Origin of the sequence: Myxococcus sp. CA033 (assembly GCF_013336625.1) — a bacterium.
GTDB lineage: Bacteria > Myxococcota > Myxococcia > Myxococcales > Myxococcaceae > Myxococcus > Myxococcus llanfairpwllgwyngyllgogerychwyrndrobwllllantysiliogogogochensis.
The window spans coordinates 64,972-121,438 of record NZ_JABUMU010000007.1; the positions used below are offsets into that span (position 1 = coordinate 64,972).

51 protein-coding genes and 1 pseudogene (1 of these 52 cut by a window edge) are annotated in these 56,467 nt (G+C 68.3%); 34 read left to right on the forward strand and 18 right to left on the reverse strand.

Features of this window, described 5'->3' with window-relative positions; translation table 11 throughout:
- Both HUA78_RS19590 and HUA78_RS19595 read left to right on the forward strand, forming a co-directional pair.
- Positions 1-436: pseudogene (locus HUA78_RS19590) on the forward strand (endopeptidase); the annotation flags it as partial.
- Between the two features lie 177 nt (positions 437-613).
- Positions 614-3,016, forward strand: a complete 2,403-nt coding sequence (locus HUA78_RS19595; protein WP_217442530.1) for a hypothetical protein — start codon at positions 614-616, stop codon at positions 3,014-3,016.
- A 95-nt stretch (positions 3,017-3,111) separates the two neighbouring features.
- Here the strand turns inward: HUA78_RS19595 and HUA78_RS19600 are convergent, their stop codons facing one another.
- The 4 genes from HUA78_RS19600 to HUA78_RS19615 form a co-directional block, all read right to left on the reverse strand.
- The gene (locus HUA78_RS19600; RefSeq protein ID WP_174476901.1) at positions 3,112-4,044 is read right to left on the reverse strand and encodes a helix-turn-helix domain-containing GNAT family N-acetyltransferase; all 933 of its coding nucleotides are present in this window, start codon (positions 4,042-4,044) and stop codon (positions 3,112-3,114) included.
- A gap of 75 nt (positions 4,045-4,119) precedes the next feature.
- Complete coding sequence (locus HUA78_RS19605) at positions 4,120-5,109, reverse strand: bile acid:sodium symporter family protein (protein WP_141646585.1); 990 nt, start codon at positions 5,107-5,109, stop codon at positions 4,120-4,122.
- Between the two features lie 57 nt (positions 5,110-5,166).
- Entirely contained in the window at positions 5,167-6,264 is a 1,098-nt protein-coding gene (locus HUA78_RS19610; RefSeq protein WP_174476902.1) for an endonuclease/exonuclease/phosphatase family protein, read from the reverse strand.
- A gap of 114 nt (positions 6,265-6,378) precedes the next feature.
- Positions 6,379-8,160 carry a hypothetical protein gene (locus HUA78_RS19615; protein ID WP_174476903.1) on the reverse strand — a complete coding sequence of 594 codons (1,782 nt, stop codon included), beginning with the start codon at positions 8,158-8,160 and terminating at the stop codon, positions 6,379-6,381.
- A gap of 117 nt (positions 8,161-8,277) precedes the next feature.
- Here HUA78_RS19615 and HUA78_RS19620 point away from each other — a divergent pair, with 117 nt between their 5' ends.
- Positions 8,278-9,048: a 3-hydroxybutyrate dehydrogenase gene (locus HUA78_RS19620; RefSeq protein WP_217440839.1), complete on the forward strand. Its 771-nt coding sequence runs from the start codon at positions 8,278-8,280 to the stop codon at positions 9,046-9,048.
- On the opposite strand, the gene HUA78_RS19625 is transcribed toward HUA78_RS19620, so the two are convergent.
- From HUA78_RS19625 to HUA78_RS19635, 3 genes are all read right to left on the reverse strand, one after another.
- Positions 9,002-10,360 carry an MFS transporter gene (locus HUA78_RS19625; protein ID WP_174476904.1) on the reverse strand — a complete coding sequence of 453 codons (1,359 nt, stop codon included), beginning with the start codon at positions 10,358-10,360 and terminating at the stop codon, positions 9,002-9,004. The genes HUA78_RS19620 and HUA78_RS19625 overlap by 47 nt on opposite strands.
- Before the next feature lie 56 nt (positions 10,361-10,416).
- On the reverse strand, positions 10,417-11,847 hold the full coding sequence (locus HUA78_RS19630; protein ID WP_174476905.1) for a hypothetical protein: 1,431 nt from the start codon (positions 11,845-11,847) through the stop codon (positions 10,417-10,419).
- 90 nt (positions 11,848-11,937) lie between these two features.
- The gene (locus HUA78_RS19635) at positions 11,938-13,377 is read right to left on the reverse strand and encodes a triacylglycerol lipase (RefSeq protein WP_174458370.1); all 1,440 of its coding nucleotides are present in this window, start codon (positions 13,375-13,377) and stop codon (positions 11,938-11,940) included.
- 387 nt (positions 13,378-13,764) lie between these two features.
- Here HUA78_RS19635 and HUA78_RS19640 point away from each other — a divergent pair, with 387 nt between their 5' ends.
- Positions 13,765-15,000 carry a beta-eliminating lyase-related protein gene (locus HUA78_RS19640; RefSeq protein WP_174458371.1) on the forward strand — a complete coding sequence of 412 codons (1,236 nt, stop codon included), beginning with the start codon at positions 13,765-13,767 and terminating at the stop codon, positions 14,998-15,000.
- 83 nt (positions 15,001-15,083) lie between these two features.
- Positions 15,084-15,278 (forward strand): hypothetical protein, encoded by a 195-nt coding sequence (locus HUA78_RS19645; protein ID WP_141647343.1) that lies wholly within the window; start codon positions 15,084-15,086, stop codon positions 15,276-15,278.
- Positions 15,279-15,411: 133 nt separating this feature from the next.
- Here HUA78_RS19645 and HUA78_RS19650 read toward each other — a convergent pair whose 3' ends face one another.
- Entirely contained in the window at positions 15,412-16,698 is a 1,287-nt protein-coding gene (locus tag HUA78_RS19650) for an MFS transporter (protein WP_174476906.1), read from the reverse strand.
- Between the two features lie 162 nt (positions 16,699-16,860).
- Between HUA78_RS19650 and HUA78_RS19655 the strand changes: the two genes are divergently transcribed.
- Entirely contained in the window at positions 16,861-18,279 is a 1,419-nt protein-coding gene (locus HUA78_RS19655) for a hypothetical protein (protein WP_174476907.1), read from the forward strand.
- Between the two features lie 18 nt (positions 18,280-18,297).
- On the opposite strand, the gene HUA78_RS19660 is transcribed toward HUA78_RS19655, so the two are convergent.
- From HUA78_RS19660 to HUA78_RS19680, 5 genes are read right to left on the reverse strand one after another with little or no spacing between them, the layout of a single operon-like run.
- The gene (locus HUA78_RS19660; protein WP_174476908.1) at positions 18,298-19,434 is read right to left on the reverse strand and encodes an ABC transporter permease; all 1,137 of its coding nucleotides are present in this window, start codon (positions 19,432-19,434) and stop codon (positions 18,298-18,300) included.
- Positions 19,435-19,450: 16 nt separating this feature from the next.
- Positions 19,451-20,584, reverse strand: a complete 1,134-nt coding sequence (locus HUA78_RS19665) for an ABC transporter permease (RefSeq protein WP_174476909.1) — start codon at positions 20,582-20,584, stop codon at positions 19,451-19,453.
- 7 nt (positions 20,585-20,591) lie between these two features.
- Positions 20,592-21,530 (reverse strand): ABC transporter ATP-binding protein, encoded by a 939-nt coding sequence (locus HUA78_RS19670; protein WP_174476910.1) that lies wholly within the window; start codon positions 21,528-21,530, stop codon positions 20,592-20,594.
- Positions 21,527-22,288, reverse strand: a complete 762-nt coding sequence (locus HUA78_RS19675; RefSeq protein ID WP_174476911.1) for an ABC transporter ATP-binding protein — start codon at positions 22,286-22,288, stop codon at positions 21,527-21,529. Before HUA78_RS19675 ends, HUA78_RS19670 begins: the two co-directional genes overlap by 4 nt.
- Positions 22,285-23,349, reverse strand: coding sequence for an HlyD family secretion protein (locus HUA78_RS19680; protein ID WP_141647350.1), 1,065 nt, complete (start codon positions 23,347-23,349; stop codon positions 22,285-22,287). Before HUA78_RS19680 ends, HUA78_RS19675 begins: the two co-directional genes overlap by 4 nt.
- A 409-nt stretch (positions 23,350-23,758) precedes the next feature.
- On the opposite strand from HUA78_RS19680, the gene HUA78_RS19685 reads away from it, so the two are divergent.
- The 8 genes from HUA78_RS19685 (at position 23,759) to rtcA (ending at position 32,629) form a co-directional block, all read left to right on the forward strand.
- Positions 23,759-23,998 carry a hypothetical protein gene (locus HUA78_RS19685; protein WP_141647351.1) on the forward strand — a complete coding sequence of 80 codons (240 nt, stop codon included), beginning with the start codon at positions 23,759-23,761 and terminating at the stop codon, positions 23,996-23,998.
- A 74-nt stretch (positions 23,999-24,072) separates the two neighbouring features.
- Positions 24,073-24,681 carry a TetR/AcrR family transcriptional regulator gene (locus HUA78_RS19690; RefSeq protein ID WP_174458378.1) on the forward strand — a complete coding sequence of 203 codons (609 nt, stop codon included), beginning with the start codon at positions 24,073-24,075 and terminating at the stop codon, positions 24,679-24,681.
- Positions 24,678-25,898, forward strand: a complete 1,221-nt coding sequence (locus tag HUA78_RS19695; RefSeq protein ID WP_174476912.1) for an MBL fold metallo-hydrolase — start codon at positions 24,678-24,680, stop codon at positions 25,896-25,898. Before HUA78_RS19690 ends, HUA78_RS19695 begins: the two co-directional genes overlap by 4 nt.
- On the forward strand, positions 25,895-26,605 hold the full coding sequence (locus HUA78_RS19700) for an NAD-dependent epimerase/dehydratase family protein (RefSeq protein WP_174458380.1): 711 nt from the start codon (positions 25,895-25,897) through the stop codon (positions 26,603-26,605). Before HUA78_RS19695 ends, HUA78_RS19700 begins: the two co-directional genes overlap by 4 nt.
- Positions 26,606-26,615: 10 nt before the next feature.
- Complete coding sequence (locus tag HUA78_RS19705) at positions 26,616-27,962, forward strand: HAMP domain-containing sensor histidine kinase (protein ID WP_141647355.1); 1,347 nt, start codon at positions 26,616-26,618, stop codon at positions 27,960-27,962.
- Positions 27,952-29,391, forward strand: a complete 1,440-nt coding sequence (locus HUA78_RS19710; RefSeq protein WP_174476913.1) for a sigma-54 dependent transcriptional regulator — start codon at positions 27,952-27,954, stop codon at positions 29,389-29,391. The genes HUA78_RS19705 and HUA78_RS19710 overlap by 11 nt, the downstream gene beginning before the upstream one ends.
- A 91-nt stretch (positions 29,392-29,482) precedes the next feature.
- A complete protein-coding gene (locus tag HUA78_RS19715) occupies positions 29,483-31,429 on the forward strand; it encodes a CocE/NonD family hydrolase (RefSeq protein ID WP_174476914.1) in 1,947 nt (648 codons plus the stop codon).
- 126 nt (positions 31,430-31,555) lie between these two features.
- Complete coding sequence (gene rtcA / locus HUA78_RS19720) at positions 31,556-32,629, forward strand: RNA 3'-terminal phosphate cyclase (RefSeq protein WP_141644377.1); 1,074 nt, start codon at positions 31,556-31,558, stop codon at positions 32,627-32,629.
- Positions 32,630-32,647: 18 nt separating this feature from the next.
- Here the strand turns inward: rtcA and HUA78_RS19725 are convergent, their stop codons facing one another.
- Positions 32,648-33,001 (reverse strand): hypothetical protein, encoded by a 354-nt coding sequence (locus HUA78_RS19725; RefSeq protein WP_141644378.1) that lies wholly within the window; start codon positions 32,999-33,001, stop codon positions 32,648-32,650.
- Positions 33,002-33,104: 103 nt separating this feature from the next.
- Between HUA78_RS19725 and sppA the strand changes: the two genes are divergently transcribed.
- From sppA to HUA78_RS19795, 14 genes are all read left to right on the forward strand, one after another.
- Entirely contained in the window at positions 33,105-34,898 is a 1,794-nt protein-coding gene (gene sppA / locus HUA78_RS19730; protein ID WP_174476915.1) for a signal peptide peptidase SppA, read from the forward strand.
- Positions 34,899-35,808: 910 nt separating this feature from the next.
- The gene (locus HUA78_RS19735; protein WP_174476916.1) at positions 35,809-36,192 is read left to right on the forward strand and encodes a hypothetical protein; all 384 of its coding nucleotides are present in this window, start codon (positions 35,809-35,811) and stop codon (positions 36,190-36,192) included.
- A gap of 174 nt (positions 36,193-36,366) precedes the next feature.
- The gene (locus HUA78_RS19740) at positions 36,367-36,711 is read left to right on the forward strand and encodes a hypothetical protein (RefSeq protein WP_174476917.1); all 345 of its coding nucleotides are present in this window, start codon (positions 36,367-36,369) and stop codon (positions 36,709-36,711) included.
- 82 nt (positions 36,712-36,793) lie between these two features.
- Positions 36,794-37,396, forward strand: coding sequence for a hypothetical protein (locus HUA78_RS19745; protein WP_174476918.1), 603 nt, complete (start codon positions 36,794-36,796; stop codon positions 37,394-37,396).
- A 198-nt stretch (positions 37,397-37,594) separates the two neighbouring features.
- On the forward strand, positions 37,595-38,683 hold the full coding sequence (locus tag HUA78_RS19750) for an Mrp/NBP35 family ATP-binding protein (RefSeq protein ID WP_141644383.1): 1,089 nt from the start codon (positions 37,595-37,597) through the stop codon (positions 38,681-38,683).
- A gap of 21 nt (positions 38,684-38,704) precedes the next feature.
- Complete coding sequence (locus tag HUA78_RS19755; RefSeq protein WP_174463831.1) at positions 38,705-39,220, forward strand: hypothetical protein; 516 nt, start codon at positions 38,705-38,707, stop codon at positions 39,218-39,220.
- 2 nt (positions 39,221-39,222) lie between these two features.
- Positions 39,223-39,660, forward strand: coding sequence for a hypothetical protein (locus HUA78_RS19760; RefSeq protein WP_174463830.1), 438 nt, complete (start codon positions 39,223-39,225; stop codon positions 39,658-39,660).
- A gap of 69 nt (positions 39,661-39,729) precedes the next feature.
- Positions 39,730-40,578: a 3-hydroxyacyl-CoA dehydrogenase family protein gene (locus HUA78_RS19765; protein ID WP_046713803.1), complete on the forward strand. Its 849-nt coding sequence runs from the start codon at positions 39,730-39,732 to the stop codon at positions 40,576-40,578.
- Positions 40,579-40,605: 27 nt separating this feature from the next.
- On the forward strand, positions 40,606-41,382 hold the full coding sequence (locus tag HUA78_RS19770; RefSeq protein ID WP_174476919.1) for an enoyl-CoA hydratase/isomerase family protein: 777 nt from the start codon (positions 40,606-40,608) through the stop codon (positions 41,380-41,382).
- A complete protein-coding gene (locus tag HUA78_RS19775) occupies positions 41,379-42,122 on the forward strand; it encodes a hypothetical protein (protein ID WP_371745613.1) in 744 nt (247 codons plus the stop codon). Before HUA78_RS19770 ends, HUA78_RS19775 begins: the two co-directional genes overlap by 4 nt.
- Entirely contained in the window at positions 42,119-43,261 is a 1,143-nt protein-coding gene (locus HUA78_RS19780; protein WP_174459118.1) for an acyl-CoA dehydrogenase, read from the forward strand. The genes HUA78_RS19775 and HUA78_RS19780 overlap by 4 nt, the downstream gene beginning before the upstream one ends.
- A gap of 5 nt (positions 43,262-43,266) precedes the next feature.
- A complete protein-coding gene (locus HUA78_RS19785) occupies positions 43,267-43,713 on the forward strand; it encodes an AgmX/PglI C-terminal domain-containing protein (protein ID WP_141644388.1) in 447 nt (148 codons plus the stop codon).
- Positions 43,714-43,723: 10 nt separating this feature from the next.
- The gene (locus HUA78_RS19790) at positions 43,724-44,869 is read left to right on the forward strand and encodes an acyl-CoA dehydrogenase family protein (protein ID WP_141644389.1); all 1,146 of its coding nucleotides are present in this window, start codon (positions 43,724-43,726) and stop codon (positions 44,867-44,869) included.
- 4 nt (positions 44,870-44,873) lie between these two features.
- On the forward strand, positions 44,874-45,281 hold the full coding sequence (locus HUA78_RS19795) for a hypothetical protein (protein WP_141644390.1): 408 nt from the start codon (positions 44,874-44,876) through the stop codon (positions 45,279-45,281).
- A 16-nt stretch (positions 45,282-45,297) separates the two neighbouring features.
- On the opposite strand, the gene HUA78_RS19800 is transcribed toward HUA78_RS19795, so the two are convergent.
- Together HUA78_RS19800 and HUA78_RS19805 are read right to left on the reverse strand one after the other, a co-directional pair.
- Entirely contained in the window at positions 45,298-45,624 is a 327-nt protein-coding gene (locus tag HUA78_RS19800; RefSeq protein WP_174476920.1) for a hypothetical protein, read from the reverse strand.
- A 95-nt stretch (positions 45,625-45,719) separates the two neighbouring features.
- A complete protein-coding gene (locus HUA78_RS19805; protein ID WP_217442532.1) occupies positions 45,720-48,035 on the reverse strand; it encodes an Ig-like domain repeat protein in 2,316 nt (771 codons plus the stop codon).
- Positions 48,036-48,698: 663 nt separating this feature from the next.
- Here HUA78_RS19805 and HUA78_RS19810 point away from each other — a divergent pair.
- Positions 48,699-50,411, forward strand: coding sequence for a 30S ribosomal protein S1 (locus HUA78_RS19810; RefSeq protein ID WP_141644393.1), 1,713 nt, complete (start codon positions 48,699-48,701; stop codon positions 50,409-50,411).
- A gap of 76 nt (positions 50,412-50,487) precedes the next feature.
- Here the strand turns inward: HUA78_RS19810 and HUA78_RS19815 are convergent, their stop codons facing one another.
- Both HUA78_RS19815 and HUA78_RS19820 read right to left on the reverse strand, forming a co-directional pair.
- A complete protein-coding gene (locus HUA78_RS19815; protein ID WP_174466273.1) occupies positions 50,488-51,360 on the reverse strand; it encodes an N-acyl homoserine lactonase family protein in 873 nt (290 codons plus the stop codon).
- 2 nt (positions 51,361-51,362) lie between these two features.
- Positions 51,363-51,941 carry a TetR/AcrR family transcriptional regulator gene (locus HUA78_RS19820; RefSeq protein WP_174466272.1) on the reverse strand — a complete coding sequence of 193 codons (579 nt, stop codon included), beginning with the start codon at positions 51,939-51,941 and terminating at the stop codon, positions 51,363-51,365.
- A 265-nt stretch (positions 51,942-52,206) separates the two neighbouring features.
- Here HUA78_RS19820 and HUA78_RS19825 point away from each other — a divergent pair, with 265 nt between their 5' ends.
- The 5 genes from HUA78_RS19825 to HUA78_RS19845 all read left to right on the forward strand — a co-directional run.
- Positions 52,207-53,388 carry an acetyl-CoA C-acetyltransferase gene (locus HUA78_RS19825; protein ID WP_141644396.1) on the forward strand — a complete coding sequence of 394 codons (1,182 nt, stop codon included), beginning with the start codon at positions 52,207-52,209 and terminating at the stop codon, positions 53,386-53,388.
- A gap of 79 nt (positions 53,389-53,467) precedes the next feature.
- Complete coding sequence (locus tag HUA78_RS19830; protein WP_141644397.1) at positions 53,468-54,166, forward strand: CoA transferase subunit A; 699 nt, start codon at positions 53,468-53,470, stop codon at positions 54,164-54,166.
- 7 nt (positions 54,167-54,173) lie between these two features.
- Positions 54,174-54,830, forward strand: a complete 657-nt coding sequence (locus tag HUA78_RS19835; RefSeq protein ID WP_141644398.1) for a CoA transferase subunit B — start codon at positions 54,174-54,176, stop codon at positions 54,828-54,830.
- Positions 54,831-54,898: 68 nt separating this feature from the next.
- Entirely contained in the window at positions 54,899-55,282 is a 384-nt protein-coding gene (locus HUA78_RS19840; RefSeq protein ID WP_141644399.1) for a TIGR02266 family protein, read from the forward strand.
- A 36-nt stretch (positions 55,283-55,318) separates the two neighbouring features.
- A protein-coding gene (locus HUA78_RS19845) for a class I SAM-dependent RNA methyltransferase (protein WP_174476922.1) crosses the window boundary here: on the forward strand, positions 55,319-56,467 show its 5' portion. 162 nt of this gene lie beyond the right edge of the window; the window shows 1,149 of its 1,311 coding nt (coding positions 1-1,149); its start codon is at positions 55,319-55,321; its stop codon lies beyond the right edge, outside the window.

Here is a 56,467-nt window from a genome sequence, read left to right on the forward strand (position 1 = left end):
GGCCACCAACGGCTACAAGCAGTGGCTGGCAGCGGATGATGACAACGGCAACATCAACGATGGCACGCCGCACATGACGGCCATCCACGCCGCGTTCAGCCGCCACAACATCGCCTGTGCCACGCCCACGCCCATGAACAGCGGATGCACGGGAGGCCCCACGGCGAAGCCCACTGTTACCGTGATACCGGCCGCTGAACAGGTCTCTCTGAGCTGGGCCCCCGTCGCTGGCGCGACGCAGTACTGGGTGATGAAGTCGGACGGAGTCAACGGCTGCACGTACGGCAAGGCGCGAGTCGCCACCGTGACGAGCACCAGCTACGTGGACACCGAGGTCCTCAAGGGCCACAACACCTGCTACTCGGTGGTGGCCGCGGGCAGCAGCGCCGCCTGCTATGGCGCGTCTAGCACCTGCACCTGCGTGAGCCCGCTGTAGTCCATCGCGGCGCCCCAGGGCGTCGGCGCGGAGGGGGCACGCTGAAAAGATGCTCCCTCCGTTGACGGCGCATTCATTCGAGGTGGCTTCCCTGCAGGAGAGGCCACCTCGTGGGTTCGCACTTCCGCACTTGGCCAATGATGCGTCCTGTTGGTCCTTCATCTGAAGGAGCACCGCATGCGCAGCGTCTTGAAAGCCGCCGTATGTATGGCAGTGATGGCGACGTCCCAGGCGTGGGGCTTCACCCCTCCCGCTACTCCTCCGAAGGGCTCCCTGGCGAGTCAGGCGTTCTTCAAGCCTGAGCTGTCCTTGGCCAGTGGGCAAGTGCTGCTCAAAGAGGCTCTGCCCAAGCTGAGCCCCGATGTGGCGAAGGTCTGGGACGACTTCTTCGCTCGTCACGGAAACAACTTCGAGATCTACGTCGACTCCGTCACGGGCACCACGGCGAACATCCAGGGCGCCGTTCCGCTCATCCCGGGCAATGGCGTGGGCAACAAGCTGACGCTGGGCAGCCTGGGCAAACAGCTCGGGCGTTCGGTGGACAAGGTGGATGGCGGCGTCGTCGTCGACCTCGTCTACAAGTTCGTGGAGGCCAACCGCGCCGCAGTGGGCGTGGACATGCTCCAACTGGGCCAGGCCCGGGTGGATCAGATCACCCCGGACCTGTGGCAGGTCTCCATCGTCCAGCAGCACCAGGGTGTGCCGGTCCGGCATGGACGGCTGGCGGCCACCATCAGCCACGGTAACCTGATTCTGCTGGGCACCGAGTCGTGGACGAACGTGGCGCTCTCGCCCATGCCGCTGGTGGACGCGGACCGGGCGATGGTCGTCGCGCACGAGCGCTTCGGCCTCTATGAGAGCCCGGCCGCCGTCTGGCAGGCGCCCACGCTGGAGGTCGCGCCGGTCTCCATTCCTGGCGCGGGCTTCGGCAAGGGCATGGGCCACCAGCTCGTGTGGACGTACGGCTTCCAGCTCCAGGGTGAGCATGAGCGCTGGAAGGTGACGGTGGATGCGGCTACCGGTGACGTGCTCGCGCTCGAGGACGACAACCACTACGCCTCGGTCAACGGCGGTGTCTATCCGTACACCAACACGGGCGTGCCCGCGACGTGTCCGGCGGGCTCGTTCTGCGGCGCGATGCAGCCGCGCTACCCCATGCCCTGGGCCGATGTCGCGCCGGGTGTCTTCGCGGATGGCCATGGGGTGTTCAGTCCTCCTCCTCCTCCCCAAATCGCGACCACGACGCTGACGGGCCGCTACCTTCGGGTCGTTCCCGCCTGTCCACTCAGCGTCAGCACCACGGGCCCGGACGGCGACATCGCGCTGGGGACAGTCGATGGTGTTTGCGGAACTCCCGACGGTGGAAACACCAGGGCGACCCGCACCGCGTTCTACGAGCTGAACCGCATCAAGGAACTCGCCCGTGGCTGGCTGCCCACCAATGCGTGGCTGCAGGCCTCCCTGACGGCGAACGTCCACATCAACAACACCTGCAACGCCTTCTGGAACGGCTCCACGGTCAACTTCTACCGCAGCGGCGGAGGGTGCCGGAACACGGGTGAGATTGGCGGCGTGCTCGACCACGAGTGGGGCCACGGCATGGACGACAACGACACGGCTGGCACGCTGAGCAACTCCAGCGAGGCGTACGGTGACATCGCGGCCATGTACCGCCAGCCGTTCGACCCCGCGTCCACGGCGACCATAGGCAGGTCTCCTGGATCTTGCGTGGGCTACGGCATCTACCTGACCCTCGCCACGGGCTGCGGCGTGACGGAGGATTTGACGGGCCGCCTCGTGAACGAGGCGCAGACGGGGGCCCCTTGGTGCGCGACCAACTGCTCCGGTGTCCGCGACGCCGACTACGCGGCCCACAACCCGCCGACGCCCACCACGCCGCAGAACTTCGTCTGCACCCGCTGCTCCATCGGGACGGGTCCGTGCAGCCGGCAGGTGCATTGCGCCGGGTCTCCGGTACGTCAGGCGGCATGGGACTTCGTCGCCCGGGACCTCCAGCTCCCTCCGTTCAACTACGACTGGAACACGGCGCAGAACATCGGGAACAAGGTGTTCTATCAGGGCAGCGGCAACATCGGATCGTGGCACGCCTGCAACTGCACCGCAGGCACGTCGGATGGCTGCGCGGCCACCAACGGCTACAAGCAGTGGCTGGCAGCGGATGATGACAACGGCAACATCAACGATGGCACGCCGCACATGACGGCCATCCACGCCGCGTTCAGCCGCCACAACATCGCCTGTGCCACGCCCACGCCCATGAACAGCGGATGCACGGGAGGCCCCACGGCGAAGCCCACTGTTACCGTGATACCGGCCGCTGAACAGGTCTCTCTGAGCTGGGCCCCCGTCGCTGGCGCGACGCAGTACTGGGTGATGAAGTCGGACGGAGTCAACGGCTGCACGTACGGCAAGGCGCGAGTCGCCACCGTGACGAGCACCAGCTACGTGGACACGGAGGTTCTCACGGGCCACAACACCTGCTACTCGGTGGTGGCCGCGGGCAGCAGCGCCGCCTGCTACGGCGCGTCCAGCACCTGCACCTGCGTGAGTCCGCTGTAGTCCGGCGACTCACCGGCACGGTGGGACGGTGCTCCCACCTCTGCCAGCGCGCAGTCGCTCGAGGCGGCTTCCTTCCGGGGAGGCCGCCTCGTTCGTCAGAACTTCAGCTCCCACGTCTCGCCAATGAGTCCCTCGCCGAACTCCTGGTGGGGTTCCGTGCTGACGCGCACGAAGCCGGCGCCCTCGTAGACGCGACGCGCGGCATGGAGCTGGCTGTCCGTCCACAGTCGCACCTTCCGGTAACCTGCTTCACGAGCGAAGGTCACACACGCGTCCACCAACCGGGTACCGATGCCCAGCCCGCGCGCCGAGGGCTCCACCAACAGCAGCCTCAGCTTCGCCACTGTCTTCGTGTCCCGGACCAGGAACACGGAGCCGACACTTCGCCCATTCACCTCGGCGATCCAACAGCGCTCCCGGGCAGGCTCCTGCTCCAGGATGAACTTCGAGGCGACGCTTGCGACCAGCGCCTCGAAGCGCTCGTCCCAGCCGTACTCCTGGCTGTACAGGACGCCGTGCCGGTGGATGACCCAGCCGATGTCCCCAGGGCGGTGGGGGCGCAGCACGACGTCGGCGCTCGACGCCGGGGGCTTCTCACCCAGCAGCTCCTGGATGGTTTGCATGGCCTCGAGGAGCCGCTGGCGCGCGTCGGTCTTCAGCGGGGAGATGAGCGCGCGGATGGAGTCGTGGGAGCGGCTGTTGAGCCGCTCGTAGGTCTGCTCTCCCTTCGCCGTCAGGCGCACCAGGTGCTGGCGACCGTCCGTCGCGGACGTCACCTTTTCGATGAGCCCCTGCGTTCCGAAGTTGCGGAGCAGGCGACTGAGGTAGCCCGGGTCCAACGCCAGCTCACGGCTCAGCTCCGCCGCGGTGGGGGTCTCCCGGTGGAACAGCTCGTAGATGACGCGGGCCTCGGTCAGCGAGAACTCGCTGTTCAAGAGCCCCTCGTCCAGCACGCCAATCTTCTGCGTGTAGAAGCGATTGAAGTGCCGCACCGCCGCCACGCCTTGGTCCCGTCGAGTCTGTGCCATTCAGTCCTGTCTCCAAGGCGCCGTGCCGTTCGAGGTCATTGTCGGGGAAGCCGTTGACTCAGGCAACCAGTTGGCTCACGGCGCCGGTGGGCGCGCCGCATAGCGCTCAGCCAGGACCGAGCAGACGAGCAGCTGGAGCTGGTGGTAGAACATGAGGGGCAGGACGATGAGCCCCAGTCCAGGGTGTGCCCCAAAGAGGAGCCGCGCCATGGGCACCCCCGAGGCCAGCGTCTTCTTCGAGCCGCAGAAGACCGCGGCGATCTCATCCTCGGTGGAGAACCGCAGTCTGCGCGCCGTCAGCGTGCTCAGGGTCAGCACGGTGGCGAGGATGAGCACCGCGCCCCCCAGGATGAGCGCGACGATGGCGCCGCCATGGCGACTGAAGATGCCGGACGCGACGGAGTCGCAGAACGAGGCATAGACGAGCACCAGGATGAACAGCCGGTCCACGCCGTTGGTGTACTTGCGGTAGCGGGCGAAGAACGCGCCGAGCAGCGGCCGCGCGAGCTGCCCCAGCGCCAGCGGCAGGAGCAGCAGCAGGGACAACTTGAGGATGGCGTCCCCCAGCGAGAGCGACTGCCCGGTGGTGCGCGCCAGAAGCCCGACGATGAGCGGCGTGAGGAAGATGCCGAGCAGGCTGGACAGGCTCGCGTCGAAGATGGCCCCCGCCACGTTGCCCCTGGCGACGCCCGTCATCGCCACGGACGAGGAGATGGTGGACGGCACCGCGCACAGGAACAGGAAGCCGAGCGACACGTCCGCCGGCACCCACGCCCCGAAGACGAGGTTGAGCACGAGCCAGAGGGCGGGGAACACCCCGAAGGTGAACGACTGCACCAGCACGTGCAGGCGCCACTGGAGGGCCCCGGCCCTGAGCTGGGCCATGGGCATGCCCAGCCCGTGGAGGAAGAACACGGCGAAGATGCCGACGTTGGTGACGACGTCGGCATGCATCGCGCCGCCGGACCGGCCGAAGTCCGGGAAGAGGAGGGCGAGCCCGACGGCACCGAGCATCCCCAAGAGGAACCAGTCCCGCGCGAGCCGTTTGACGAGGCGTAGAGACATGTCGGGGGCTGAATACTCCCTGCCTCGGGAGACCTCCAGCCCCCTGTGTCTCCAGGGTCAGTCGTCCACCCGGAACTCCACCACCAGGCCCGCGTGGTCCGACGGCCAGAGGCCGGAGTCCGTGCGGTCGTCAATCAGGGTGCCCACCACCACCGCGGACTGGGGATTGACGTTGTCCCCGGCGTACAGCACCAGGTCGATGCGCTCGTCGAGCGCATCCGTGTTGGCGTCGTTCACCGTCTCGCTGAAGCAGCAGGTGAAGCCGTCACCCGTGCCCACCGTGGACCAGGCATCGACGAGCCCCGTCCCCGGGCCGACGATGGTGGGATATCCGGTGGTGGCCGCGCCCGGTCCGGTGTTCAGGTCTCCGACGACGATGAGCGGCCGGTCATAGGTGTTGACGAGGGCGGCCAGCTCCGTGGCCTGGTTCTCGTTGCCGGGCCGCAACGTCTCCAGGTGGGTGTTGACGAAGGTGATGCGCGCGCCGTCCACCGTGGCGTCCAGCTTGTTGAAGCCACGCAGGAAGCGAATCGACGCGCCGCCCACGGGCACCTCCTGGGCATAGGCGTAGTTGCCCGTCACCACGTTGGCGATCTGCACGTCACCGCGCGCCAGGATGACGTCCCGGTCCGTGAGCCGCACGTCCGTGAGGTCCGTCGCATTGCCCGCGAGCGCCGCGGGGACCTCCGCGTCCGCGTTCTGCACCGTCGCGGCGGCGCGGTAGTTGAGCCCCCGGCTCTGCAGCTCCGCCAGCAGGATGGCCAGGAAGTCGTACGTCACGGTCTGCGCGTTGGGCACCGGGTTGGAGGCGAAGTCGCTCGGGCTCTGGGTCCGGTAGAGGGAGACCTCCTGCAGGCCGACGAGGGCCGGGTTGGTGCTCTGGATTTCGTCCGCGATGGCCTTGGCGCGCTCGGGGAAGTTCGTCGCCTGCACCGTCGTGTAGAGCTGCGCGGCGATGGCGGGAATCTGCTGGGGCGTCTGCGCCGTGGCGAGCAGCTCGATGTTGCCGCCGAGATAGAGGTTGCGGGTCATCACCTTGAACTGGGCGGCGCCCGGCAGGACGGAATCATCACCGTCGTCGTCATTGCAGGCGACGAGGCACAGCGGAGCGCACGCGAGCAGCGGCGCGAGACGAAGGAAGCGAAGTGGGGTCATGGGGCCGATGGGGGCAAGGGTGGAGTGCCGCGAATCCGGCCCCGTTCCCGCATGACAGGCAAAAGGATTCCCAGCGCCGCGTCGGCTCACGCACAGCCGTCGGCACTGGAGTGTTCAAAGCCCCGCTGGCCCTCGGCTGTAAGGCAGAGCGAGGTGTTCGCCAGGAGGCGGAAGCGTGAGCGCGCGCAGCCCGTCTCCGCTCCACGTGACGAAGCAGAGTTCGGTCGACTCCAGGGCCCTTCCGAAGTCGAAGTGCACGCGCGTGAATCCCCCCTCGTTCGACTCCAGCACCGTGACGTTCAGGTCCCCCAGCCGCAGCTTCGTGCCGATGGGCGGCGGCGTGTCCCGATTGACCAGCTCCCAGAACCCCGGGCGTCGCTGTGTGCCGCTCACGACGAGGTCGAACGCCTCCGGGGAGGTCCGCTCGAGGACATGGTCATGTGGCGCGGCGCTGAGCAGCCGGTAGAGGCGCGGGGCGCGGCCCTGGAGCAGCATGGCGGCGGGCACGTAGAGCGAGATGCTCGGGTCCGCGGCGGCCACCATGACCATTGTCCCCGCGCAGGGCGGGGCCTCGCGGGCGATGCGCCACTGCGCCTCCGCGATGCGGCCCAGCGCCACGCCCAGGCCCACCCGGAACAAGGGGCCCAGCACGCAGTGGCCCAGCACGAGCACCACGACAGCGGACCGGAGCAGGAGCTGGTGGCGGCGAGGGAGGGTGGCCTCGCGCGCCGCCGCCCAACCCCGGAGGATGAGCACCGCGACCAGTGCGCTCCCCGCGAGCAGCGGCACCATGAGGACGCGTCCTCCGATGATTCCCGCCGCGCCGGGAATCGTGGCCGCCAGGCCCCCGGGCAACAGCCAGCGCAGGGTGCCGCGCTCCTGTTCGGACAGGCGCGACTGGAGGGCGCGCAGCATCAGCAGCGCGCCCACGGTGGCGAGCGCGCCCCAGGCCGCGAAGCCGGAGTGCAGCTCTGGGGTTCCCGAGGCCGCGTCGGACGGCGTGGCCACCACCAGCTCCCCCACGAGGATGCACACGCGCTGGAGGAGGGTGGCGAGGAAGGCCCCGGGCGCGCCAATCGGGTCCAGATAGCCGCCGCTGCCGCGCGCGCCGTAGCCCTGACTCGCATAGAAGAAGAGGTAGGCCGTGACGAGCAGTGCGTAGGGCGTGAGCCGCCGCGCGCACTGGCGCCACCCCTCGCGGCGGCCGAAGACCTCATAGGCACCGATGAGCCCCACCGCGCCCAGCGCGGCCTCGCCGGAGAACAACGCGGCCACCAGTGCGAGCGGCGCGAGGACTCGGCCGGGCTTCCAGTCTTCTTCGCGGTAGCGCAGGTGGGCGGCCAGGGCGAGCAGTCCCAGGAGCGCGGAGACGAGCGGGTGGCGCGCGGCGAGCCAGGCCACCGGGAACAGGTGCGCGGCGGCCACCGCGTAGAGGACCGTGGCCAGCGCGGCCAGCGAAGGTGGCAACAGCCGCCGGTGCAGCCAGCCGACCAGCGTCACCAGCGCCAGGAACCAGGCGAGGCTGTGCAGGTGCGCGGGGAAGGGGGCGTCGTCGAAGAGCCACGCGTCGGCGGTGAGCAGCGCGCTGGGCAGGGGACGGAAGAAGCGCACCGACAGCGAGTCCGACGCCCACCAGGGCAAGAGCCCGGACTCCCTCAAGCGGGCCGGGTCCGTGCGCGGGCCGCCCACGAACTCGTAGAGCGTCAGCGGTCCCCAGTCACCCAGGGACGCCACCTGTCCGGAGAGGGCGAGCCGATGAACCAGGTCATCGAGCAGCAGTCCCACGCGCAACGACGGCAGCGAGACGAGGATGCCCAGCCCCAGCGCCAGGATGAGCGAGCGGGGCCAGCTTCGCCATGCTCCAGCCGTCCTCGCGCGAGATGAACTTTCCGCCATGGAGATCTCCACCTTCGCCCGAATGCGTCAGGCGCTTCAAGGCGGGGTGCGGCATGGGCCGCGCGCTCCCACGGCATTGCCCCGCGCGCCGGGTTCCGTCACGATGGAGACATGAACATGAATTCACCTTCAGGTCGATGCGCGGTGGTGACGGGGGCCGCGCACGGCATCGGTCTCGCGGTGGCGGAGTCGCTGGCCGCCCAGGGGATGAAGGTGTTGCTGGCGGACCTGGACGAGGTGGCGGGTGTCCAGGCCGCGACGCGACTGCCGGGGGCGCTCTTCCAGCGCACGGACGTGTCGTCGCGCGAGGACTGTCGGGCGCTGGTGGGGCGGGCCGAGCGGGAGTGGGGGCGGCTGGATATCCTGGTGAACAACGCGGGCGTACAGCACGTGGCGCCGGTGGAGGAGTTCCCCGAGGAGCGCTGGGAGCAGCTCATCCGCATCATGCTGGTGGGGCCCTTCGTGCTGACGCGGCACGCGCTGCCGCTGATGTATGCCCGGAAGTGGGGCCGCATCATCAACGTGTCCTCGCTCCATGGGCTGGTCGCCTCGCCGTACAAGTCCGCGTACGTGTCCGCCAAGCACGGGCTGATGGGCCTGACGAAGACGGTGGCGCTGGAGGCCGCGGACCGGGGCGTCACGGTGAACGCCGTGTGCCCCAGCTACGTGCGCACGCCGCTGGTGGAGAAGCAGATCGCCGACCAGGCGCGAATCCACGGCCTCACCGAAGCGGAGGTCGTGGAGAAGATCATGCTCGCGCCCGCGGCGGTGAAGCGGCTGCTGGAGCCCGAGGAGGTCGCCGCCTATATCGGCTTCCTGTGCTCGGACGCCGCGGGGGGCATCACGGGGTCCGCGCAGGTGATGGACTGCGGCTGGACGGCTCGCTGAGCGCGTCCCCGGTGGGGGGCGCCTCCGTGAGCTGGGCGCGGTAGGTCTCCGCGGACAGCCAGACGGAGACGAGCGTGACGACGGCCAGGGCCACCATGTAGAGCGACACCGGCCACGCCTGTCCACCCGAGCGGGCCAGCAGCGCGGTGGCGATGACGGGCGACAGGCCTCCGGCGAACACCGACGCCATCTGGTAGCCGAGCGAGGCCGCGCTGTAGCGGACGCGGGTGCCGAACAGCTCCGAGAAGAAGCTGGCCTGCGGGCCGTACATGGCCGCGTGGGCGATGATGCCCAGGGTAATCGCCAGCCAGATGAGCCCCGTCTCCTTCGTGTCGAGCAGCCAGAAGAAGGGGAAGGCCATCAGCCCACAGCCCACCGCGCCGGCGAGGTAGACGGGACGTCGGCCGAAGCGGTCCGACGCCGCGCCGAACGCGGGAATCGCCACCAGATGGACGGACGTGGCGATGAGCACGCCGTTGAGCAGCGTGGTGCGTGGCAGCCCCAGCCGCTCCGTGCCGTAGGAGAGGACGAACGTGGTGATGATGTAGAAGAAGCCGTTCTCCGCGAAGCGCGCCCCCATGGCGAGGAGGATCTGCCTGGGGTACTGGCGAAGTGCGTCCATCACCGGGAGGCTCTCCGCGGCCTCCTGCTTCGGGCGCGCCTTGAAGATGGGCGACTCCGCGACCTTGAGACGGATGAACACGCCCATTCCGATGAGCACCGCGCTCAGCAGGAAGGGGACACGCCAGCCCCACGCGAGGAATGCGGCGTCGGGCATCCGCGAGAAGTAGCTGAACACCGCCGTGGCCACGAGCAGGCCCGCGGGTGCGCCCATCTGCGGCCAGCTCCCGTAGAAACCCCGGCGGTGCGCGGGGGCGTGCTCCACCGCCATCAGGACCGCGCCGCCCCACTCGCCGCCCAGCCCGAAGCCCTGGATGAGCCGCAAGAGGACGAGCAGCGCTGGAGCCCATGCGCCCACGGTGTCGTACGTGGGCAGCAGGCCCACCGCGAAGGTGGCCACGCCCATCAACATGAGCGTGGCGCTGAGCATCGCCTTGCGGCCCAGCTTGTCGCCGTAATGCCCGAAGACGACCCCGCCCAGGGGCCGGGCGATGAAGCCCACGGCGAAGGTGCCGAAGGCCGCCATCGTCCCGGTGAGCGGGTCGAACGACGGGAAGAACAGGCGGTTGAACACCAACGCCGCCGCCGTCCCGTAGAGGAAGAAGTCGTACCACTCGATGGCGGTGCCGATGAAGCTGGCCACCGCCACCTTCAGGATGGAGTCCCGCTGCTCGTGCGCCGGTGCTTCCATGGGGGCTGCTCCTCTGGGCTGGACCTCGGGCTGCGTGGCGTACGTCGGCGAGCGGGCTAGAGCTGGAGGCGGAGCGTCAGGAAGTAGGACGCGTCAATCTCGTCTGCGACGCCGTCCTGCTTCTTCTGATAGCGCGCGTACCGGCCGCCAATCGCCACGTCCTCGGTGAACCAGTAGGTGCCACCGATGTTGAGGAAGGTCTGCGTCGTCCGGGTGACGGGCTCCCGAGCTGGCGCGTCCCCGGTGGCCGCGACAAAGGACGGCGAGCGGTCCGCGACGCGGTTGAACTGCACGCCGATGCCCGAGCGCCCGTGGAGGTTGACGTCCACGCCCGCGCCCAGGCTGGTGGCGGTGTAGTGGGTGCCCAGGAGCTGGTCGGCGAAGCCCGGCGTGCTGTTCGTCACGTCGTTCTGGACGCGCGCGAAGTTGAAGAACGGGGTGATGAACAGCGGGATGCCCACATTGGCGTGCAGCTTGAACAGCAGGTTGCCGCGCAGGTTGTTGCCGTGCAGGAGCGGGTCCGTGCGCGACGTCGTCTGGTAGTTCACGTCGAAGACCTGGGCCATGGCCTTCGCCTCGAACAGCTCGTGCGAGTACGACAGCGAGGGACTGAGGACCTGGAAGTGCAGGTCATCATCGGGCTGGCCATTGCGGTAGTTGGCCAGCGGGCGCTCCCAGAAGCGGCTGCCTCCACCGAACGAGCCGCCCACCTGGTAGGAGCTGGAGGTGCTCAGCGGGTTGGCCGCGGTGAAGCCCATGCCCAGGCGGAAGCCGTTCCACTCGTAGGCGGCCTGCGCGCCCTGGCCCCGGTTGAAGCCGCTGTAGAGCAGCGGGTCTCGCGTGTACTTGTCCGCCAGCAGCGTGTCCGCGATGTGCGTGGAGATGAAGTCCACGCTGGCCGGGTCCACGATGATGCCGGCCTCCAGCGTCACGCCCCAGCGCTGGAGCCGGATGACCTGGTCCCTCACGCTGAAGGACGCGGTGCCTTCCCACACGCCGGAGCCGTGCGCGCGGATGTTGCGCTCGAACTCGCTGCGGAAGGAGACGTACTGCCCCAGGCGTCCCTCGAAGCCGAAGCGGGTGAGGGCCACCGTCGTCGCGCGGCTCTCCCGGTTGCGGTTGAGCGTCTGGATGAGGTTCTCCACGTGGAGCCCGCCCGCGAGCGCGAGCACGGGCTTCACGTAGAACGTCTCGTTGCCCACGGCCAGGCTGGGCCGGGTGACGGGCGGCGGGCGGGTGTCGACGACCTCGGTGGTGCCCGCCATCTCCTCGGGGTTCTTGGCCGCCTCTTTCGCCGTGGGCTTCTCGGCGGCGAGCTCTCCGGCTGACGTCGCGTCGGTGGTGGCCTGGGGCGCCGGCGCCTCGGCGGGCGTGGGCTCCGCCTGGGCCTCCGCGGGAGGGGGTGGGGTGGTGCTCTGGGCCCATGCCGCGGGCGCGGTTCCGAGGGCCAGGACGCAGAGGGACGCGGTGAAGGGGAGTCGCTTCATGGGGGGCTCGAAGGGGAGGGCGGGAAGGGCTCGGACCGGCGCGCGGTGAGGAATCCGCGCGCCGGTCCGACTGGAGGGGAAGGGACGGGGCTACTCGGCCAGGTAGCGCAGCGTCAGGTCGAGCCCCGCTGTCGAGCGCAGCGAGCCGAAGTGGTTGGCGATGAAGCCCCGGTTGAAGTAGCCGCTCGTGTCGTAGTCGTTGAGCGTGGTCAGCGTGTTCGTCACGCAGCCTTCCATCTCGATGCGCGAGGCCGCCTCGGACACATAGAAGTCCTGGTAGTTGGTGCCCCGCTCCTTGTCCGTCATCGTGAGGGTGAAGTACTTCACGACGTTGTCCCCGCACTGGCCCGTCTTGCCGAAGGCGTAGTCGCCGTCCGCGCAGGGCGTGGCGAACAGGTCGCGCGGCCCGTTGAGCGGCTTGTGGAAGTACGTCTGGGAGTAGTTCGAGCGGCTGCCCATTTCACAGACGATGGTGCCGCGCATGGTGCTGTTGGTGGAGCACAGCTGGCCGGCGGCCGGGTCATACGTGGACACGCCGTGATTGGCGCCCGAGCCCAGGATGACGTGGCTCACCTGAGGGAAGGGGTTGATGGCGCCCGCCAGGCCCGTGCGCCACTCCACGTACAGCCGGCGCAGGGCGTCGCGCGCCACCGTCACGCCGAGCGAGTGCGCGATGAGCGCCACCTTCCGGTTGGGCTGGTCCTTCATCACCGCCTTGATGAGCGACTGGAGGATGGGCGTGGACCAGCCATGGTCGATGTTGCCCGCGGCGTTCTGCGTGGTGTTGTTGGTGGACGGGTCGATGCCCGGGACGATGTCCGTGCGGAAGTCCACCGCGATGACCCGGTAGCGCTGGGCGATGAGCGTCTCCGCGAGCTGGTTCCTGGCGACGGTGTCCCCGGTGAACTGGACGTTCTCCGTGGCGGTGTTGACCGACGTGCCCGGCGGCAGGATGAACTTCTCCCAGGTGTGCGGCCGGGTGGAGTTGCCGTGGACGAGGATGATGATGGGCTTGGAGGTGTCCTCGTTGGCCTGGGCGTACTCCTTGGCGGCACAGGAGAAGCCGGGGATCCTGGCCACGTCACCGCCGATGAAGTCGGTGGCGCTGTTGGGACCTCCGAAGGCGGTGTTGCCCGTCCACTTGCCGTCGTTGTTGCCGTCCTTGTACGGCGTGGTGCCGGTGCTGTTCGCCTTGTCGTAGTAGAGGTTGTCGACGGAACAACCTGGATGGTTCGACAGGGGCCGGTACTTGCCGTCATAGGCGCGGTAGGTCTCCTGCGTCTGCGGCGCCGCGGTGGTGATCTCCTTCATCTCCTCCGCGTCCTGGATGGGCCAGGTCGCGATGTCGATGCTCGCCGCCTGAAGTTCGGACGTCTTCGCGGCGATGCGCTCCCGGCACGCCTTGATGGCGGCGGGGACCTCGGTGTCCGGACCTGGCCCCTCGTCCACTGGATCCTGGTTCGAGCACGCCATGCCGACCATGCCGACAACAGCCACCACCGCGCGGAAAACCCTGCGACGCGTTGCCATATGTAGCTCCGTTGCAATCGCTAGCTGTGTTGTGGGGAGAGGCGCTGGCACGTCTTTCCGTGACAGCACCGCGATCCGTACCAAACGGGTGGTCCCGGCGGCAAATGAAGTTGAAGGGTGATTCACCTTTCTTGTTGGTGGGACATGAATACTGAATCAGTACTGCGATGCGTCAGAGACCGGAGGACGGTCGGATATTGCGTTGCGTCAGGGATTGGGGCGGGCGGTGTGGGTGGAGCGCGCAGCGTCAGGGATTGAAACAATGTGTCCGGACGCGGGACTGGGAGGCGCGGGAGTGTGTCGGAGGCGGGAATCGGATGAGCCGTGGCGGGGCGGGGGCTACGCTCGAGGGAGCGGTGGAGGCTTGCCCCGTGGTCGAGGTGTCCCGTGTCCCGTCATCAGTTCAGTCGCAGTGAGTTCCTGTCGTTGACCAGCCTGCTCGCGGGGACCGCGCTCTGGAGTGCTCCAGCGCGAGCCGCGTCGCCCGCGCCGGCGAAAGCCCGCAAGGAAGCGAAGGGCGCTGCCGGGGAGCTGTCGCGGGCGGAGGTGGAGGAGATCCGCCGGGCCTGCCGGGGAACCCTCACGGGTGTGTACGCGTCGGATGACCCGGGCGCGGAGCTCGTCGCCATCGGCGAGTGGATGCGTCGGCAGGGCGTGACGGGGGACTTCTACGGCAACAGTGAGTTCATCGACGGCTTCGAGAAGAAGGTCGCCGCGATGCTGGGCTTCGAGGCGGGCTGCTACATGCCGACCGGCACCATGGCGCAGCTCATCGCGCTGCGGAGCTACGCGGACGCGGCGAAGAACCGGAACTTCGGCGTCCACCCCTCGTCACATCATGTGTTGCACGAGGACAGCAGCCACGTCCTGTTGCATGGGCTGCATGACGTCATCCTCTCACCCTGGAACCGGCCGATGCTGGCCGAGGACGTGCTCGAGTCACCGGAGTCGCTCGGCGTCGTCAGCGTCGAGCTGCCGGTGCGGTGGCTGGGCGGTCAGCTCCAGACGTGGGAGCAGTTGGAGGAGCTGAAGCGGGCGTGCCGCGAGAAGGGCGTGAAGCTCCACATGGACGGGGCGCGGCTGTGGGAGTGCCAGCCCTTCTACAATCGGCCCCTCTCGGAGATCTGCCGGGGCTTCGACTCCGTCTACGTGTCCCTCTACAAGCGCGTGGGCGCGCTGGGCGGCGCGATGCTGGTGGGTGGCCGCGACTTCATTCGCGAGGCGCGCATCTGGCGGCACCGCCATGGGGGGAACCTGTTCCACCTGACGCCCTATGTGGCCTCCGCGGCCATGCGCCTGGATGGCGTGCTGGCGCGAATCCCCGGGCAGGTTCGTCGCGCGAAGGCGCTGAGCGAGGCGCTGGCCGCCGACACCCGCCTCACCGTGCAGCCTCGTCCGGCGCAGACGAACGCGTTCCGCGTCTACCTGAGAGGTGACGCGCAAGCGCTCTCGATGCACGCCTTCCGCGTAGCGCGGGAGACGGGCATCTGGACGGGAGGGTTCGGTCCCACGCGTGTGCCCGGAGTCGTCGCGACGGACCACGAGGTGAGCGAGGGCCTGGACAAGGTCTCCGATGCGGACGTCGTCCGCGCTTACCGCCGCCTCCTCGACGAAGCCGCGTGAGCGAGGCGGACGCTCGCCAGGTCGCTTGTCCGGCGAGTGGCCGCCTCGGTTGCGGAGGTCGAAAGCTGCGTTACGTCGAATGCATGACCGAAGCACACCCCGCCTCGCGCGACTTCACGATTCCCGAAGGATGCCCTGTCTGTGCGGCGGACCTGCCGGTGCGTGTCACGGCGTCGGGTCCCAGTGGCGTCTGCAAGCACTGCGGATGGCTCGGGCGCCCCGTCATCACCGTGACGCACCGAGGGCTGAGCGTCAGCTACGAAGGCGCGCGGGCCTGAGAGACACAGCGCATCCGGGAGGGGCCAGGGCGGCGCCCGGATGCAGCTCGCTGGCCTCGGATGGACCCTCGGTGTGATGCCCTGGCCCTCGCGGGCAGGAGCGGTGGACCCGGGCGCCGCGTGTGCGTGCGTGTCAGCCCGCCTGGGCCGTGGAGGCCTCCGCCGGCTGTGGCTCCGGAGGTGAGGTGTGGCCCGCGGACTCCAACCTGTCCACCTTTCGCAGCTCGGGGAAGCCCCAGGCCCAGATGGCGACGATGGCCAGCGTGCCCACGGCGCCCGTGACGACGGCCGGAATCGCGCCCACATGCTCCGCGAGCCAGCCGGCGCGGAACTCGCCCAGCTCGTTGGAAGCGCCGATGCACATCATGTTCACCGCGCCCACGCGCCCGCGCATCTCGTCCGGTGTCGCCATCAGCTCCAGCGTGTGGCGCACCACCACACTGACCATGTCGGCGGCGCCCGCGATGGCCAGCGCCACCAGCGACAAGGGCAGGGACTTGCTCACGCCGAACACGAGCGTCGCGGCTCCGAAGATGGCCACCGCCGTGAACATCTTCCAGCCGGCCCGACCGCCCAGGGGACGCATCGCCAGGATGATGGCCACCGCCGCCGCGCCCGCCGCTGGCGCGCACCGCAAGAGCCCCAGCCCGAAGGGGCCGGTGTGCAGGACATCCCGCGCGTAGATGGGCAGGAGGGCCACCGCGCCGCCCAGCAACACGGCGAAGAGGTCCAGCGTGATGCTCCCCAGCAGCAACCGCTGCCGGCGCACGAAGCCCAGCCCCGCCACGAGCGTGGAGAAGGACAGCGGCTGCGCCGAGGCCCGCCCGGTCCGCACCTTCAGCGAGAGAATCCACACCACCGTCAGCGCGCAGAGCGACGCGGAGCCCAGGTAGGCCCCGGTGGCGCCCGCCCAGCCGTAAAGGACTCCGCCGACCGCCGGGCCCGCGATGGTGGCCACCTGCCACGTCGTGGAGTTCACGGCGACCGCGCGCGTCAGCTCGTCCTTCGGCACCAACTGCGCCGTCATCGCCGACCCCGCGGGGGCGTAGAACGCGCGAGCCGTGCCGAAGAGGACCAGGACGCCGTACACGAAGCGCACGTCCCGGATGTGGCCCAGGGAGAACGCGAGGAGCGCGAGGCTGCACAGCAACATCACGCTCTGACAGATGGCCAGGATGATGCGGCGATCAAACCGGTCGGCGACCTGGCCACCGACCAGACAGAAGGCGAGGAAGGGGATGAACTGGGAGAGCCCCGTGTAGCCCAGCGCGAGGGCGCTGCCCGTCACCTCGTAGACCTGCCAGCCGATGGCCACCGACTCGATCTGCATGGCGAGCACCGCGCAGAGCCGGGCGATTTGATACGTGCGGAAGTCGCGGTGGCGGAAGACGGAGAGGGCGGAGGCGGCGGTCTGGGACATGCTGGAGCGGGGCTGTAACGCACGCCCGCCGGGCTTTCCAGTCACAGTGCGAGGACGCGCGAGCGAGCACACGTGCCGCCTGTTTCCCTGGTCGCGAGTCCCCACGACGGGTGCGTCCTGGACTACGGTAGCGCCCCCTCTTCGAGGCTTGGAGCCGTCACCATGGCGCCGCGTCACTGGCTGATGCTGTCCTGCGTGGTAGGTCTGTCTGGCTGTGGTCCCCAGGAGTCTTCGCTCCCCGAGGTGGCCGACCCGGGCGGCACGGTCGCCGCGCTCGCGCAACAGGGCACGGTGCAGCTCAACCTCCTGTATGTGCACGGTGTGAAGGGCTGTCAGGGCCAGCGCGAGCGCGCCGAGGGCTCCCTGGACGAACTCGACGCGGCCATCAACGCCGCGCTTCCCGCGCGCATCGCCGCCTACGAGGCCGCGCATCCCGGGACGACGGTGGTGGTGCGCAGCGCCCGCGCGAACCTCTACACCGCGCCTGCCTCCGCGCATCACCCCTCGGACTCGACGAATCCCTTGAACATGGATGACTGGGAGGCGGGAGACCCGGGGTGCTCCGCGTCACGCCAGGGCGCGCCCTGCACCACGGCCTACGAGTGGCGCTACCGGCTGGCGCGCGAAATCGAGCGGAGGTTCCCCTCGGACGCGAAGAACGTCCTGCTCGTGGGACACAGCACCGGAGGTCGGGTGGCCTTGGAGGTCGCCGCCAACGTGGGCGCGGACGGTGTCGGCACCCAGGACTGGGGCGTGCAAGGACGCATCGCCGGTGTGGTGTCCATCCAGGGCATGGTCGATTCGCTGGGCACCAGCAAATACAACGTCGTTGGCGCGGCCAGCTTCGTCACCACCTGCAAGAACGGAGAGGTCATCCTCGGGTACGGGGACTCGTGTGCTCCGGGCAACGGGTGGTGCGAGTACGCGGGCAACGTCGGGGGCTTCCCGGCGGCGGACTGGGTGGCGCGCAACAAGCACGCGCTGATGCTCACGTCCTGGGCGAGCTGCTCGCCCTCGCTGTGGACGGGCTACAGCGACGGCTCGTTGCCCTTCGATGCGCAGGGCAGTGGCCTCGCCGTGGGGCTGGGCATGACGCCCGCGGCGGGCAAGACGTGGCGGCCGTCCCACGGCATCAAGTACGGCTCGTTCTGCCACGGCACCATCACCGACCCGAGCGCGTCCGGACATGCGCAGGCCGTGACCGCCGCGAGGGACCGCATCCTCGACTGGGTCTTCGCGCGGGCCACGGGCGTGGCTTCCAGCGGGAGTCTGAGCACGTCGTCGTCCATCGCCTACAACGCCTCGACGCCCACGTACGCCATCGGCACGGGATGTCCGGCGGGGAAGGGCGACGAAGGACTCCAGGTCGTGGGCGTCTGCAAGCACCCCGGCTTCTTCGATGGGGATGACCACGCCATCGCCGCGAGCGAGCTGACGCTGACGGATGGCCCCAACTGCACGGGTGCCTTCAAGTGGACGCAGCGGCACGACAGCGGCAACAAGCACGCGGCCACGTTCTGGTGGAAGACCCAGTCGCTCCCCGAGGATCAGGGCCTCCTCGCGACCCTGCCCGCGGATTGAGCAAGCGCTCGCCGAGACTCAGGCCGAGGTCTTGTGGAAGCGGCGCGCGGCCACGGCCATCATCATGGCGCCGAAGACGGCGAGCGCGAGCACCTGCCGCCACAGGTCCGCCAGCCCCGCGTCCCTGAGCAGCGCGCCGCGCAGCACTTCCACGTAGTAGCGCACGGGGTTCAGGTACGTCACCCACGCCAGCCAGTCCGGCATCGCCCGGATGGGACTCATCACTCCGGATAGGAGCACCGCGGGCAGGACGAAGAGGAATCCTCCGACGAAGGCCTGCTGCTGCGTGCGGCTCACCGTCGCGATGAGCAACCCCACGCCCAGCGTACACAGCAGGTAGAAGAGGGTGGCCACCGCGACGAGCGTGAGGCTTCCGCGCAAGGGGACCTTGAAGACCCAGGCTCCCACGCTCAGCGCGAGCCCCACGTCCACCAGGCCAATCAACAGGAACGGCGTCACCTTGCCCATCATCAGGATGCCGGGCCGCAGCGGCGTCACCTGGAGCTGCTCCAGGGTTCCCGTCTCGCGCTCGCGGGACAGGCCCATGGCCATGATGACCGTGGTGACGATGAGCAGCAGCATCGCGGCGATGCCCGGCACCACGTACACGGACGTGGACAGCTCCGGGTTGTAGAGGACGCGAGGCACCAGCTCCACCGGGGAGCGGGGGGGCGTCTCGCCCTGGCCCTGGGCCTGCTCACGCCCCATGCGCATGGCCCGGAGCACCGCGTACTGCGCCACCGCGTTCGCCGCGACGGACGAGCGGGTCGGGTCCGAGCCATCCACCAGAGCCTGTACCTGGGCCCCCTTGCCTCGCAGCACGTCCTTCTGGAAGTCGCGGGGGAAGATGAGCGCCACGGAGGCTTCGCCGCGCTCCAGGGCCTCCTCCGCGGCGACCTCGTCGGCGACCTCGGCCTTCAAGTCGAGGGTGTCCCCGGCGAGCTGGGCGCGGGCGTAGTCGCGGCTCTCCGCCGTCTTGTCCCGGTCCACCACCACCGTGGGGACATGGCGCACGTCGAAGTTCACCGCGAAGCCCAGCATGAAGAGCTGAATCAACGGCGCCAGCGTCAGGAGCGCCATGACTCGGCGATCTCTCGCCGTCTGGCGCACTTCCTTCACCACCACCGCGCGGTACTGCACCATCAGCGGATGCATGCTCGCGAGCCTCCTTTCAGTCCAGACGTCGTTGGAAGCGACGGGTCGCCACCGCCAGCACGAGGGCCGCGAACAGGGCCAGGGCCACCAACTGCGGCCACAGCACGTCCAGGCCATTTCCGCGCAGCAGCACCCCGCGCAGCGTCGCCACGAAATATCGCGCCGGTATCAGCGTGCTGATGAGCTTGAGCGGCGGCGGGAGGTTCTCAATCGGGAAGATGAAGCCTGACAGGAGCATCGACGGCAGCACCGAGGTGATGGTCGCCACCTGCGTCGCCACCACCTGGTTGCGCGTCACCACGGAGATGAGCAGCCCCTGTCCGAGCATCCCCACCAGGAACAGGAACGAGCCCAGCCCCAGGGCGAGGAGGCTTCCGCGCACCGGCACGTCGAACACCCAGGCGCCCACCGTGAGCACCAGCAGCACCTGGAGCAGGCCGATGCCCAGGTAGGGCAGCAGCTTGCCCACGACGATCTCCAGTCGGCCCACGGGCGTCGCGAAGAGCTGCTCCATCGAGCCCCGCTCCCACTCGCGCGCCACCGTCAGCGCGGTGATGAGCACCGCGACGATGGCCAGGAGGTACGCCGCGAGTCCCGGCACCAGGAACATCGCGGAGCGCGCATCCGGATTGAACAGCGTGCGCACGCGCGCTTCCAGCGGAGGCGCGGTCACCCGCACCGGGCCTCCCAGGTTCCGACCCGCCATCTCGACCAGGGCCTGGGCCTTGGCGAGCGCCTGCGTGGCCGTGTTGCCGTCCGAGCCGTCCACCAGCAACTGGACCTGCGCGCCCCCGCGCTTCACGTCCTCGGCGAAGCCCTTGTTGATGAGGAACACGCCCGTCGCGGCGCCCCGGCGCAGCGCTCCGAGTGCCTCGTCGGGCGACGTGCCGTCCTGGACGACCACGAACTCCTGGGACGCGGTGACCTGGCGCACCAGCTCTCGCGACAGGCCCGTGCGGTCCTGGTCCACGACGACCAACTCCAGATGGTCCACGTCGAAGCTGATGCCGAAGCCGAACAGCACCAGCATCAACACGGGCATCGCCAGCGCCAGATAGAGGGTGCGGATGTCCCGGCGGATGTGCAGCACTTCCTTGCCCGCCATCGCGAGGATGCGTCCCATCCGGCGATTCACACGTGTCGCGGCCATGGGCGCTTCAGTCCTCTCCCCGCTGTGCGCGGGCGGTGAGCGCTAGGAACACGTCGTCCAGCGTCGGCGCCGAGTCCTCCAGCTCCAGCGGGTCCACGCCCCGCGCACGCAGCCAGTCCGCCAGGGTTTCCGCGGAGAGGCGCTCCGGGTCCACGCGCACGGTGGCGCCGGAGCCGAAGCGGCTCACATCCAGCACGCCCGCCATGCCGCGCAGCGAGTCCAGTGCGGGGGAGAGGCGGGGACCGCGCACCTCCAGCACCCGGCCGGGCGCGTGCGTCCGCTTCAGTCCCTCGGGTGTATCCAGGGCCACCAGCTTCCCGTCCACCATGATGCCGATGCGCGCGCAGTTCTCCGCCTCGTCCATGTAGTGCGTGGTGACGAAGACGGTGGTGCCGCGTGAGGCGAGGTCGCGAATCAACTCCCAGAAGGAGCGTCGCTGCACCGGGTCGACGCCCGCGGTGGGCTCGTCCAGGAAGACGATGCGAGGTCGGTGAAGCACCGCGCTGGCCAGCGCCACGCGCTGTTGCATTCCTCCGGGCAGCGCGCCCGTCACCTCGTCCTGCACCGCGCCCAGTTGCATCCGCTCCACCATCTCCCCGATGCGCGTCTTCAGCTCCCGGCCATGGGCGCCATAGGCCGAGGCGAAGAACTCCAGGTTCGCCCGCACGCTCAGGTCCAGGTACAGCGAGAACTTCTGGGACATGTAGCCGATGCCGGCCTTCACGCGCTCGGGCTCCTGGCCCACGTCGAAGCCCGCGACACGCGCGCCTCCGCCCGTGGGCTTCAGCAGTCCGCACAACATCCGGATGGTGGTGGACTTGCCCGCGCCGTTGGCGCCCAGGTAGCCGAAGATTTCGCCCGCGCCCACCTCGAAACTCACGTCGTCCACCGCGGTGAAGCTCCCGAAGCGGCGCGTGAGGTGGTGCACCTCGATGGCCGGAGTCATGCGGCCCTCCCACCGGTCCGCTTCTCGACGAGGGCCAGGAACACCGCCTCGAAGTTGGAGGCCGCCGCCCCGTGCTGGCGCGCCAGCTCCCGAGGGTCTCCCTCCGCGATGAGCTCTCCCGCGTAGAGCAGGCCCACCCGGTGGCACCGCGCCGCTTCGTCCATGTACGGCGTGGAGACGAGCAGCGTCATGCCTTCGTGGACCAGGCCGTAGAGCAGCTCCCACAGCTCGCGGCGGCTCACCGGGTCCACGCCGTTGGTGGGCTCGTCCAGGAGCAGCACGCGGGGGCGGTGGAGCAGGGCGCACGCCAGCGCCAGCTTCTTGTACATGCCGCCCGACAGTGCGTCCGCGCGCCGGTCCGTGAAGCGGCTCAGTCGGGTGATATCCAGCAGCTGCTCACGTCGCTCGGAGAAGTCCTTTCGCGACAGGCCGAACAGCTGCGCGAAGAAGTGCAGGTTCTCGTCGACGCTCAGGTCTCCGTAGAGCGTGTTCCGCTGGGGCACCAGGCCCAGCGACTCCCGCACCGGGGAGCGCGAATCCGCCGGGTCCTCACCCAGCATCTTCACGCGCCCCGCGTCCGGAAGGAGCAGCCCCGCCATCAACCGGATGGCCGTCGTCTTCCCCGCGCCGTCGGGTCCCACCAGTCCGTAGACCTCTCCGGTGTGGACGGCCAGCGACACACCCTTGAGCGCCTGCGTCGCCCCGAAGCCACGGCGCACGTCCTCCATGGCCACGTCCACGTCGGGGCAGGTGCTCATGGCCGCTGCTCCGCGACCGCCGCGTCATTCACCGGCCCCAGGGTGATGTCCACGGGCATGCCCGGAAGCAGCACTCCCTCCGGCGCGTCGATGTGCACCTCGACGGGATAGACGAGACGGTCTCTGTCTCCGCGCGTCTGCACGTTGCGCGGCGTGAAGGCGGCCTCGCGCGCCACGGTGACGACGCGCGCCTGGAAGGTCCGGTCCGGATACGCGTCCGCGCGCACCGTGGCGGACTGACCCGGCTTCGCCGCCGCCAGCTCCGCGTTTGGTAGATAGAACGTCGCCTTGGGCCGGTGCGTGTCCACCAGTCGCGCGACAATCGCTCCCGGCAGGGCCAGCTCGCCCACCTCCAGCGGCAAGGTCTCCACCGTGCCGCTCAGGGGCGCGCGCAACTCGCACTCCGCCACCGACACCTGGGCCCGGCGCACCGTGGCCTCCGCGGCCTGGATGGCGCGCAGGGCGGACTCGGCCTGCTGGAGACTCGCGCGCTCCTGCTCGGTGGCGGCGCGAGCTTGTCGGGACGCCGCGGTGCTCGCATGCCGCGCCGCAGAGAGCTGCTGCTCCAGGGACTGGGCATGGGCGCGCGCCTGGTCCAACGCGGCCGCCGTCGTCGCATCCCCCATCTGCTGGAGCCGGTCCGCCTGTCGCTGGGCCAGTCCCTGCTGGTCCGCCAGTGAGGCAATCTGCGACTGGCTCCCCTCGGCTTGCGCGGCGACGGCTTCACTGCTGCGCCCCGCGGCCACCGCCGCCGCGCGCGCACCGTCCGCCTGCGCCTGCGCCATGGCCAGTCTCGCGGAGGCTTCACTCAGCCCCGCCTCGGGCTCGGTGCAGTCCAGGGTGACGAGCACCGCGTTCTTCTCCACGCGCCCACCTTCCTCCACGTGTCGCGCCAGCACTCGCGCATTGAGCCGGGCCCGCACGTCCACCGCCGTGCCCTCCACGACTCCCGACCCTCCGGCCGGTCCCTCCGCGGCCCGCCGGTCCTTCAGGATGCGCACGCCCAACAGGGTGGCGAGCACCACCACCAGGACCACGAACACCACGACGGCACGTCGCATGGAGCCTCTCCTCGATGCCGCGGTTTCCCCCCGCGGTGACGCCCGCCTTGATGGCAAGGCCCATGCCAGCGCTCGCTCGCCGTGAGCACTCACGTGGGTGTCGGAGGCCCGTGCGGAACCCCTGCCGGAAACCCGGCACCCCCGCCGGAAGGCCGACACCCGTCAGGTGCGTTGGCGGGGGCGCTCCTCGCCTCGGATGGAAAGGTGCGCATGCCCCTTGAGGAGAGCCTTCCTTCCGAGGAGAGAAGGGGCTTTCGCCACGCCATCTTCATGCTTCTTCACGGGTTCGCGCCCACCCACCGTGGCACCTTGCGCACGCCTTCCTCGAAGGATGAGGACGGTGGCATCGCCATTGCTCATGAACCGCGCGCCACATTCCGTGCGCACCCGTTGAAGGCGAAGAGGCCCCATGCTGCTCGACATGTACCTGTTCTTCTGCCTGCCGTTTCCCGCTCCGCGCACGCCCAAGGCCAAGCCCGCGCCTCGCCGGGGCCGAGCGAGCGGACGCGGCTCGACGACTTCCCGAACGCCCCCTCGGCGCGTCGTGAAGGCGGCGAGCGGAAAGGCGGACAAGCCCTCCACCGGAGCACGTCGGACGTCGAAGCCCGCGCTGCGAGTGCTCGACGGAGGCCGCGCCGGCGTGCGCTGAGCCGAGGTCGCGGCCCCTGGGGTGGGGGTCGATTGAATTGACAATCTGGGTCCATCTTGTCAAATCTGTCCAAGATGGGGACCGAACTGAAGTCACCCGAGAAACCGCCGGACGACGCGCGGCGGAACCGGTTGCTGGACGCGGCGCTCGGCGTCTTCCTGCGCTACGGCTTCCGGAAGACGTCCATGGACCAGGTGGCCCGGGCCGCCGACGTGTCGCGCCAGGGGCTGTATCTGCACTTCGCGACGAAGGAAGACCTCTTCCTCGCCACGTTGCAGCACTCGATGGAGGTCTCGCTGCGGCTCGCCAGCGAGGGGCTGTCGGATGTCTCCCTTCCGCTGGAGGAGCGGTTGGTGCGGGGCTTCGATGCCTGGGTCGGCCGCTATGTTGGGATGCTGGGTGCGGACGCCAGGGACTTGTCGGAGGTCCTGAGCGCCTCCGGTATGCAAGAGGTGGCGACGCGCCACGAGACCTTGTTCCTGGAGGCGGTGGCGAAGCTGCTGCGCGCCTCGGGACTGGTCGCCGCCTACAAGTCCACCGGCCTCACCGCGCGGCAGCTCACCGACACGCTCTACGCGACGGCGCGGGGGCTCAAGTACAGCAGCGGTACGCGTGAGGCATTCGTTCAAGGCATCGGCGTCGCGATTCGCGCGCTGTGCATGCCCCTGGGAGCATCCCGATGAAGACGCGAGGTTGGCGGCGTGTCCTGCGCCGTGGAGCAATGGGACTGGGCGCGGTGCTGGCGGTGGGCATCCTCGTGCTCGTCGTGGATGGCCATACGGGCTTCGGCAAGAGCGCCACGGGGGCTCGGCGGGAGCGGATGGAGCTCTCGCCCCAGTGGAAGGACGGGCACTTCGACAACCCCCAGCCGCTGGTGAACCACTTCGGGGAGATGATGTCGGGGCTGCTCCACACCAGCCCTCACACCAGTCCTGGGGAGCCGCTGGCGGTGGAGCACATCAACCCCCAGCGCTTCCAGTCGCTGCCCGCGACGGGCCTGCGGGTGACGTGGATGGGGCACTCCTCGCAGTTGGTGGAGATCGACGGACATCGCATCCTGACGGACCCCGTGTGGAGCGAGCGCGTCTCGCCCTATTCCTGGGTGGGCCCCAAGCGGTGGTTCGCGCCGCCCATCGCCCTGGCGGACCTGCCTCCCATCGACGCGGTGGTCATCTCGCATGACCACTACGACCACCTGGACCGGCCGACGCTCCTGGCGTTGAGGGACTCCGCGAAGGACTCCAAGCTGGTGTTCATCGTGCCGCTCGGCGTGGGTGCGCACCTGGAGTACTGGGGCATTCCGGCGGAGCGCATCGTGGAGCTCGACTGGTGGGAGCGCACCCGGGTCGGGGAGTTGGAGGTCGTCGCCACCCCCGCGCGCCATGCCTCCGGGCGGTTCCTGTTCGACAAGGACTCCACGCTCTGGGCCGGTTACGCGCTCATCGGCTCCAAGAACCGCGCGTTCTACTCCGGCGATACGGGCCTGTTCCCGGCCATGCGGGACATCGGCGAGCGGCTGGGGCCCTTCGATGTGACGATGATCGAAACGGGGCAGTACCACCGCGCCTGGCCGGACTGGCACATCGGTCCCGAGCAGGCGGTGTTGGCACACCAGCTGCTACGGGGGAAGGTCATGATTCCGGTGCACTGGGCCCTCTTCGGGCTCGCCTACCATGGCTGGACGGAGCCGGCCGAACGGGCGCGCGCGGCGGCCGAGCGCCTCTCCGTGACGCTGGTGCTGCCCAGGCCTGGACAGAGCGTGGAGCCGGAGCTCGAAGCAGCGGGTGTTCGGCCGCGATGGTGGCCGGAGCTGGCGTGGGAGACCGCGGAGCAACATCCCATCCTCTCCACGGGGATGGGGACGCCCGTGACGGCGAACCAGCCAGGAGGCCAGCCATGAAGGTCCTCCTCTTTGGCGCGACGGGCATGGTGGGGCAGGGGGTGCTGCGCGAGTGTCTGCGCTCTCCGAGCGTGGAGCAGGTGCTCGCGGTAGGGCGGGCGGAGACGGGGCAGCGTCACGAGAAGCTGCGTGAGCTGCCGCTCAAGGACTTCCTGGACGCGTCCTCGGAGTCCTCGCTGGACGGCTATGACGCCTGCTTCTTCTGCCTGGGCGTGTCCTCGGCGGGGATGAAGGAGGAGGACTACCGACGGGTGACGTATGACCTGACGCTGTCGGTGGCGCAGGTGCTGGCGCGGGTCAACCCGAGGATGACCTTCATCTACGTCTCGGGCGCGGGGACGGACAGCACGGAGAAGGGGCGTTCGATGTGGGCGCGCGTCAAGGGGCGCACGGAGAACGCGCTGCTCGCGATGCCGTTCCGCGCCGTGTACCTGTTCCGGCCCGGAATCATCCGGCCGATGCACGGCATCGTGTCGAAGACGCGGGTCTACCGGGTTCTCTACAAGGTGCTCAGCCCGCTGTACCCGGTGCTCAAGGCCGTGGCTCCCGGGTTCGTGACGACCACGGAGGCGGTGGGGTTGGCGATGGTGGCCACCGCCGAGCTGGGGGCGCCGAAGAAGGTGCTCGAGAACGACGACATCAACAACCTGGCGCGCCTCTATTCGCAGCGGCAGGCCAGCATCCGGGCCGGGCTCACCTCGACCTGACAAGGTGGACATGGACCCGCGAACCCGGCGCAGCTACGAGGCCCTCCGGCTCAAGCACATCGGCCGCATCTTCGGCCGCATGGTGCGCCTGCGTGCGTATGGTGGCCTCCTGCTGATGGGGGCTGTCGCCGGGGCGACGCTCATGGATGGCGCGCCCTGGCGCCGCATCTGGTTGCCCATCCAGGTGGTGTTGGCCCTGTCGTTCTTCTTCTTCGAGCTGCGCCGTTACGAGCGGGAGGGACTCACGGCGCGCAGCATCTCCGGCAACCTGACGTTGGGCATCATCCTGGAGCAGAGCCTGACGTGGGGAACGGGAGGGCTGGCCAGTCCGTTGCTGCCGCTCGTCCTTCCGCTGGCCTTCGTGGGTGCCGCGGTGCTCCCGCCACGTCAGCGGCTCCTGTTGATGTTGGAGGAGCTGGGGCTCGTGTCCCTTCTGGCGGCGGCGCACCTGCTCGAGTGGACTCCCCCTTTGCACCTGTCGTTCCTGGGAGAGCCTCCTCGCGAGATGCTTCTCGCCCTCGCGGTGTTCATCCTGCTCCTGGTGGTGGCCGCCAACATCGTGGGGGCCGCCGTTCGGGGCACCTTCGAGGACATGCTGGCGGAGTCCTTCCATCAGCGTGACGAGCTGTTCGCCACGCATCGCGCCCACGCTCGGACGCTGGAGTCCTTGTCGGGGGAGATTGCCCACGAGCTGAAGAATCCCCTCGCCACGGTGAAGGGGTTGACGCAGCTCATGCGGCGCGAGCCGGAGCGCGCGCAGCCGTCGGAGCGCCTGGAGGTGCTGGCCGGCGAGGTGACGCGCATGCAGGACATCCTGGAGGAGTTCCTCAACTTCTCGCGCCCGCTGGTTCCGCTGTCCGTCAGCCAGGTGGACCTGGCGGCGCTGTGTGACGAGGCCGTGGTGCTGCACGAGGGCCTCGCCGCCGAGCACGGTGTCCGACTGGCCCGGGGTGGTGACGGTCCGGTGGTCGCGGCGTGTGATCCTCGCAAGGTGAAGCAGGTGGTGATGAACCTGCTGCACAACGCCATCGACGCGAGTCCACGGGGAGGTCAGGTGGTGGTGGATGTCGAGTCCGGCAGCCTGGGAGATGTGCGCGTGTTCATCCGGGATTCGGGGGCAGGGCTGTCACCCGAGGTGTCCTCGAGGGCCTTCGACGCGGGCGTCACCACGAAATCGAAGGGCTCGGGGCTCGGCTTGACGGTGGCCCGTGCGCTGGCGCGGCAGCACGGTGGCGAGGTGACGCTGCGCAACGAGGCGTCCGGGGGCTGTGTGGCGGAGATGATGTTGCCGCGCGAGCTTCCCGCGGACACCCTGGGCCCGGTGAGGGACGTGCGCGAGGTGGCCCATGCGCGGTGAGCCGGGCGCTGTATCGCGCGTGCTGGTGGTGGACGATGACGCGGGCGTGCGCTTCACGCTGCGGGAGATGTTGCGCAGCCTGTCCGGCGTGGAGGTGGAGCAGGCGGAGGACGGAGAGGCCGCGCTGGAAAAGCTGGCGTCGCGCGCGTTCGAGCTGGTCATCACCGACCTGCGCATGCCCCGGATGGACGGCATGGAGCTGGTGCGCCGGGTCAGCGGGGCACCCCACGCGCCGCGCATCATCGTCATCACGGCGCATGGCTCGGAGCGCTTCGCCGTGGAGGCGGTGAAGGCGGGCGCCTATGACTACTTCCGCAAGCCCTTCGACGTGGATGAGCTGCTCGCCGTCGTCACGCGCGCCCTGGAGTCGGTCCGGCTGCGCCATGAAAACGAGCGGCTGACAGGAGAGCTGAACCTGTCACGCTCCATGGTGTTCTCCTCGGAGCCCATGGGTCGGCTGGCGCAGTTGGTCCAACGCGCGGGCTCCCGCGACGTGACGGTGCTCATCACCGGGGAGAGCGGCACCGGCAAGGAGCGGGTGGCGGAGGCCCTGGTGCGCGCCTCACCGCGCGCGAACGGACCCTATCTGCGCTTCAACTGCGCGGCCCTCACCGAGGAACTCGCGGAGGCGGAGCTGTTCGGTCACTCGAAGGGCGCGTTCACGGGAGCGAATCGGGTCCGCCCCGGGCTGTTTCGCGAAGCGGACGGAGGCACGCTGCTCTTGGATGAAGTCGGAGAGCTGGCGCCTCCGCTCCAGGCCAAGCTGTTGCGGGTGCTCCAGGAGGGCGAGGTCCGCCCGGTGGGAGAAGACCGGCCGGTGAAGGTGGACGTCCGCATCCTGGCCGCCACGCATCGCGACTTGCGCAAGCGCGCGGCGGAGGGGCAGTTCCGCGAGGACCTCTACTACCGGCTCAACGTGGTGCAGCTCCGCGTGCCGCCGTTGCGCGAGCGCCCCGAGGACATCCCCGTGTTGTCACGGATGTTCCTGGACCGCTTCAGCGGCCGGTTCCACACGGGCCCGTTGAAGGTGCCGCCGGGCTTCGTGGAGCGGCTGATGGCGCTGCCCTGGCCCGGCAATGTGCGCGAGCTGGAGAACACCCTGGAGAGCCTGGTGGCGCTGTCGAGCGAGGGAGAGCTGGACCTGTCCCTCCTGCCGACCTCCGAGCCTCGGTCGGCTGGCGCCGCGTCGACGGGGCCCGTGGCCGAGGGACTCCGGAGCGAGGAGGGCGAGGCCGCCACGGGGATGGGGCTCAAGGAGCGGGTGGAGGCCTATGAGCGGGGGCTCGTACTCGACGCACTGCGCATCGAGGGAGGAAACCGCAGCGGGGCGGCTCGGCGGCTGGGGATTGGCCGGGCCACCCTGCACGACAAGCTGCGCAAGTACGGGCTGGACAGCGCCCCGGACGAGGGCGGAGAAGGACGGAGCTGACGTCCCCTCGGGCTCGGGAACAAACGGCCTCCCGGGCCGTTCGGGGGCGGTTGTGTCCCCCACGATGTCGCGTCCCTTTACTGGAGCGTGCATGTCCCCCGTGTCTCGCAGTCTCGCGGCGCTGCTTTGGTTGTCCCTCGCAAGTCCCGCCGTCGCCCAGACGCCGCCACCGACTCCGTCGAAGGCCCCCGGTGCCTCGACACCGGAGCGCACGGAGCGCATCCGCTCGCGCTACACCAAGTTCGAGTACCGCATCCCCATGCGGGATGGCGTGAAGCTCTTCACCTCCGTCTACATCCCCGTCGATGCCTCTCCCAGCAAGCGCTACCCCATCATGATGGTGCGCACGCCCTACAGCGTCGCGCCGTATGGGCTGGACCGCTACAAGACGCAGCTCGGGCCGAGCGAGGCGTTCGAGAAGGAAGGCTTCATCTTCGTGTTCCAGGACGTGCGTGGCCGCCTCATGTCGGAGGGCGACTTCGTCAACGTGCGTCCCATCAACCCGAAGAAGGGCGCGAAGGACACCGACGAGAGCACCGACACGTTCGACACCATCGACTGGCTGCTGGCGCGCGTGCCGAACAACAACGGCAAGGTGGGGCAGTGGGGCATCTCCTATCCCGGCTTCTACGCCTCCGCGGGTGCCATCAGCGGCCACCCGGCGCTCAAGGCGGTGTCTCCGCAGGCGCCCATCGCGGATTGGTTCTGGGACGACATGCACCGGCATGGCGCCTTCAACCTGTCGCTCGCGTTCAACTTCTTCTCGGGGTTCGGCAAGCCCCGGCCGGCGCCCACGGACAGCGAGGACTGGGCGCGCTTCGAGTACGGCACGCCGGACGGCTACGAGTTCTTCATGGACCTGGGCCCGCTGAGCAACGCGGAGACGAAGTACTTCAAGGGCGACGTCGCGTTCTGGAAGGACGTCACCGCGCATCCCAACTACGACGCCTTCTGGCAGGCGCGGAATCTCCTGCCGCACCTGAAGGGCCTGAAGGCGGCGATGCTGGTGGTGGGCGGCTGGTACGACACCGAGGACCTGTATGGCCCCTTGCGGACGTACGCCGCCATCGAGAAGCAGAACCCGGGCGTGGCGAACACGCTGGTGATGGGCCCGTGGCAACACGGGGGGTGGGTGGGCACCGAGGGCTCCAGCCTGGGTGACGCCGAGTTCGGCTTCCGCACGTCGGACGCGTACCAGGAGCTGGGCCTGGCCTTCTTCAAGCAGCACCTCAAGGGCGGCGAGAAGGCGGCGGTGCCGGAGGCGCTGGTGTTCGAGACGGGCGCCAACCGCTGGCGCCAGTTGGAGAGCTGGCCGCCGAAGGGGTTGCGTGAGACGCGGCTGTTCTTCCAGCCCAAGGGCGGGCTGTCCATGAAGGCGCCCACGGGGACGACGGAGTCGTTCGCGGAGTACATCAGCGACCCGGCCAAGCCGGTGCCGTACACGCAGGAGATCACGACGCGCTGGAGCAAGAACTACATGGCGGAGGACCAGCGCTTCGTCGCGAGCCGGCCGGACGTGCTGGTGTTCGAGACCGAGCCGTTGGAGCAGGACCTCACGCTGGCGGGCCCGCTGGAGGCGGACCTGTGGGTTTCCACGACGGGTTCGGACGCGGACTGGGTGGTGAAGCTGGTGGATGTGAATCCCGGCAAGCCGCGCGGCTGGAGTCGGAGCGACGCGGAGAAGGGCGAGAAGAACCGGGGTGGCCAGCAGACGCTGGTGCGCGGCGAGCCGTTCCGCGGCCGCTTCCGCGACAGCTACAGCGAGCCCAAGGCCTTCAAGCCCGGTGAGGTGTCGAAGGTGCGCTTCACCATCAACGACGTCTTCCACACGTTCCAGAAGGGGCACCGGGTGATGATCCAGGTCCAGTCGAGCTGGTTCCCGTTCATCGACCGCAACCCGCAGACGTACGTGCCCAACATCTTCGAGGCGAAGGAGGCGGACTTCACGCGCGCCTTCCATCGCGTGTACCACTCCGCGGTGCACCCCAGCTCCGTCAAGGTGGGCGTGCTGCCGGCGCTGGACGCACAGGGCAACTGAGGTCCGCGAGGGCGTGGCGGTGCATCTGTTTGGCACCGTCCGCTCGCGCTCGAAGGGAGCGTGACGGGGCGGGATATCCGTCCCGTTCCTGTTACGTTTCCGCCCGCACGGAGGGATGGGAGGGTCATGACTGGCACCGAGGGGCCCGGGAGTGGGCCGGTGCGGCTCGACGGGAGTGAGGGCGAGGGGGGAGGGCAGATCCTCCGCTCGGCGTTGTCGCTGTCACTCATCACCGGACGGCCGTTTCACATCACCCACCTGCGTTCGCGGCGGGAGCCTCCGGGGTTGCGTCCCCAGCACCTGGCCTGCGTGCGCGGCGCCGAGGCACTGGGTGGCACCAGCGAGGGCGCCACGGTGGGCGCCTCCGAGCTGTCCTTCACGCCCGGCACGGTGCGCGCGGGGGACTATCTGCTGGAGGTCGGCACGGCGGGCAGCACGCCGCTCATCTTCCAGTGCCTCGTCTATCCCCTGGCCCTGGCGGGGGGCGGAAAGCTCACGTTGCGGGGCGGGACGCATCTGCCGCACAGCCCGAGCTTCCACTATGTCGCGACGGTGTGGCAGCCGGTGGCCCACGCGTATGGGCTCCCCGTGCACCTCACGATGACGCAGGCGGGGTTCTATCCAGAGGGCGCGGGGGAGATGGTCGCCCACGTCTTTCCGCCGCAGGAGCCGCCCCGGCTGGTGGAGCTGCCCGCGCGGGGGATGCTGCGCGAGGTGCACGTCTCGTCATTCGTGGGAGGCCTGCCGTTCGCCATCGCCGAGCGGCAGTCGCGCGCCGCCGTGGCGGTGCTGCGGGAGAAGGGCATCCTGGCCGAGGCGGAGAATCGCCCGCTGCCGGTGAGCCGTTCGCTGGGCACGGTGACGTTCGTGCTGGCGCAGTTCGAGCACACCATCGCCGGCTTCACCGCGCTGGGGGAGAAGGGGCGTCCCGCCGAGGACGTGGGGCGGGAGGCCGGCGAGGCGCTGGCGCGCTTCATGGAGACAGGGGGCGCGCTGGACGAGTCGCTGGCGGACCAGATCCTCCTGCCAGCGGCGCTGCTGGCCGCGGGGCGCCTGGGGCCGGTGACGCCGGGCACCACGCGCTTCACCGCGGCTCGGGTGACGGACCACCTCACCACCCATGCCCGCGTCGTCGAGCGCTTCCTTCCGGTCAAGGTCCGGGTGGAGGCGGGCGGCGCGGTGGAGGTGGCCCCGGCTTGAGGGCCGGGGTGGGGTGGCTCAGGCCGCCTCGTCGTCGCCGCGGTTGGAGTTGTTGCCGAAGGTGTTCACGTCATCCATCTCCTTCGTCGTGTTCCGGAAGGCGCGGAAGCCGAAGGGGATGGCGACGAGGAACACGAGGCCGGCGAGGCCCACGGCCTTCCAGGGGAAGGGCTGCGTCTTCACCTGGATGTCCTTGCCATAGGAGTTGAGGTTGTTGCCCATGGCGCGCTGCTTGGCGGCCTCGCGCTCCTCGGCGGTGAGCTCACGGGGGGCGTTGAAGTCCTGGACCGGTTTGCGCGGCTGAGCCAGTGCCGCTCCGCCCGTCGCGAGCGCGAGGACCAGGAGGAGTCGGGCAAGGGAGGGATTTCGCATGAGGGGGGAGGCTATCACGACCCAACGGGAGTGCTGAACAGGGCTTGCACCGGGAGAGCGTTGTCCAGTACGCGCCAGGGTGCCCACATCACCTCCGGACGCCATGCTGCGCCTGCCCTTCATCGCCCTCGCCAACCTGTTGCTGCTCCTGCGGACCCTGTTGGGTGCGCCCTTCCGCCTGTTCGCCGCCAGCCACCGGCCGGCCTATGTGCGCTTCCGGTTGGCGGGGGATCCGCCCTACCGCGAGCAGCGCAAGCCCCGATTCTCGCTGGGGGGAGGCTCGCGTCCGGAGCCTGCGGACGTCACCTCGCTGGAGCGCTTTGGCGAGTCCCTGAGGCTGTTGGCGAAGGACCCCAAGGTGAAGGGGATTCTCCTGGAGGTGGAGGAGCTGGGGTTGCCGGGGGCGAAGCGCGACGCGGTGGTGGCGTTGCTGGCGGAGTTCCGGGCGGCGGGCAAGCGGGTGGTGTCCTGGGCGGTGATGGTGGACACGGACACGTACCCGGTGCTGTGCGCGGCGGACGAGGTGCTCCTGGCGCCCATGGGGCGGTTGGAGCTGGTGGGGTACTCGGCGGAGTCCACGGCGTTGGGCGAGGGGCTGTCCCGGATTGGCATCCGGCCGCAGTTCATCCGGCGGGGTGACTACAAGACGGCGCCGGAGTTGTTCACGCATCCGGCGGTGTCGGACATCCAGCGGCGCACGGTGGAGTCGTTCCTGGACGAGCGCTACGCGACGCTGGTCGACGCGGTGTCGGTGGCGCGGCGCAAGACGCCCGACGAGGTGAAGGCGCTGATCGACCAGGGCCCGTACAGCGGGCCGAGGGCGAAGGCGATGGGGCTGGTGGACGCGCTGGTGGACGAGGCGGATCTGCCGCTGCACCTGGGGTTGGTGAAGGTGGAGGAGGGGAAGGCGCCGGAGGACGTGGAGGACACGGAGCTGGAGGCGCTGGACACGTATCTGGAGACGGTGCCGTTCCCGCCGGTGAAGTGGCGGCGGATGAAGCGGAAGCCTCGGCTCGCGTTGGTGCCGGTGTCGGGGATTATTGTGCCGGGGAAGGGGAATGCGGGCGGGCGTCTGGCGTCGACGGACGCGGTGGTGAAGGCGTTGAGGGCGGCGGGGCGGGACAAGCGGTCGAAGGCGGTGCTGCTGTATGTGAACAGCCCGGGTGGGGCGGCGATTGCTTCCGAGCAGATTCTGGAGGCGGTCCAGCGGGTGGCGCGCAAGAAGCCGGTGATCGCATACATGGACCGGGTGTGCGCCAGTGCGGGCTACATGGTGGCGCTGGGGGCGAAGGAGCTGTGGAGTGCCCCGCATGCGGTGGTCGGGTCCATTGGGGTGTTCGCGGGCAAGTTCGACACGTCCGGGCTGATGAACCTGCTGGGCATCCACAAGACGTTGATCACGCGGGGAGCGAACGCGGGGCTGTTGTCGTTCTCCCGGGGTTTCACGGACGGGGAGCGGGCGGCGCTGGAGGCGGACATCGAGGAGATGTACCAGTCCTTCCTGGGGCACGTGGCGAAGGCGCGAGGGCGGACGAAGGAAGAGATCCACGCTCTGGCGGAGGGCCGGGTGTACTCGGGGCTCCGTGCGAAGGACGCGGGGCTGGTGGACAAGATTGGTGGGTTCGAGGAGGCGTGCCGCTACGCGCTGTCCCTGGCGAAAGTCGCGCCTGGGGACTTCGAGCTGAAGACGTATGGGGCCGCGGAGCGACGGATGTCGGTGCTGCGGTTGTTGATGGGGGCGGCGCAACCCCAGACTTATTCGCTGTGCTCCGTGTCGTGGAATCTGGCCGGGCAGGAGCGGGAGACGTTGGCTTCGCTGGCGGATGAGACGCGGTGGGGCTCGTGGCTGCGGGAGTTGGTGCTTGAGGTTCGTGGAGAGGGCGAGCACGAGCGCTGACGGGGTTACTGAGAACTACCCTCACCTTCCACAGGGGAATGCACCTGGTTTGCTTCCTGGAGATCGGCATGAGTGACCAGGTCTTCGATGGTGATATCCGTCGTGCCCTAGCCCGAGTTGGCGCTGGTGAGCGGCTGCTGTGTCCCAAGTGTGGGGCAGTCCTGATTGTCGCAGCCAGTCTTGAGGCCGCGAATGCAGCGTCCGTGCACCCCGGGATACATTGTCCAACCGACCGAAAACATGTTGGGGTGTTGTTTAATCTCAGCGCTACTCGGCGGTTGCTCGATGGAATTGGTGAGTAACGAGGCCGGCTTTCGTCGGATGTCCCGGTTGCGGGCGGGCACAAGGGGCAACGGCCAATGAGTGACCAACTCATAAGCCCACGCGAGTATGTCTCGCAGTCGCGGCATCGCGGGCGGGACGCAGAGCTTGCTAGGTTTCTCAGGACGAAACCCGATGCTGAGCGATGGTCGTTTATTCGTGAATGCTTAGACCTGGACTGGAGTGTGGGCCTATTTCTGGTCAGGACTGCGCTCAGGGATCGGCAATCCCTGCTTGATGTCTTGAAGCTGGGCGTGGAGAGAGGCGACGCCAGCACAATTCGCTGGTGGCTCCAATCGGTACTGCCAGGGCTGGGCGCTAGACGCGTGACGCGAGTACTTACATCGGCTTATGAGGAGAGCCCCGTCCAGATCGGGAAGGCGCTGTATTGGCTCGCGTATCTGGTTCCCAATTGGAAAGAGGATGAGGCCGTTCGTTCATTGGTCGAGCGCGCCACCTCGGAGGGGTACTTGTTCGGCACCCAAAGAGGCGTTGCGAAGGAGTAGTCCTGTTTAGTCTGTCTTCGGCCAGGAGCGCCCTTGATGTCGTTATGAAGAAAGGAACCTGAGAATTGACGGGGAGCAATCCTATGGAAGAGAAGCTTATGCTTAAGAAGGCGTCGATTGAAAAACTGACAGCCGCACTTGCTCTGCCAGCCACGGGCCAAGAGCAGGACTGGGATGCTGAGCTTGCCGATGCAGCTCGGATTGGGGAGTTTCTTCATGCGTATCAGAACCTGCCACTAACCCCTGATGACAGGATTGCACTGATGGCCCTCATTCTAGCCTCGGTCGAAATCCGTCTCTCGGTGGGTTTGGATGTCGCGGATTACTGGGAGCAGATCGCCGCCATGCTGGGGCGGGAGCGGGACCTTTACCGGGAGATGATTGGGTACTGGGCGTGCGAGGGGGAGAATGATCCAGAGGCTTGGTTCCATTTGACCCCGATGGTCCGTCGTGCCGAAGCCGAGTGAAGTCGCCGGAAGGCATCTGCCTGCTCCAGGAGACTGGCAAGGGAGAGACCTTCAGGCCCTTGGTGGTAGTCGTGGTGCCGATGAGGTTCACCACCGTCTCGCAGTCCTCCAGCGGGCGCCCTCCAATCTCGCGATCGGTTTCGGCTTCCGACGTATTGGCCTGAGGAAAGGGCCATGAACATGGTTCAGTGTTCGATTCATGGGTTGCAGGAAATTGTTTCGTGTTGCGAGCATGTTGCTGTTGCCGTGGCTGGGGGTGGTTATGAGCGGGCTTGTGTTGTTGTTGATGGTTGGGGGAGTGCTGTTTTGCTTTGCGGGCGGTGTCGCGAAGTTGCCGTCAGCAACATCAAGACGGTCGAGCGAGGCCCAAACGGTGGTTATGACCTTGACTGGGGTTTGCCCGAAAGGGGTCGCTGCGATGCGTGTGCGTCCGCTTGGTACGAGGCAACTGGGCAAGGTGAGTTCTGGGCAACGATCAACCAGGCCCGCATGAATGCCGGCTTCAAGGTTCGCTCCTGATCCGTCCGAGCATTAACCGGCGGGCTTCATTGAGTTGGGCTCGCCTATTCAACGCACGTCCTCGTGCTACCTTCCGCGCCCCATGAAGCGGACCGTCCTCATCGGTAGCCTCCTCCTGGCCCCGGCCTGTGCCACCACGTCGCGTGAGCCCGTCTCTGTCGCGGAGTCCTACGCCAGTGCCCTGGACGAAGGCCGCCTCCAGGACGCCTACGCCCTCACCACTGATGGACCGGAAGGGCAGGTCGCCTTCCTGGAGCGCTACTCCGACGAGACCACCCGCCGTGAACGAGCCGCCGCCGTCCGTGCCGGCGCCGCCGTCCTAGAAGCCCGCGCCCCCTCCCTCACCCTCGCTCGTACCGGCGAGGACTGGCGCATCGTCGAAGCCCGTCCCGCCGATGTCCCCCGCGCCGCCCTCCGGCGCTTCCTGGACGCCTCCGACGCCAAGGACTGGAAGACGGCCTGGAGCCTGCTCGCCGCGCCCCTGCGTGCCCGCTACACCCCCGAGCGACTCCGCGAGGACTTTGATCGCGACCCCCTCGCCAAGGAGCGCCTGCGCCGCGCCCGGCTCGCTCTCAATACGCACGTCCGAGTCGGCGCCGGTGAGGCCGTCTTCCCCATTGGCGACGAGCGGGCCGTCCTCCTGGTCCTCGAGGACGGCGAATACCGGCTCTCCGCGCTCGAATAGGCCCGCTGACCCCGACACGCAGTGTCCCTGATGGACACCTTCAGCCCGCCAACACCCTCCAGCCCTCCAGGCCGTCGCCAGGGTGCGTCCGCGTCCACCCAGCGTTAAACGACGTTGACAGTCCCCCCGGGGCTGGCATGTTCCGCGCCCGCTGAGGGGCGCCCAAGCGCCCGTTTTCCAAAGGTTTCAGGTGTCCCGATGAGCGTTACCGAGGCCAGCATCCTCGCGGCGATGTCCAAGGTGATCGATCCCGAGCTGCACGTGGATCTGGTGAAGGCGGGGATGGTGAAGGACATCCGCGTCAGCGGCGACACGGTCAAACTCAAGATCGAACTCACCACGCCCGCCTGCCCCATGAAGGGGAAGATCCAGGCCGACTCCGAGGCCGCCCTCAAGGCCGTCCCCGGCCTCAAGTCCTTCGACATCGAGTGGGGCGCCCAGGTCCGCTCCTCCGGCGGCGGCGCTCCGTCCCCCGGCGGCCTGCTCCCCAAGGTGAAGAACATCATCCTCGTCGGCGCCGGAAAGGGCGGGGTGGGCAAGAGCACCGTCGCCGTCAACCTCGCCGCCGCCCTCGCTCAGCACGGCGCCAAGGTCGGCCTGCTCGACGCCGACTTCTACGGCCCCTCCATCCCCCTCATGACGGGCCTGGGCGAGAAGAAGCCCGTCAGCCCCGACGGTAAGTCGCTGGATCCGCTCATCGCCCACGGCATGAAGGTCATGTCCATTGGCTTCCTCGTGGAGGCCGACCAGGCCCTCATCTGGCGCGGTCCCATGCTCCACGGCGCCCTCATGCAGCTCGTGCGCGACGTGAACTGGGGCGAGCTCGACTACCTCGTGCTCGACCTGCCCCCGGGCACCGGTGACGTGGCCCTGTCGCTCTCCCAGTCCATCCGCGCCGCGGGTGCCGTGCTCGTCACGACGCCGCAGGACGTAGCCCTGGCCGACGTCGTCCGCGCCAAGCAGATGTTCGACAAGGTCCACATCCCCGTGCTGGGCATCGTGGAGAACATGTCCCAGTTCGTCTGCCCGAACTGCTCGCACGTCACCCCCATCTTCAACCACGGCGGGGGCCGGAAGGCCGCGGAGATGTTCGGCATTCCGTTCCTCGGAGAGGTTCCGCTGGACTTGAAGGTGCGTGTCTCGGGAGACTCGGGCGTACCGGTGGTCATCGGCGCCAAGGACAGCCTGGAGGCCAAGGCCTTCCAGGAGGTCGCTCGCAACATCGCGGGTCGAGTGTCCGCACAGGGCGCCAAGAGCATGCCGCTGCCGGTGGTGCAGGCCCGCTGACAACCACCCAGGAGACGCTGCATGCCCCCAGTCGGCAATGACGACTACCCCGACGACCCGTTGATCGATGAGGACCGTTCCGGCCGCGAAGGCCGCTCCGGTCCCGCGGGCTTCGTTCCGGAGTTCGTCCGTCGCATGGCCGTCGCCGGCCTGGGCGCCCTCTTCATGACCGAGGAGGGCATCCGCAACCTGGCGGGGCAGCTCAAGCTCCCCAAGGAAGCCCTCGGCTTCATCCTCTCCCAGGCGGAGAAGACCAAGGACGAGGTCACCGGCGCCATCACCGAGGAACTCCGCCGCTTCCTCCAGTCCGAGAAGCTCCGCGACGAGTTCCTCAAGCTCGTCTCCGGCATGACGCTGGAGATCAAGGCCCAGGTCCGACTCGTCCCGCCCGACAAGGCGGAGAAGATGGGCGCCGACGAGCCCGAGAACACCGAGCCGCGCCCCAAGAAGGAGAAGACCGCCGCCCCCACCGCGCGCGTCGTCATCTCCGAACTCAACGCCCGCCGCCCCGGCTCCAAGCGTTCCAAGAAGGAGTAGTGGTGGCGGACACGCCTCCCCCTGAAACAGCCCCGCCGGCCCCCGCGCGCAAGGGCTGGCGCTCGTCCCCGCTGGCGAAGCGGCTGCCGCTGCTGCTGCTCCTCGGCCTGGGCATCTACATCTGGCAAATCACCGGCGTCCCCGAGCGGGAGCTGGTCATCCAACCCGATGGCGACGGCTGGAGTCAGGCCCGTGCGCTGGACCTCCAGGTGATGGACCCGGAGGGCGCGGTCCTCAAGCGCGAGGAGCGCTTCTTCGGCGACACCGGCGCACCTCCGGAGCTGAGCTTCAAGGTGGACCTGCCCGAGGGCTCCTTCCGGACCTTGTTCTTCGTGAAGCTCGCGGGCCGCGAGGAGCGCGTCCGCGTCGAAGAGCCACTCACGGTGGGGGAGGAGCGCTACATCGTTCGCCGGCTCCAGTTGCCAGCCGCGACTCGTTGACCGCCCTGGGGGCGTGGGCTATGGGCGCACCACGTCATTCACATTCCGACCGAGGGGTTCGAGAGCACCATGGCAACGGAGCACATCGTCGTCGTCGGCGCCGGGCAGATGGGCGCGGGAATCGCGCAGGTGGCATTGCAGGCGGGTCTTCGCGTCACGCTGGCGGACGTGTCCAAGGAAGGTCTCGCCAAGGGCGCTGACCGCATCCGCGCGGGCCTGAAGAAGCTGGTGGAGAAGGGCAAGCTCGACGCCGCGAAGCAGCAGGCCGCCGAGGCCAACCTCGCCACCCTCACCAACGTCACCGAGGCGAAGGACGTCGACTTCGCGATTGAGGCCGTGACGGAGAACGAGGACCTCAAGCGCCGCATCTTCCAGGACCTGGACGCCGTCGTCCGGCCGGGCGGCATCCTCGCCACCAACACCTCGTCCATCCCCATCACCCGCATCGCCGCGTCCACGAAGCGCCCCGAGTTCGTCATCGGCATGCACTTCATGAACCCCGTGCCGGTGATGCAGTTGGTGGAGCTCATCCGTGGCGCCGCCACGTCGGACGAGACCTACGCCACCACGCGCGCCCTCTCCGAGCGCATGGGCAAGACGACGGTCGTCTCCAAGGACTTCCCGGGCTTCATCGTCAACCGCATCCTCATCCCGATGCTGAACGAGGCCTGCTACGCGCTGATGGAGGGCCTGGGCTCCGCGGAGGACATCGACACCGCGATGAAGCTGGGCACCAACCAGCCCATGGGCCCGCTCCAGCTCGCCGACTTCATCGGTCTGGACACCGTGCTCTACATCGCCGAGGTGCTGCACAAGGGCCTGGGTGACTCGAAGTACCGCCCGTGCCCGCTGCTGCGCCAGTACGTCGACGCCGGCTGGTACGGCAAGAAGAGCGGTCGCGGCTTCTACAAGTACTAGGCACCCACCTCCCCAGGAGCCTCGCACATGACCTACGAGAACATCCGGCTGGAGCACGACGGCGCGGTCGCCACCCTCACCATCGACCGCCCCAAGGCGCTCAACGCCCTCAACAACAAGACGCTCCAGGAGTTCGAGGCGGCGGTGAAGTCGCTCGGCGCCGACACGCGCGTGCTCATCGTCACAGGCGGGGGCGAGAAGGCCTTCGTCGCGGGCGCCGACATCGCGGAGATGGCCGCGCTCGAGGAGACCCAGGCTCGCGAGTTCGCCGCCCTGGGTCACCGCGCCTTCGCGCTGCTGGAGTCGCTGTCCATCCCCACCATCGCCGCGGTGAATGGCTTCGCGCTCGGGGGTGGCTGTGAGCTGGCCCTGGCGTGTGACTTCATCTACGCCTCGGAGAAGGCCCAGCTCGGCCTCCCCGAAGTGGGCCTGGGAGTCATCCCCGGCTTCGGTGGTACCCAGCGCCTCACCCGCGCGGTGGGCCGTGCTCGCGCCAAGGAGCTGGTCTTCACGGGGGCGCGCATCGACGCGGCGAAGGCGAAGGAGATCGGCCTGGTGCTGGAGGTGCTGCCGGCCGGTGAGCTGCTCGCGCACTGCCGCTCCATCGCGGCGAAGATGATCAAGAACGGTCCTCTGGCCATCGCCACGGCCAAGCGGGTCATCGAGCAGGGCGCGGACAAGGACCTGGGCGAGGCCAACACGCTGGAGCGCCAGGGGTTCGCTGAGCTGTTCGGCTCGGACGACCAGCGCGAGGGCATGAAGGCGTTCCTCGAGAAGCGTCCCGCCGTCTTCACCGGCAAGTGAATCACCCGCTCGCGGTCGGGAGTCTCCTCACGATTCTCCTGGCCGCGACGCCGGCCCGCTCCGAGCCTGTCTCCGAGCCCCTCTCGGAACCCGCGCCCGAAGCTCGGGACGACGAGGCCGGACGGGCTCCGGCGCTGGTCTCCTGGAAGCGCTCGCTGTGCATCTACACGGGCTGCTTCCTGGAGCCGTTCATCCCCGATGTCCGCTTCCAGTGGGGACAGGGCTCGCGTGAGCACTGGGTGCTGTCCTGGCCCATCCACCCGTGGGCCTTCCCGGCGTGGGACATTCCGGGGCCCACCCTCATCCTGTCGCCCTTCGTGGAGCCTCAAGTGCGCCTGGAGCCGGCGGCCTTCCGGCTGCTCGCGGGGGCACGAGTGTATGCGTTTCCGGACAGCGCTCGCCTGGGCTTGCTCGCGGAGGGCGCGGGCCTGTGGGGCCAGGATGGCTCGGGTGGGCTGGCGGGCCTGGGCCTCACCTACGACTTGATTGAACGCGGCCCGAACACGAAGCCCTGGACGGTGTCCGTGGTGCTTCGCCGGGCCTGGACGGGGGAGGGGGCGCGGATGGACCTCTCCCTGGACGTCACGGTGCCACTGAACATGTTCCTGGGCTCACCCCTGGATTCCAGGGAGCCCGGCGGGCGGTCGTCGGCTAATCGGCACGGCAACCCTCGCTTGGGGCCTGGCGGAGCGTCTTCGCTATTCCCTGGGAGCACCCCCCGTAATATGGAGCCCTCATGAACTTCGAGCTGACCGATGTCCAGCGCGAGATCCAGCGGATGTGCCGCGAGTTCGCCGCCAAGGAACTGACCCCCAACGCCCGGAAGTGGGACGAGCACCACTCCTGGCCCACGGATGCGGTGAAGAAGCTCGCCGAGCTGTCGCTGCTCGGTGTGGCCGTCTCCGAGAAGTACGGCGGCGCCGGTCTGGACAACGTCTGTTACGCGCTCGCCATGGAGGAGATCAGCCGAGGCTGTGCCTCCACCGGCGTCATCATGAGCGTGAACAACTCGCTCTATTGCGACCCGGTGTCGAAGTTCGGCACCGAGGCCCAGAAGGAAGAGTTCCTCACGCCGTTCGCGCGGGGCGACAAGCTCGGCTGCTTCGGCCTGACGGAGCCCGAGGCCGGCAGCGACGCCGCCGCCCAGCAGACCGTCGCGGTGCGCCGGGGTGACGAGTTCGTCATCAACGGCTCCAAGAACTGGATCACCAACGGCCCCAAGGCCGACGCCATCGTCCTGTTCACGATGACGAACAAGGAGGCGGGCAACAAGGGCATCACCGCCTTCCTGGTGCCCACGAACACCCCCGGCTTCACCCGCGCCGAGCCCGACAAGAAGATGGGCATCAGCGCCGCCTGGTCCTGCTCCATGTTCTTCGAGGACATGCGCGTGCCGGCCAAGAACATCCTGGGCAAGGAGGGCGAGGGCTTCAAGGTCGCCATGTCCACGCTGGACGGTGGCCGCATCGGGATTGCGTCGCAGGCGCTGGGTATCGCCCGCGCGGCGTACGAGGAGGCCGTGCGCTACTCGGGTGAGCGCAAGTCCTTCGGCAAGCCCATCCGCGAGCACCAGGCCATCCAGTTCATGATCGCCGACATGGCCATGGAGATCGACGCGGCCCGCCTGCTGGTGTGGCGCGCGGCGCTGCTCAAGGACAAGGGCGTGCGCCACAGCGCGGAGAGCGCGATGGCGAAGCTGTACGCCAGCGAGATGGCCAGCCGCGTGGCGAACAAGGCCCTCCAGGTGCACGGCGGCATGGGCTACAGCAAGGAGATGGACGCCGAGCGCCACGTGCGCGACGCGCGCATCACCGAGATCTACGAGGGGACGAGCGAGATTCAGCGCATCGTCATCTCCGCCAACGTCCTGAAGGAGTAGGCACCATGAAGAGGGCACTGCTTCCCGTTCTGATTCTGGCCTCGGCCACCGCGTTCGCGGAGAGCGTTCCGCCGAAGAAGCCCGAGGGCGGGAAGCCCGCCCCCACCGCGACGGCGCCCGCGAAGAGCGACGCGCCGGACGTGGCCCGCATGCCGTTCACGCCGGACTCCATCCGCCAGGTCGTCACGTACAACCAGGGGCGGATCCAGGAGTGCTACGAGGACCACATGGCGGAGAAGAACAAGAAGGCGGAGGGCAAGCTGCTCACGTCCTTCACCATCGACGCCAATGGTCTGGTGAAGGGCGCGAAGGTCCGCAAGGGCAGCACGCCGAAGGACCCGAACCTTCATGACTGCGTGGTGGCCGTGCTGTCGTCCATGACGTTCCCCAAGCCTCCGGACGGCGCCGACCACCCCATCGAGTATCCGTTCAACCTCAAGGCCATCGAGTAGGACAACAGACGTGAACCTCGAGCTGACCGAGACCCAGACGCTGATTCGCGAGACGGCCCGCAAGTTCGCGCGGGAGCGCGTGGCGCCGCTTGCCCGCGAGCTGGACCGCCAGGAGCGATTTCCCACCGAGATCTTCAAGGAGCTCGGCGAGCTGGGGCTGCTCGGGGTGAACATCCCCGCGAAGTACGGCGGCTCGGAAGCGGGCGCCGTGTCCTACGCGCTGGCGATGATGGAGATGGCCGCGGCGGATGCGTCCACGTCCGTGGCCATGGCCGTGACGAACATGTGCGCGGAGTTGATCAACGCGTTCGGCACCGAGGCGCAGCGCGAGAAGTACGTGACGCGGCTGACGTCGGGTGAGGCCGTGGCCGGCTCGTTCGCGCTCTCCGAGCCGCACGCGGGCTCCGACCCGGGCGCGCTCCTGACCTCCGCTGTCCGCCGTGGCGACTCGTGGGTCATCAACGGCAGCAAGCAGTGGATCACCTCCGGCGCGCATGCGGGCGTCATGGTGGTGTGGGCGCGGACGTCGGCGACCGGCAACAAGGGCCTGTCGTGCTTCATCGTGGAGGGTGGGACCCAGGGTCTCATCATCGGTCGTCACGAGGACAAGATGGGCCTGCGCTCCTCGAACACCGTCGCGCTGACGTTCGAGGACTGCGTGATTCCGGCGGAGAACCTGCTGGGCTCGGAAGGGCAGGGGTTCCGGCTGGCGATGGTCGCGCTAGACGGCGGACGTATCGGCATCGCCTCGCAGGCGTGCGGCGTGGCTCGCGCGGCGCTGGAGGCCAGCGTGTCCTACGTGAAGGACCGCAAGGCGTTCGGTCAGGCGATTGGCGAGTTCCAGGGGCCGCGCTTCATGATCGCGGACATGAAGACGCAGATCGACGCGGCGGAGCTGCTGACGCTGCGCGCGGCGTACATGAAGGACCAGAAGCAGCCGTTCACTCGCGAGGCGTCGATGGCGAAGCTGTTCGCCAGCGAGACGAGCAATCGCGTCTGCGACAAGGCCGTCCAGCTCCACGGCGGCTACGGCTACATCGACGAGTTCCCGGTGGAGCGGTACTTCCGCGACGCCCGCGTGCAGACCATCTACGAGGGCACCAGCGAGGTGCAGCGGATGGTGATTGCTCGCGAGAGCTTCAAGCTGTTGGGGTGAGCGCGTGGCGCTGAAGAAGAAGGGCCGGTACTCCTACGGCGATTCCCGCGCGGACATCCGCGCGGAGCTCGAGCGGTACAGCAAGAAGAACGGTTATCCCGTCCAGCGACTCGATGAGCTGCGCTGTCCTTGCGGTCACGAGCGGCACCACCTCCTGATCGACGAGGAGGCGGGCGCGGCGGTGCAGTGCTGTGCCAGGTGCGAGCACGAAGTCCCCCTCGCGGACAGCGAGGAGTTCCTCGAGGAGGCAAAGCTCGAGCAGGCCGAGTGCCCCTGTGGGAATGGGGCCTTCGAGATGGCCCTGGGCGCCGCCTTCTACACGGACACCACTGATGTCCGCTGGGTCTACATCGGCTGCCGGTGTCCGGAGTGCGGACTCACGGCGTGTTTTGGGGACTGGAAGACGCCGTGAGGCCGCCAGGAGCGACTCACCACCAGCGGTTGCCACTTCGCGGTGCCCGGCGCTTCATGTTGAACCAGAGCAGGCTGGTGCTCACGAGGAGGACGTACCAGAGCATGCCCGCGCCGAGCAGGAACATCCCTATGAGCAGCGCCGTCAGGCCGTACCACTGGAAGTGGTCGCGCCAGCGCCACTGGGGAGAGCCAAGCACCTCGCGCACGGGCCGCCAGGGCTCTGATTCAGAGAGGGATATCTCATCCGAGGCATCCACCAGCCCCGTCTTCAACGCCTGACGGACCTCTTCGACTCCGGCATAGGACAGTTCGCCTTCAGCTGTTCGGATTCGCACCGGCATGGTTCGCGCCCACCTCAATTGCAAACGCAGGTCATTGAGCTGCAAGGGACTCTCGGGGCGCCAGGGATTGATGGGCCCCGAGATTCCAGGCCTCTTCAGTCAAGCCTCCGGCCGCGCGACCGGAGGACTGACACTCCCATCCAGAGCGCCAGCATCATGAGGGATGAGCTGCCCGCGTCGGTGGCACCACATCCCCAGCCGGTGACCGTCAAGTCGCGGGGGCCCGACGGATTGGGCCCTTCTGGGTCCGTCGTGCTGCCCGCGTCGTCCGTGCCGGCATCATTCTCGCCAGCATCGGGTTCTGGCTGCGGGGTCACTCCACCATCCTCGCCCGCGTCGGGCTCAGGCTCGGGAGTCGTTCCACCGCCATCGCCCGCGTCGGGCTCAGGAGTCGTTCCACCGCCATCGCCCGCGTCGGGCTCAGGAGTCGTTCCACCGCCATCGCCCGCGTCGGGCTCAGGAGTCGTTCCACCGCCATCGCCAGCGTCGGGCTCGGGAGTCGTTCCACCGCCATCGCCCGCGTCGGGCTCAGGAGTCGTTCCACCGCCATCGCCCGCGTCGGGAGTCGGCGTGGTGCCGCCGTCGTCGTCCTCGCCAGCATCCACGGGAGGCGGCGTACCCGCATCGTCGTCCTCGCCGGCGTCCGCTGGAGCAGGCCCGCCGTCCGGTCCCGCATCGATGGTGCCTGAATCGAGGGTGCCCGAATCAGGGGGCCCGGCATCCGGCAGGCTCCCGCCATCCGGTGCTTCAACGAACACCGGCAGCTCCTCGGAGTTGCTCCAGGCGTAGAGGTCATCAATCCCCCCGAACTCGGCGAGGAGCGTGTGCTCGCCCATCGGGAAGAAGGAGAGAGAGACTGTGGCGGTTCCCGCGCCGTCGAGCAGCTCGGACGTGACGTAATCGCCATCCACGTAGAAGTTCACGCTGCCCATCGTCAGGGGCACGCCATCCACGGTGGTCACGGTGGCCGTGAAGAAGGCCAACTCTCCCTCGATCACGGGACCGCCCTGGCCCTCCACCCGGGTCACCGTGGGTTCGATTCCCACGCCTCGGACGAGGAAGACCCCGTCATAGAACATCCGATTTCCACCGGAGTTCATGTACTCCCAACCCATCAGCCACGTGTCGGTCGCTTCCATGGGCGCCAGCATCAGCAGGTGGGGCGTGCGCTGCTGGTAGCTCCAGGCCTCGATGGGCGTGGTCTCGGTGATCTGGAACTTCCCGTACTCCTGTGTCCCAAGCCGATTGTACGCAAGGGGAGACAGCCACTCCCGAGGGGGAATCGAGGCCAGGACATCGGTCGACTCCTGCTGGTGCAGGTCCAGGTTGAGCAGCGTCTTCGAGAAGTGGACGTTGATGTCGCCATGCCCCCACAGCTCGCATTGGAGCCGGCCCTCAGGCGTCGTCCCCGGCAGGAAGCAGGTGTCCGTGGCCCCGCCGTAGATCTGCTCCACGTACGTCACGAGGAAGAAGACGATCTCCCGCCCGCCGTCCACGGTCCCCAGGCTCACGCGGCGATCATCCTCCGTGATGGACGCCGTCACGTCCCGCCCCGGAATGACCCGGCCGAAGGGGTCGAACGCGCTCGCCTTGTAGTCGGGCCGCCCGTCGAAGAGTCCAGACCGGTCCCAGATGGGGCCCAACGAAGCTGGCTCCCCTGGACCCGGTGAGGCCACTCGAGGCGTCAGGCACTCCACCGCGGGCGAGGCCGGGCACAGCGAACCATCATCATCCGTGCTCAACAGGATGATGTGCCCCAGGCCCAGGTGGCCGTTCTGCGAATCATCCGGCTCGAGCAGATTGGGGACGTGCGGGAAGACACCCCGGTCGCTGAAGTAGGCGTCCACCAGTCCTGGCACCACTCCCGGGCGGAAGTCTCCGCTCGCGGTCACCAGGTCGGTCGCATCAAGTACGCGCTGGCCCACCACCGAACCCCCTGGACGCACCGGGTAGCCCGGCGCTCCGTCCGGCCATCGCTTGGGCCCCGCATCCGCCGCATAGCTGCCAGGAGCGAGGCAGGAGCCCGTCAGCAGCTCCGGCTCTCTCAAGCGGAGCACCTCGCCCGACTCCCGTCGGTGGAAGAAGATGCGCTCGGGAATGCAGCGCGTGCTCTCTCCGATGTAGACCCGCTCCGGGTTCAGGTTGAACAAGTCCTCGTGGAAGTCCGGGATGCCATTCCCCTCGAGGTCGAGGAGCACGTCGTCGTTCGGGTTGGCCGGGTCCCCGATGTCGATGTACCCCCGGGCCACCAACTCGTCGTAATAGAACCACCCCAGCGTGCTGGAGGCCCCACCACCTGCCTGGTCATCGACGAGCAGCACCTCCACGTTCCGGTCCCTGGACAGGATGAGCCGATTCGAGTCCACGCCCTGCGCGGACACAGGGCCCGCGCCCACGCCGACGAGGACCATCAGAAGGAGGGAAGGGCTCCAACGACGCATGGATGTCCTGTGCCAGCCGAGAAATGAACGCGGCATTGTATGCCCTTCTTGGATTCCCAGTACACGTGGCAACGGACCGCGACACGAGTCGTCTGCCCTCGAGAAGGGATGGCGTCGTGAGCAGCAGAGGAGGCAAGGGAAGGAAGAGGCCCGCGGCCGCCGACATGCGGGAACGATTCACCCCCCCGGGCGCACCTCCCCCATGACTCACGCCGGGCACCGGACTCGTGGACCTCGACCCACGAGCGGAACGCAGCCGGACGATGTGGGTCGCATTTCAGCGGATTTTTCGAGTAGGTTGTCGCGCTCGCTGGCCGAACAGGCGAACCGGGCGCTCGCGGGGTCCTCTGAGTCGGGAGGGCTGCGCAGGAGGGCGAGCGTTCTTAGAACGAGGGGTGCGGATGGCTGTCCCGGGTCTTGACAGTCCCGGGTCAACACATCCGCCGATCAGCACATGGGGCACGTGCTCGCTTGACTACCGGAATAACCGGTGTCTAGGGTGCGCGGCCTCATTCAGCACCATTCAAAAGTCCCCAGAGGTGGGGACGCCCGCGGACTCCCGTTGCGCCCCGCAGGGGCCCGCGTTCCTCAAATCAGGGGGCAGCTGTGCCGTTTCAAAGGACTTCCATTTCCATGCAGCAGAACGTGAACCAGCAGGTCGAGACTGACGCCGGGGAAGAAAACTTCGCGGCGATGTTCGAAGAGTCGCTCAAGCAGCGCGGTGGCGACGGCATCCTGAAGGAAGGGGAGATCGTCAAGGGCACCGTGGTGCAGGTGACGAAGGACTTCGCGATCGTCGACATCGGCTACAAGTCCGAGGGTCAGGTCCCGATCTCCGAGTTCACCAATCCTCGCGGAGAGGTCTCCGTCAAGGCGGGCGACCCCGTTGAGGTCCTCCTGGAGAGCCGCGAGAACGACACCGGCATGGTCGTCCTCTCCAAGGAGAAGGCCGACAAGATGCGCATCTGGGACGAGATCAGCGCCGCCTGTGAGCGCGATGAAATCGTCAAGGGCACCATCGTGGGCCGCGTGAAGGGAGGCCTCTCCGTCGACATCGGCGTGAAGGCGTTCCTGCCCGGCAGCCAGGTGGATATCCGGCCCGTGCGCAACCTTGACCAGTACATCTCGAAGGAATTCGAGTTCAAGGTCATCAAGTTCAACAAGAAGCGCGGCAACATCGTCCTGTCGCGCCGGGTCCTCCTCGAGAAGCAGCGCGAGGAGATGAAGAAGGAGACCCTCAAGAACCTGAAGGAGGGTGCGGTCCTCAAGGGTGTCGTCAAGAACCTCACGGACTACGGCGCCTTCATCGACCTGGGCGGCATCGACGGCCTGCTCCACATCACGGACATGTCCTGGGGCCGCATCGGTCACCCCAGCGAGATGTTCAATGTGGGCGACGAGGTCCGCGTCGTTGTCCTCAAGTTCGACCCGACGCAGGAGCGCGTCAGCCTGGGCCTGAAGCAGATCCAGGAGGACCCGTGGCACCGCGCCGACGAGAAGTACCCGGTCGGCACGCGCGTCAAGGGCAAGGTCGTGTCCATCACGGACTACGGCGCGTTCATCGAGATCGAGCAGGGCGTCGAGGGTCTCGTCCACGTGTCCGAGATGTCCTGGACCAAGCGCCTCAAGCACCCGTCCAAGATCCTGGAGGTCGGCCAGGAGGTGGAGGCCGTCGTCCTGGATATCGATCCCAAGGCCAAGCGCATCGCGCTGGGCATGAAGCAGATCGAGCAGAACCCCTGGACGCTGCTCGAGGACAAGTACCCGATCGGCTCCGTCATCAAGGGTCAGATCCGCAACGTCACCGACTTCGGCGTGTTCGTCGGTGTCGAGGAGGGCGTGGACGGCCTGGTGCACGTGTCCGATATCTCCTGGACCCAGCGCATCAAGCACCCGGGCGAGATGTTCAAGAAGGGCGACGAGGTCGAGGCGGTGGTCCTCAACATCGACGTCGAGAACGAGCGGTTCAGCCTGGGCATCAAGCAGCTCCAGCCGGACCCCTGGGAGACGCTGTCCGAGCGCCTGCCTGTCGGCAGCCGCGTGAAGGGCAAGGTCACCAAGGTCACCGACTTCGGCGCGTTCGTGGAGATCGAGCCGGGCATCGAGGGCCTCGTCCACGTCTCCGAGCTGAAGGAGGAGCGTGTCGAGAACCCGCGTGACGTGGTGCAGGAGGCGCAGGATGTCGAGGTGAAGATCATCGACATCAACACGCCGGACCGGAAGGTCGCCCTGTCCATGAAGGCGCTGATCGGCGAAGGCGACGACTACCGCGAGTACCTCCGCAAGCAGGCGGAAGGCTCCAAGGCGCGCCTCGGCGACGTGATGGGCAAGCTGACGAAGAAGTAGTCTTCGTTCAGCACCGCCTCACGGCGTGACGGCCGGGTTCCCGTAAAGGGGGCCCGGCCGTTGCCGTTCCAGACAACTACTCCAGGTAGCTGGGGAACGCGGGCAGCGCGCGGAAGTCCTCGGGCGCGTGCTGGACGACGAAGCGGCCCTTGGAGTCCTTCACCAGCGCCTCCACGTGGTTGATGGATGAGAGGGTTTCCTCGCGGCTGGTGTTGAAGCCGGGCACGCCGTGGTGCTCCCAGTTCGCGCGGGTGTGGCAGAGGTCTCCGGACAGGACGACTGTTCCCGTCCGAGGCAGGTTCACCTGCAGCGACTGGTGGCCGGGCGTGTGGCCCGGCGTGAAGAGGATGCGCACGCTGCCGTCGCCGAAGACGTCGCGGTCTCCGTCGAGCGGCTCCACCTTCGCATCGCGCCACGTGGAGAACTTCGTGGGGTCCACGCCCAGCGGCGCGGGCGTCGCAGTGGCCCACGTCAGCTCCTTGCGCTGGAGCAGCCACGTAGAGCCAATGAAGGCATTGGCGTTGCCGGCGTGGTCCGCGTGCAGATGGGAGAAGCCCACGTAGCGCACGTCCGAGGGCTTCAGGCCCAGTTGGGCGAGCTGTGCGTGCAGCGTCTTCTGGACGAAGTAGCGCGGGCCAATCGGATCCGCCACGCCGTCCGGGCTCTGGGCGATGACGTCATCCAGCCCCGTGTCCCAGAGCAGCGCGCCCTGGGGGTGGCGGATGAGGAAGCAGGGGACGGACATCTCCCCGCGCTGACCGTTGGGCTGACTCCCGTCCGTGAAGAACCCCATGTCGTGGATGTCGATGCGTCCGCAATCCAGGGCGTAGAGGCGCAGCTCCGGGGGATGTTGCGTGGACGCGGCGTTGGTGGACGCGGCCTGGTGCGCGCAGCCACCAGTGAAGGACAGCAGGAACAGGGAGGGGAGAATGGAGCGTGAGACGCGCATGACTAGAAGGACCTCAAGAGGGCATCGACGATGCGGGTGAGACGGGTGGTGTCCTCCGCCGTCTTTCCGAGCACGCGGAGGCCGGTGAGGTTGTTGAGGAGGAAGCTCGCGAGCTCCCGCGCGTCACGAGTAGCGTCGACCTCGCCAGCGCGCTGACCTTCTTCGATGAGCGACAGGAAGGCGGCTTCGGTCTGCTCGAACATTCGCGCCGCCAGTTGGGCCGCGGCGGCGTCACGCCCCGCCAACTCGATGGCGGTGTTGATGGCCAGGCACCCCCGGCGCTCGGGGTCCGCGACGTCGGTCTCGATGACCGCGAGGAGCAGCGCCCGCAGCCGCTCCTTGATGGGGCCCGGTCGGGTCAGCAGCGCCAGGAGCTTGGGCGCCTCGTGCTCGTGGTAGTGACGCAGGACGCACTCGAAGAGGCCCTGTTTGCTCTCGAAGGCGTTGTAGAGGCTGCCGCGCCCCAGCCCCATCCGCGCTCCCAGCTCCTGGGGAGACGCCGCCGCGTAGCCCTTCTCCCAGAAGACCTCCATCGCCTTCGCCACCGCCGTCTCGGCCTGGAACTTCCTCGGACGTGCCATGGGCGTCTGTTAGGTCGTTTTGTACCTTGAGGTCAAATACCTTGGGGCGGCGTGGTGCGAGCGTCCGACCGGTCGGGTGGTGAGTGGGCGGAAGGAGGAGGAACTTCGCGGGCTTGGGCGTCGTTTCGCGGTGCGTCGCGCGCAGTGGACGCTCATGTCCGGACGCTGAGCGAGGACGCTTGAACTCCGGGGAGTGCCCGGTGATAAGGGCGACCGCCGCTGTTATCGAAGGACATCCGTACATCCTCAAGAGGAGGCAGTTTTCATGGCTCGTGACGTCGTCATCGTGGGCGCGGCCCGTACCCCCATCGGCGCCTTCCAGGGAGCGCTCGCCAAGCTGACGGCGCCGCAGCTCGGCGCGGTGGCCATCAAGGCCGCGCTGGAGCGCGCGGGCGTGAAGCCGGAGACCGTCCAGGAAGTCATCATGGGCTGTGTGCTCCAGGCCGGTGTCGGTCAGGCGCCCGCTCGTCAGGCCACCATCTTCGCGGGCCTGCCCGAGACGGTGCCCGCCACCACGCTGAACAAGGTCTGTGGCTCCGGCCTCAAGGCCGTCATCGCGGGCGCACAGGCCATTGCCCTGGGTGAGGCGGACGTCGTCGTCGCCGGCGGCATGGAGTCCATGAGCAACTCGCCGTACGTGAGCCACACGATGCGCGGTGGTGCGCGCATGGGCAACGTGGAGTTCAAGGACGCGATGATCCTCGACGGTCTCTGGGACGTGTATGGCAACGTCCACATGGGCCTGTGCGCCGAGGAGTGCGCCACGTCGCAGGGCATCAGCCGCTCGCAGCAGGATGAGTTCGCGCTGGAGTCCACCCGTCGCGCGATTCAGTCCCAGAAGGACGGCCTGTTCGCCGCCGAGATCGTCCCCGTGCAGATCCCCGGCAAGAAGCCGGACGAGGTGACGACGGTCTCCGAGGACGAGGGCCCGCGCAACGCGAAGCCGGACAAGATTCCGGGCCTCAAGCCGGTGTTCAAGAAGGACGGCACGGTGACGGCCGCCAACGCGTCCTCCATCAACGACGGCGCCGCGGCGCTGGTGCTGATGAGCGAGGAGAAGGCGAAGGCCGAGGGCCGCACGATTCTGGGCCGCATCACCGGTTACGCGCAGGCCGCGCGCAAGCCGGTGGAGTTCACGATTGCTCCGGCGGACGCCATCAACACGCTCCTGAAGAAGAAGGGCGTGGCCGCGGCGGACGTGGACCTGTGGGAGATCAACGAGGCGTTCGCGGTGGTGTCGCTCGCGAACAACCGCATCCTCGGGTTGGATCCGTCGAAGGTGAACGTGCGCGGTGGCGCGGTGGTGCTCGGTCACCCCATTGGCGCTTCCGGCGCGCGCGTGCTGGTGACGCTGCTGCAGACGATGAAGGACCTGGGCAAGAAGCGGGGCGTCGCGTCGCTGTGCATCGGCGGCGGCGAGGGCATCGCGCTGATGGTGGAGAGGTAGTCAACCCTCTCCCCACGGGGAGAGGGACGGGGTGGGGGCCTTGGTGGCCTTCACCCCGTTTCCGTTATCGGGAGGGCGAATGAACAAGGTCTACGCGAGCGCGGACGAGGCGGTCGCCGACATCCCGGATGGCTGCACGCTCATGAGCGGCGGCTTCGGGCTGTGTGGCAACCCTGAGAATCTCATCGAGGCGCTTCACCGCAAGGGCGTGAAGAACCTCACCATCATCTCCAACAACTGCGGCACCACCGAGCTCGGCCTGGGCATCCTGCTCCAGAACAAGCAGGTCAAGAAGATGGTGTCGAGCTACGTGGGGGAGAACAAGGAGTTCGAGCGGCAGTACCTCTCCGGCGAGCTGGAGGTGGAGCTGAACCCGCAGGGCACCCTGGCCGAGCGCATCCGCGCGGGCGGCTGTGGCATCGGTGGCTTCTTCACGCCGACGGGCGCGGGGACGCAGGTGGCCGAGGGCAAGGAGTCGCGCATCATCGACGGCCGGCTGCACGTGCTGGAGACACCGCTGAAGGCGGACTTCGCCATCATCCACGCGGCGAAGGCGGATACCCACGGCAACCTCATCTTCAACAAGACGGCGCGCAACTTCTCCCCGATGATGTGCATGGCGGCCAAGGTCACCATCGTCGAGGCGGAGGAGATTGTTCAGCCCGGCGAGTTGGACCCGGACCAGGTGCACCTCCCGAGCATCTTCGTGAAGCGCATCGTCCTGGCGAAGAACCTCCAGAAGTGGATTGAGCGGCGCACCGTCCGCAAGACGGCCTGAGAACCCCATGCCACTGACTCGTGAACAACTCGCGAAGCGCATCGCCCTGGAGCTGCGGGACGGCTTCTATGTGAACCTGGGCATCGGCATTCCCACGCTGGTCCCCAACTACATCCCCGAGGGGGTGGAGGTGGTGCTCCAGTCGGAGAACGGCCTGCTGGGAATCGGGCCGTACCCCGAGGCGGGCAAGGAAGACCCGGACCTCATCAACGCGGGCAAGGAGACGGTGACGACGGTGAAGGGCGCCGCGTTCTTCGACTCGGCCCTGTCCTTCGGGATGATCCGCGGCGGCCACATCGACATGGCCGTGCTGGGCGCCATGGAGGTCTCCGAAGAGGGGGACCTGGCCAACTGGATGATTCCCGGGAAGATGGTCAAGGGAATGGGCGGCGCCATGGACCTGGCGGTGGGCGCCAAGCGCATCTACGTGGCCATGGAGCACGCGAACAAGGAGGGTCAGCCGAAGATCCTCAAGAAGTGCTCGCTGCCCCTGACGGGCCTCAAGTGCGTGCACCACATCGTCACGGACCACGCCTTCCTGGACGTGACGCCGGAGGGGCTCGTCCTGCGCGAGCTGGCCCCGGGCGTGACGGTGGAGCTGGTCCAGAAGCTCACCGAGCCGAAGCTGAAAATCGCTCCGGACGTGCGCGAGATGAAAGTCTGAGCGCGCAAGGCTAAGGTGCGCCGCTGGGGGAGGGTGGTATGGACGACTTCCCCGGCGGAGCCCCTTTCATGGCCGATACCTCGGAGAAGCTGAACCCCATCGACCACCGCGCGCCGCGAGTCGAGTACGAGCTGCCGGTGGCCTACCGCAGCGTGGCTGGCTTCGTGACGGACTGGGCCGTCAACCTTTCCAAGGGCGGCCTCTACATCAACACCGACAAGCCCCTGCCGGTGGACACGGTGGTGAAGCTGCTGGTGACACTGCCGGGAGCGCACTTCCCGGTGGAGCTGAAGGGCCGGGTGACGCGCACCAACGCGCTCGGCACCGCCTCTCCGCAGTCCCCGGGGATGGCGGTGGAGTTCCTGGACGTTGACGAAGACAAGCGGTCGCGCATCGGGGAGTTCGTGGAGCGGTTGCGCTCGGAGCTCCCGTCGGAAGCGACCCGGAAGTAACGGCGGCCCGCGCGGGCGCCCCCACCGAGCGCCTGCATGCTGCCCCTCCCTGAGACCCCCGTTTCCCTGACCATCGACCGCCTCGGCCAGCTCGGCGAGGGCGTGGCTTCCTGGCAGGGCCGCACCGTCTTCATCCCTGGCGCCTTCCCGGGCGACACCGTGCGCGTCCATCTGGAGTCGCAGGGACGCGTGCTGCGTGGGCTTTTGCGCGAGGTGGTCTCTTCCGGACCGGACCGTCGTGAGGCGCCGTGTTCGCTGGCCGGCGAGTGCGGCGGGTGCGACTGGCTGGGCCTGGCCGAGTCCGCCCAGCGAAGCGCGAAGCAGGAGATCGTCCTCTCCACCCTGGAGCACCTGGGCCACCTGCGGCGCGAGTCCTTCACCGTCCGGCCGCTCCTGGTGGCGCCTCGGGACTGGGGCTACCGCCGACGCGCGGTGCTGCATCCGGCGGGGAAGGGAGCGCTGGGCTACTTCAGCCGGCGCAGCCACGAGCGGCTCGCGGTGTCCGAGTGCGGTGCCCTCACGCCCGTGCTGACCGCGTTGCCGGGGAAGCTGGCGCCGCTGCTCAAGCCGCTGGCGAAGGACACCGAGGAGGTGCTCCTGCTCGCCGAGGGCGACAAGGCCGCGTTCGCGGTGAACCTGACGGGGCAGGTGACGGCGCGGCACGTGGAGGCCGCGGAGGCCGCCGTGCGGGCGCTGCGGTTGGAGGGCGCGGTGCTGGTGCCGAAGGAGGGCTCGCCCCGGGTGCTGGGCAAGCCGGCGCTGCGCTCATACTCGCCGCTGAGGCCGGAGGTGCCGCTGTACCTGCGACCGGATTCGTTCGCGCAGGCGCACGCGGAGGCCAACGTAGGGCTCGTGACGTCGGCCATCTTCGAGCTGGCGGCGCGGGACGAGGACTCCGTGCTGGAGCTGTACTCGGGCAACGGCAACTTCACGTTCCCTCTGGCCGCGGGATCCGCGTCGGTGCTGGGCGTGGAGTCGTCCCCGGTGGGCGTGGAGCTGGCCCAGCGCAGCGCGCGTGAGGCGGGCGTGAGCAACGTGCGCTTCGTGCAGGGGGATGCGCGCAAAGTTTGTGACGGGTTGGTGTCCGAGGGTCGGCGCTTCGACGTGTGTCTGGCGGACCCGCCGCGCGCGGGGGCGCCGGGGCTGGCGAAGTGGATGGTGGCGCTGGGCATCCGCCGGGTGGTG

Coding starts and splice junctions, on each gene's coding strand:
- HUA78_RS19660 (WP_174476908.1), bottom strand. CDS start 19,434: ATGCATCCGCTGATGGTGCAGTACCGCGCGGTGGTGGTGAAGGAAGTG.
- HUA78_RS19815 (WP_174466273.1), bottom strand. CDS start 51,360: ATGCGCGTCTCACGCTCCATTCTCCCCTCCCTGTTCCTGCTGTCCTTC.
- HUA78_RS19630 (WP_174476905.1), bottom strand. CDS start 11,847: ATGAAGCGACTCCCCTTCACCGCGTCCCTCTGCGTCCTGGCCCTCGGA.
- HUA78_RS19675 (WP_174476911.1), bottom strand. CDS start 22,288: ATGAGCACCTGCCCCGACGTGGACGTGGCCATGGAGGACGTGCGCCGT.
- HUA78_RS19610 (WP_174476902.1), bottom strand. CDS start 6,264: ATGACCCCACTTCGCTTCCTTCGTCTCGCGCCGCTGCTCGCGTGCGCT.
- HUA78_RS19740 (WP_174476917.1), top strand. CDS start 36,367: ATGAACATGGTTCAGTGTTCGATTCATGGGTTGCAGGAAATTGTTTCG.
- HUA78_RS19785 (WP_141644388.1), top strand. CDS start 43,267: ATGAAGAGGGCACTGCTTCCCGTTCTGATTCTGGCCTCGGCCACCGCG.
- HUA78_RS19805 (WP_217442532.1), bottom strand. CDS start 48,035: ATGGTCCTCGTCGGCGTGGGCGCGGGCCCTGTGTCCGCGCAGGGCGTG.
- HUA78_RS19705 (WP_141647355.1), top strand. CDS start 26,616: ATGGACCCGCGAACCCGGCGCAGCTACGAGGCCCTCCGGCTCAAGCAC.
- HUA78_RS19645 (WP_141647343.1), top strand. CDS start 15,084: ATGACCGAAGCACACCCCGCCTCGCGCGACTTCACGATTCCCGAAGGA.
- HUA78_RS19725 (WP_141644378.1), bottom strand. CDS start 33,001: ATGCGAAATCCCTCCCTTGCCCGACTCCTCCTGGTCCTCGCGCTCGCG.
- HUA78_RS19615 (WP_174476903.1), bottom strand. CDS start 8,160: ATGGCGGAAAGTTCATCTCGCGCGAGGACGGCTGGAGCATGGCGAAGC.
- HUA78_RS19840 (WP_141644399.1), top strand. CDS start 54,899: ATGGCCGATACCTCGGAGAAGCTGAACCCCATCGACCACCGCGCGCCG.
- HUA78_RS19690 (WP_174458378.1), top strand. CDS start 24,073: ATGGGGACCGAACTGAAGTCACCCGAGAAACCGCCGGACGACGCGCGG.
- HUA78_RS19820 (WP_174466272.1), bottom strand. CDS start 51,941: ATGGCACGTCCGAGGAAGTTCCAGGCCGAGACGGCGGTGGCGAAGGCG.
- HUA78_RS19670 (WP_174476910.1), bottom strand. CDS start 21,530: ATGACTCCGGCCATCGAGGTGCACCACCTCACGCGCCGCTTCGGGAGC.
- HUA78_RS19665 (WP_174476909.1), bottom strand. CDS start 20,584: ATGGCCGCGACACGTGTGAATCGCCGGATGGGACGCATCCTCGCGATG.
- HUA78_RS19650 (WP_174476906.1), bottom strand. CDS start 16,698: ATGTCCCAGACCGCCGCCTCCGCCCTCTCCGTCTTCCGCCACCGCGAC.
- HUA78_RS19595 (WP_217442530.1), top strand. CDS start 614: ATGCGCAGCGTCTTGAAAGCCGCCGTATGTATGGCAGTGATGGCGACG.
- HUA78_RS19770 (WP_174476919.1), top strand. CDS start 40,606: ATGACCTACGAGAACATCCGGCTGGAGCACGACGGCGCGGTCGCCACC.
- HUA78_RS19695 (WP_174476912.1), top strand. CDS start 24,678: ATGAAGACGCGAGGTTGGCGGCGTGTCCTGCGCCGTGGAGCAATGGGA.
- HUA78_RS19780 (WP_174459118.1), top strand. CDS start 42,119: ATGAACTTCGAGCTGACCGATGTCCAGCGCGAGATCCAGCGGATGTGC.
- HUA78_RS19800 (WP_174476920.1), bottom strand. CDS start 45,624: ATGCCGGTGCGAATCCGAACAGCTGAAGGCGAACTGTCCTATGCCGGA.
- HUA78_RS19715 (WP_174476914.1), top strand. CDS start 29,483: ATGTCCCCCGTGTCTCGCAGTCTCGCGGCGCTGCTTTGGTTGTCCCTC.
- HUA78_RS19835 (WP_141644398.1), top strand. CDS start 54,174: ATGCCACTGACTCGTGAACAACTCGCGAAGCGCATCGCCCTGGAGCTG.
- HUA78_RS19635 (WP_174458370.1), bottom strand. CDS start 13,377: ATGGCAACGCGTCGCAGGGTTTTCCGCGCGGTGGTGGCTGTTGTCGGC.
- HUA78_RS19755 (WP_174463831.1), top strand. CDS start 38,705: ATGCCCCCAGTCGGCAATGACGACTACCCCGACGACCCGTTGATCGAT.
- HUA78_RS19685 (WP_141647351.1), top strand. CDS start 23,759: ATGCTGCTCGACATGTACCTGTTCTTCTGCCTGCCGTTTCCCGCTCCG.
- HUA78_RS19625 (WP_174476904.1), bottom strand. CDS start 10,360: ATGGAAGCACCGGCGCACGAGCAGCGGGACTCCATCCTGAAGGTGGCG.
- rtcA (WP_141644377.1), top strand. CDS start 31,556: ATGACTGGCACCGAGGGGCCCGGGAGTGGGCCGGTGCGGCTCGACGGG.
- HUA78_RS19765 (WP_046713803.1), top strand. CDS start 39,730: ATGGCAACGGAGCACATCGTCGTCGTCGGCGCCGGGCAGATGGGCGCG.
- HUA78_RS19825 (WP_141644396.1), top strand. CDS start 52,207: ATGGCTCGTGACGTCGTCATCGTGGGCGCGGCCCGTACCCCCATCGGC.
- HUA78_RS19600 (WP_174476901.1), bottom strand. CDS start 4,044: ATGGCACAGACTCGACGGGACCAAGGCGTGGCGGCGGTGCGGCACTTC.
- sppA (WP_174476915.1), top strand. CDS start 33,105: ATGCTGCGCCTGCCCTTCATCGCCCTCGCCAACCTGTTGCTGCTCCTG.
- HUA78_RS19830 (WP_141644397.1), top strand. CDS start 53,468: ATGAACAAGGTCTACGCGAGCGCGGACGAGGCGGTCGCCGACATCCCG.
- HUA78_RS19605 (WP_141646585.1), bottom strand. CDS start 5,109: ATGTCTCTACGCCTCGTCAAACGGCTCGCGCGGGACTGGTTCCTCTTG.
- HUA78_RS19655 (WP_174476907.1), top strand. CDS start 16,861: ATGGCGCCGCGTCACTGGCTGATGCTGTCCTGCGTGGTAGGTCTGTCT.
- HUA78_RS19700 (WP_174458380.1), top strand. CDS start 25,895: ATGAAGGTCCTCCTCTTTGGCGCGACGGGCATGGTGGGGCAGGGGGTG.
- HUA78_RS19710 (WP_174476913.1), top strand. CDS start 27,952: ATGCGCGGTGAGCCGGGCGCTGTATCGCGCGTGCTGGTGGTGGACGAT.
- HUA78_RS19750 (WP_141644383.1), top strand. CDS start 37,595: ATGAGCGTTACCGAGGCCAGCATCCTCGCGGCGATGTCCAAGGTGATC.
- HUA78_RS19735 (WP_174476916.1), top strand. CDS start 35,809: ATGGAAGAGAAGCTTATGCTTAAGAAGGCGTCGATTGAAAAACTGACA.
- HUA78_RS19745 (WP_174476918.1), top strand. CDS start 36,794: ATGAAGCGGACCGTCCTCATCGGTAGCCTCCTCCTGGCCCCGGCCTGT.
- HUA78_RS19620 (WP_217440839.1), top strand. CDS start 8,278: ATGAATTCACCTTCAGGTCGATGCGCGGTGGTGACGGGGGCCGCGCAC.
- HUA78_RS19680 (WP_141647350.1), bottom strand. CDS start 23,349: ATGCGACGTGCCGTCGTGGTGTTCGTGGTCCTGGTGGTGGTGCTCGCC.
- HUA78_RS19810 (WP_141644393.1), top strand. CDS start 48,699: ATGCAGCAGAACGTGAACCAGCAGGTCGAGACTGACGCCGGGGAAGAA.